This is a genomic window from Nocardiopsis potens DSM 45234 (genome assembly GCF_000341105.1).
GTDB classification, from domain to species: domain Bacteria; phylum Actinomycetota; class Actinomycetes; order Streptosporangiales; family Streptosporangiaceae; genus Nocardiopsis_A; species Nocardiopsis_A potens.
This window is the reverse complement of sequence record NZ_ANBB01000059.1, coordinates 1-57,146: the sequence shown is the minus strand read 5'-3', so window position 1 is coordinate 57,146 and position 57,146 is coordinate 1. Positions and strand designations below refer to the sequence as shown.

Below are 57,146 nucleotides of genomic sequence, written 5' to 3'. Positions count from 1 at the left end.
GCGCGTGCGGATCAGATGAACTCTTCGAGGTCCTTGAGCAGCAGGCGCTTGGGCTTGGCGCCCATGATCTGCTTGGCGACCTTGCCGCCCTGGAAGACGTTCATGGTCGGGATCTGCATGATCCCGTACTCACGGGTGGTCTCCGGCTCCTGGTCGATGTTGAGCTTGACGATGGTGATCTTGTCGCCGTGCTCGGCGGCGATCTCCTCCAGGATCGGGGCGACCTGGCGGCACGGGCCGCACCACTCGGCCCAGAAGTCGACCAGCACCGGCTTGTCGCTCTGCAGCACCTCGGCGACGAAGGTCTTGTCGGTGACCTTCTTGATCGGGGACTTGACGTCGGACACGGGGTTCACTCCTCGGATCGGGGAAGGGTCTGCTCGGGCCTGTTCGGCGGGCCCTGCCCGGGGCGGCGCCGGTCAGGCGCGGTCGTTCAGGGCCTCCAGGTACCGCTCGGCGTCCAGCGCGGCGGAGCTGCCGGTGCCGGCGGCGGTGATGGCCTGGCGGTAGATGTGGTCCACGACGTCGCCGCAGGCGAAGACGCCGGGGATCTTCGTCTTGGTGGTGGGGTGCTCCACCGAGAGGTAGCCCTCCTCGTCGAGGTCGAGCTGGCCGGTGAAGAGCTCCACCCGCGGGTCGTGGCCGATCGCGATGAACACGCCGGTGACGTCCAGCGTGCTCTCCTCGCCGCTGACCCGGTCGCGCAGCCGCACCCCGGTCACCTTGGTGTCGCCGAGGACCTCGAGCACCTCGGAGTTCCACACGAAGCGGATCTTCTCGTTGTCGAACGCGCGCTGCTGCATGATCTTGCTGGCGCGCAGCTCGTCGCGGCGGTGCACGACCGTCACCGACTTGGCGAACCGGGTGAGGAAGGTGGCCTCCTCCATGGCGGTGTCGCCGCCGCCGACCACGACGATGTCCTGGTCGCGGAAGAAGAAGCCGTCGCAGGTGGCGCACCAGGAGGTGCCGCGGCCGGAGAACTCCTTCTCGCCGGGGACGCCGAGCTCCCGGTAGCCGGAGCCGGTGGCGATGATGACGCTCTTGGCGTAGTGCACCTCGTCGCCGACCTTGACCACCTTGGGCTCGGCGGCGAGGTCGACCTCGGTCACGTCGTCGGCGACCAGTTCGGCCCCGAACCGCTCGGCCTGCTTGCGCATGTTGTCCATGAGGTCGGGCCCCATGACGCCGTCGGGGAACCCGGGGAAGTTGTCCACCTCGGTGGTGTTCATGAGCGCACCGCCCGCGGTGATCGAGCCCTCGAACACCAGGGGTGCCAGGTCGGCGCGGGCCGCGTAGACCGCGGCCGTATAGCCCGCGGGCCCGGATCCGATGATGATTACGTTGCGGACGTCGCTCACGCTCGTCGGCCCTTCACTCGGCACTGGGGGCCGCCCGGTCGGGGCGGCCCTCTGGCAGGTCGTTCACTACCAACAGATGGTAGGGGCGGGCCATTCCCACTGCGGCCGGGCCGCGGTGTGACCTGCGCGGGCACCCGGAGGGAGCGCGGACGGGGGCCGCCGCCGCGGCGCCCCGCTCAGGGGGCGCCGGCGGTCAGGGTGCGTCGACGCTCAGGGGGCCTCGACGGTCGTCCGGGCGAGCACCGAGGCGGCGGCGCTCCCCTCGGAGCACTCGGCGGGGACCACCACGACCTCGACGGCGCCGCCCTCGGCCGGGTAGTACAGCACCCAGGCCGGGGCCGGCGGGGCCCCCGTGGCGGCGTACTCGGCCACGTCGACCAGCTCCGGCTTGCGCTCGTCGTCCTCGGAGGCCGCCGAGAGCCCTGTGATGCACGAGGAGAGCTCGGCGGGCGGCTGCTGGGCGGCGGGGAGGGTCCCGATCCGCCCGCCCTCCTGCAGGCTCTCAGCGCCGGTGCCCGAGCCGAGGCCCGGCCCGGCGGCGGAGAGGACCTCGCCGGCCTGGGCCGCGAGCCCGTCCTCGGTGTAGGAGGTGCCGCTCTCCGCGGTCAGCGGCTGGTAGGGCTGGATCGCCGCGGGGCCGTTGCCGTCGGATTGCGGGGCGGCCGCACCGTCCGGGGCGGAGTCGTTGAGGAAGCCGCGCATCACCGCGGCTCCGGCGCCGACCACGAAGACCGCGGCGGCCGCGGCGGCGAGGTAGGGCAGCCAGCGCCCGGTGCGCCGGGGGCGGAACGGGACCACGTTCGACTCGGCGGTGCCGGGGGCGGCCGCGCGGGCCCGGGCCCTGGCGCGGCGCAGCTGGGTCGCGGTGTCGTCGGGGTCGCCCTCGTCCTGCGCCGGGTAGGCGTCGCCCTCGGCCCGGCGGCGCTCGGCCTCGGCGCCGATCACCTCGTCCAACCGCTGGGCGACGGAGTCGGGGAGCGGTGGCAGGGGGGCCTCGGAGAGGGCCAGGGAAACCTCGCTGAGCGCCGCCTGGTGCGCGGCGCATTCGGCGCATTCGGCCACGTGGGCCCGGACGGAGGACTCGTCGTCGCCGTCGAGCAGCCCTTCGGCCGATAGGGCGAGAGTCTCCGCGTCCACATGAGACGTCACGATCTCCCGTCACCTCCTCTCGGAGATGTGACGTCTCGGGGGCGTTCAGGGTTCCGGAGATGGGCGAGATATGGCAGGAGTCTCGCCCGGCCCCGGGCGCACCTGCTCTTCACGGTTCCCGGGGCCACGTCGAGGATCCCGGCGGCCTCGTCGACCCGGTAGCCCATCATGTCCACCAGGACGAGGGCCATCCGCTGCTCGTCGGGGATCTTGTCCAGGGCGGCGCGCACGTCCATCGCCGAGTCGCTGCGGCCGCTGGGGTCGGGCGTGCTGGAGGTGGCCTTGGCCCGCTCGTTGGAGAGCACGTCCAGGGTGGCGTCGTCGGTGGGCACCGCGGGGCGGACCATGCGCCGGCGCATCCGGTCGTGGCAGGCGTTCACCACGATCCGGTGCAGCCAGGTGCTCACCTGGGCCTCGCCGCGGAACCGGCCGGCCGCGCGGAACGCGGACAGGAACGCGTCCTGGAGCGCGTCGGAGGCCTCCTCGGGATCGCCGAGGACCCGGACGGCGACAGCCCACATGCGCTCGCGGTGCCGACGGACCAGCTCATTGAAGGCCTGGTCGTCGCCGCGAGCGTGTCGGGACAACAGCTCCTTGTCCGGGAGCTCCTGGACTGCGTCCATCAGCCTCGTCACGTTTTCCCGTGCAGCTCTACTTCGTTGATGCTCCCCCGCCATCCGCCGTCGACCTGGGGGATGTCAGTGAACCATACGAGCACATAGCGGCCTTCGGCCGGGTCGTCCAGTTCGATGCTGGTCTCCCCGGTGGCGCCGGACGCCTTTCCGGCCACGGTCATCGAGTCCCGCTCGGCCGAGTCGCCGACGAGGATCTCCACGTCGTGGCCGCCGCCGCCGAGGTTCAGGTCGGCCCGGTGCACCTCGACGCTGCCGCCCATGTCCAGGACGATGCCGATGCCGGGCTTGAGCCGGCCGAAATCGGGCCCCTGGTAGGTGGAGGTCTTCCAGGCGGTGGAGGCGTCGCCGTCGATGGTCAGGCCGGCCTTGTCCGCGTGGTCGCCGTCGCCGCTCTCGTCGTAGACGTCGGCGCCGTCCGGGGCGAGGGCCTCCAGCCGCGCCTCTTCCGCGGGGTCGTCCCCGGAGGCCTGCTGGCTGCCGCCGGTCTCGGTGCCCTCGGTGCCGGAGCCGCTCATCGAGCTGCCCACGTGCCAGGCGCCGACCACCACGCCGACGAAGACGACCAGCGCGGCGACGCCCATCAGCGCCCGGGGGAGGACGCGGGAGCGCTCATCGCGGCGCCCGGCGGGCGGCTCGGCGGCCGCGGCGCGCCGGCCGTGCCCGCGCCCTCCGGAGCCGCCGGAGTGCTGCCGGGACGGGGAGGACGGGAACTGGCCGGAGTCGCGGGAGGTGCCGCGCTCGGGCGGCGGGGCCGCCGGGGCGTGCGCCGGCGAGACCGGGATCGGCACCAGCCGCGGAACGTCGGCCAGGGCCTCGGCGACCTCGCGCGCGCTGCCCACCGGGCCGGGGCCGACCGGGGCCTGGAAGGCGGACCGGCCGACGAGCTCGTCGTAGCGCGGCGGGATCCCCGGCCGCACCAGGGTGGGGCGGCGGGGGGAGCCGTCGACCAGCGGCGCGGGCGGCAGGTCGACGCCGGGCGGGCCGGGCCAGTACCCGGTGAGGGCCGCGTAGAGCAGCCTGCCCAGCCCCTGGGCGTCGGCGCGGGCCGGCTGCTCGGTGCTGATGCCGCGGAGCGCCGCGTCCACTCCGATGCCGGTCAGCTTCACCGCGCCGCCGACGCTCCAGATGAGCTTGTCCGGGGTGAGGTTGAGGTGGAACAGGCCGGTGGCGTTGGCGGTGGCCAGCGTCTCGGCGGCCTCGGCGACCAGGCCCGCGGCCCGGTCCGGCTCCAGCGGGCCCTGCCGGAGCAGGTCGGTCAGCGACTGGCCGACGACCCACTCCTCGACCACGTAGGGGGTCGCGCCGGAGTCGTCGGCGTCGAAGACCTGGGTGACCCGGGAGTCGGCGATCCGGCTGGTGGCGCGTGCGGCGCGCACCGCCTCGGCGGTGCGGGGGAAGCCTTCGGCGAAGGTCCACACGGCGACCAGCCGGGCGAGGGTCTCGTCGGTGGCCTTCCAGAAGGCTGCGCCTTCGGACTCGCTCACCAGTTCGTCAAGGCGGTAGCGGCCTGCGAGCCGTGCGCCCGGCTCGATCATGGATGTGCTCATTCCGGGAGTGACGGACACGACGACCGGGGGACCAGCGGGACGGGCGCGGGGGCGCCGGTTCGGTCTCGGCGCTGGGGCCGGCCATGTCGGCTGTCCCTGACCTCCCTTCGGGCAGCTCGGTCATACTCGGGTGCGGAGGGGGAGAACTGCTGTTCCATGCTAGGACGCTCGGACGACGTCCCAGGAGGACAAGTACACCGCACTCGCCGCACTTCACCCTCCTTCCTCTGCTTACGCGCCGTGACGTCGTCCGGGTGATCAGCGACGGAGTAGGCGGGTTCGTACCATACCGAAGAAAGTTGTGACTTCTGTCACGCCGAGGCGCTGGGCCACCAGAACGAACACCGCCGCGCCCACCGCGCCGCCCACCGCCATGGCCAGCACAGAGGGCAGGTAGGTCCCGGGCAGCAGGCCGAAGGTGAAGATCATCGCGACCGCGAAGACCGCGCTCGGCAGCGACGCGGCGTAGAGCCGCAGCAGGGTGCGGAGCGTCCGCCGGCCGTCCAGCCCGTTGAGCCGGCGGGACAGCATCCGCCAGGCGATCAGCGAGCCGACGATGTAGTACATGCCATAGGCGACCGGGAGCAGCACCACGATCAGGTGCGGCGGGGCGAGGAACAGCAGCGCGACGGCCAGCGCCGCGTGCGCCAGCTCGGCGGGGATCGCGATCAGCGACGGCGTGCGGGTGTCGCCCAGCGCGTAGAACACCCGCTGCTGGAGCTGGAACAGGGTGAACGGGATGAGCATCACCGAGAACGCCATCAGGATCATCCCGATGCTCTGCGCGTCCTGCACCGAGGTGCTGCCGCGCGCGTACAGCAGCACGCAGAACGGGACGGCGTAGACGACCATCGCCACCGAGATCGGCACCAGCAGCACCGAGGAGAGCCGGAACCCGCGGGAGAAGTCGAGCCGGACCAGGTCCTTGCGGCCCTCTGCGACGTGCCCGCTCATCCGCGGCAGCAGCGCGGTGATCACCGAGACCGCGATGATCGCGTACGGCAGCTGGTAGATCAGCGAGGCGTACTGGTAGGCGGTGATGCCCGCGCCGGCCAGCGACTCGCCGGCCTCGGCCGCGCGCACCCCGGCCCGGGTGGCGACGTTGGTGGTCACCAGCAGCCCGGCCTGGACGATGCCGATGTAGAGCATCATCCAGCCCGCGGTGCGCACCGGCTCGCCCAGCCCGGCGCCGCGCAGGTCGAGCCGGGGCCGCCAGCGGAACCCGGCCCGCCACAGCGACCAGGCGAGGATCGCGGTCTGCAGCACCTGCCCCGCGGCGGTGCCGGCCCCCAGCAGGGTGAGCTGGGCCTCGGTGACGCTCTCCGGGGTGCCGCCCGAGCCGGCCGTGCTCAGGAAGAGCAGGCCGACCCCGATGATCACCAGGTTCTGCAGCACCGGGGTCCACATCGGCGCGGCGAACCGGTTCCGCGCGTTCAGCATGGAGCTGGCGATGCCGCTGGCGCCGATGAAGAAGATCTGCGCCAGCAGGAACCGGGCCAGGTAGACCGCGACCTCGTGCTGCGGGGCGGTGAACTCGCCGGCGTAGATCCGGATCAGCCACTCCGCGGCCAGGATCGCGACCAGGGTGATGGCGAACAGCGCCAGCAGCATCGCGGTGAACAGCCGCTGCTCGGTGGCGTCGCCGCCGTCGGCGTCGGCCTTCCGCCGCTTCACCAGGAACGGCACGAAGACGCTGGCCAGCAGGCCGCCGATGAGCAGGTCGTAGACGGCGAACGGCACCATGTTCGCGGTCTGGTAGGCGTCGCCGAGGAGCTGGGTGCCCAGCGCCGCGGCGAGCACCAGCGTCCGCCCGAAGCCGGTGAGCCGGGAGAACACCGTGCCGACGGCCATGACGGCGCTGGAGCGCATCAGGTTCGGCGGTGCGCTGTGCGCGGCACCGCCGATCTCGTCGCCCTCCTCGCCGGCCCGGTCCGCGGTGCCCAGGTCGCCGATCTCGGCGGGGTCCCGGACCGTGGTCAGCCCCGGTTCGGGGCGGTCGTCCGGTTCGGAGCGCTCGATCGAGTCGAGGACCTCCTCGGGCATGAGGAGGCGCGAGCGCGGGCCGTTCTCGCTGTCGGTCTGGTCCTTGGCCACGGGGGAGCGCAATCGTGATCGGGAGCGGATCCCGGACCGCGGCCCGCGTCCCGGGTGGCAGGGAGACGGGGGCGCCGGAGGCCGGGCGTCGGCGGGCGGAGAGTAGAGGATACGGGTGCGGGCCGGGCGGGCGCGCGCCCGGAGGCGGGCGCGGCCGGAACCGGTCGGCCCCGGCCGCGCCCCCGGTCAGCGCCGCAGCCGGGAGCGGACCAGCCCGATGGCGGACTGCAGCTCCTGGACCCGCAGCAGCCGGGCGAAGAGCAGGAACAGCAGCGCGCCGATCAGGCAGCCGGCGGCGGGGGCGCCCAGGTTGGTGAGCAGCCCGGAGCCGAACCAGCGGGTGAACAGCCAGAGCACGCCGACCGCGGCGGCGACGCTGGGCAGCGACGCCAGGTGCAGACGCAACAATGTGCCCAGGATGCGCCGCCCGTCAAGCCCTCCGAGCCGGGCGCTGAGGATCGTCCCCGCGATGACCAGGCCGGACACGAAGGAGAGCATGAACCCGGCGGCGACGCCGACCACCACCTGGTTCGGCGGCAGCAGCAGCGACGAGGAGACCGCCAGCACGCCGTGCACCGCGACGTTGGCGATGCTGATCATCGCCGGGGTGCGGGTGTCGCCCATCGCGTAGAAGACCCGGAGCATCAGCTGGAAGACGGTGAACGGCACCAGGCCCAGCGACATCACCGCGAGCACCACGCCGATGTTGTGCGCGTCGGCGGCGGAGGTGGAGCCGCGGGCGAACACCACCACGGAGAGCTGCACCGCGTAGACCGCCATGGCCAGCGCCAGCGGCACCAGGAACAGCGCGGAGACCCGCAGCGTCCGGGAGAAGCCGTCCCGCACCTCGTGCCAGAGGCCGTCGTGGGCGTGCGCGCTCATCCGCGGCAGCAGCACGGTGATCAGCGAGACCGCGATGATCGCGTACGGCAGCTGGAAGAGCTGGTAGGCGTAGTTGTAGGCGGTCAGGCCGGCGCCGACCCCGTAGCCCTGCTCCACGCTCTGGCTGCCGGCCCGGTTGGCGATGTTGGTGGTGATCAGGAAGCCCACCTGAGTGGTGCAGGTGTAGAGGAACATCCAGCCCGCGGTGCGCAGCGCCTCGCCCAGGCCGGAGCCGCGCAGGTCGAGCCGGGGCCGCCAGCGGAACCCGGTCCGCCACAGCGAGACCACCAGCGCGAGGGTCTGGGCGACCATGCCGCAGGTGGTGCCCAGGCCGAGCAGGGTCAGCTCACCGGAGGTGATGTTCTCCGGGGTGCGGCCGGGCGCCGCGACCAGGATGAACGCGACCCCGACCGCGATGATGACCAGGTTGTTCAGCACCGGCGCCCACACCGGTGCGCCGAACCGGTCCCGGGTGTTGAGCATCGCGCTGATCAGGCCGCTGAGGCCGACGAAGAAGATCTGCGCCAGCAGGAACCGGGCCAGGTAGACCGAGACCTGCATCTGCTCGTCGGTGAACCCGCCGGCGTACATGGCCAGCAGCCACTGGGCGGCGGCCATCGCGGTGACGCTCACCACCAGCAGCAGCACCACCGCGGCGGTGAACAGCCGGTCCTCGGTGGCCTTGCCGCCGTCGGCGTCGGCCTTCCGCCGCTTCACCAGGAACGGGATTATGACGCTCGCCATCAGCCCCTGGATCAGCAGGTCGTTGATGATGAACGGGATGGTGTTGGCGGTGTTGTAGGCGTCGCCGAGGAGCTGGGTCCCCAGGGCCGCGGCGAGCACGATGGTCCGCACGAAGCCGGTGATCCGGGAGGCCATGGTCCCGACGGCCATGATGGCGCTGGAGCGCATCGCGCCGCCCCCGGATCCGCCGCCGGAGCCGGAGTCGCTCTGTGCGCTGTCGTCGCTGCCGTCGACGGTGTCGGTTGCCACCGGGCAGGCTCCTTTCGCTGGTGGTGCTCGCCGGCGGGACGGGAGGCGGGCGCGCGCCTCAGCCGTCCTCGCCGCCGGTCGGGCCGCCCTGGGCGGCGGCGCGCTTGCGGGCCCACTTGCGCAGCGCCCGCGGGGTGAGCGCGACCACCAGGACCAGTGCGCCGATGCCGCTGATGATCATCGCCTGGTTGCCCAGGCCGGTGGCGTTCACCGAGGTGAGGGTCTCCTCGCTGGAGATCGGTTCGCCCATGGAGTTCTGCAGGCTCAGGTAGAGCATGGTGCGGCCGTTGATCCGCGCGTTCAGCGGCACGTACACGGTCGTCTTGCGGCCCGGGCCGATCTCCATCTCGTCGGTGTAGTCGCCGATGCTCAGCCGCTCGGAGTTCTCCGAGAACATGGAGAGCTTGACCTCGACCGCCAGGTCCTCGCCGTCCAGGTCGTTGGCGATGATGACGCCGATGGTGCCGGTCTTGCTGGCCAGGGTGACCGGCTCGGTGGGGATGATCCGCACCTTGCCCAGGCCGGCCCGGACGGCGCTGCCGACGAGCCGCACCGAGAGCGGGCGGCGGCTCTCCTCCTCCCGCCAGGCCGCGGACTCGGCGCGCAGCACGGCGGGGCGGAACGGGTCGACGTCCTCCACCAGGATGCTGTTGAACAGCCGGACCGAGCCGCGGATGTCCTTCACCGCCTCCATGTGGTCGCCGTCCAGCCGGGCCTTCTTCACCGCCCCGCCGGACGGCTCCTGGCGCTCGGAGTCGCCGGAGGGCGGCTCGACGTCGCCCAGCTCGACCGCGTCCACCCAGGGCAGCTCTTCGGAGGCGGCCAGCACGGAGCGGGCGAACTCCGGGTCGGGGTTCCAGGCGGTCGGCGGCATGGCGACCACGGTGCGGTCGCCGCCGGTGTGCTCCCCGCTGATCATCGCGGTCTCGGCGATGAACCGCTGCCGGGCCAGGGCCGCCTCGCCGGGGTCCCGGCTGGGCCGGCCCAGGGCGTCGGTGATCCCGCTGTCCACCACCAGGGCGGTGCCCTCGCCGGAACCGCCGAGGGGCAGCTCGGCGCCGGCGTCCGGGGTGTGCTCGACCCAGGGCTGGGGGGGCATCTGGGCGTCGGAGACGAGGAACCGGGTGGCGCCCTGCTCGGCGTAGAAGTCCAGGGTGGCCTGGTCGACCAGGCCGTCGGGGGGCAGCGCGTAGGCGCCGTCGGCCTCGACGCCCAGCGCGGAGGCGAGGGCGTCCCGGCCGAGGGAGGCCGCGTCGTCCAGGTCGGCGCCGAGGTCGGCGGCGAGCAGCGCGGAGACGTCCGGGTTCGCGTAGGGGGTGGCGATGACGTGCCCGTTCTCCAGGGCGGAGGCGGCGCCGTCCAGCCAGACCCGGGCCGCGGGGTCGGCCTCGCGGGTCTGCGCGGGGGGCTCCAGGGCGTCGCCGGCGGCCGAGGGGTCCTCCAGGACCTGGTGCGGGCCGGCGGCCAGCCGCTCGATGTCGGAGAGCAGCCCGGGGTCGACCGCCCAGGTGACCGGGACCCGGTCGGCGTCGTCGGAGGCCGGGGCCGAGGTGGTGTCCTGGGCGGAGTCGCTCTCCTCCGGCTCGGGGACCTCCTCGGGGTCGGCGGCCTCGTTCGGGTCCAGGGTGAGGGAGTCGTCCTGGGCGCCGACGGTGAGCAGCCGGCCCAGCCGGCCGTTCGGCCCGACGCTGGCGGACAGGTCGGTGCTGAGGAAGGTGTCGTCGTCGGTGCGCCGGGGGTAGTCCATCAGCGGCCAGACCCAGGCCATGTCGACGGGGGAGGGGGCCTTCTCGCCCTCGTAGGGCAGGTAGCTGCGGACCGTGGCGATCTCCGAGCCGCCCTCCAGCGCCTCCACCGCCATCGGGTACACCCCGAAGCCGTCCAGGCCGAGCTTCCCGGCCTTGACCTTGAGGGTGAAGGAGGCGGTCTCGCCCGGCTCCAGGGGGCCGTCGACGTCCACCGAGGGGCCGCGCGCGGGGGTCTGGCCGTCCCCCTGCCCCTCGCCGAACTCGGCGATCTGGGCGCGCTCGTGGAAGGGGTAGCCGGAGTAGCGGAACCGGATCGCCAGGTCGTCCAGGGCGGCGCCGGTGGTGTTGGTGATCTCCCCGGTGATGCGCAGTGTGCTGTCCGGTTCCACCGCCTCGGGGGTGATGGCGTCGATGACGAGCGGCGCCTCATCGGGGTCGGTCTCGGCCGGGGCCGCCGACGGGGTCCGGACAGGAGAGAAGCCGGCCAGTGCCGGGATCAGGACCGCGGTCGTGGCCACGACCGCGCCCAGGTGAGCAAATCGACGCACGCCAGAAGGTTTCCAGTCGGGTTGACGGTGGCCGGGCGGGGGTGCCGCGCAACGCTGACGCCGTGGCCGGTTCGATCGGGCACGCGGCGCCGCCGCGAGGGAGCGGTCCGGTCGTGCCGATGGGATCGACGATACCTTCTCGCGGAGCCGGTCCCGAAGTGCAACGGCGGGGCCCCGGGGGAGGGCCGCCGATTCGCACCGCGGGGGAAGGCCACTTACCCTCGAGAGCTGTGCCGAACACTGCGCTTCCAGGTGAGAACCCGCGCCCCGAGGGGGCGCCGTCCGAGCTGACCGCCGACCAGCGGGACGCCGTCGCCGGCGTCTTCGCCGCCATCGACCGGGCCGCCCGAGAGCTGGGGGAGCGGTTCGCCGCGGCCGGCCACGAGCTGGCCCTGGTCGGCGGCCCGGTGCGGGACGCACTGCTCGGCCGGGAGGTGCACGACTTCGACCTGACCACCGACGCGGTCCCGCAGCGGATCCTGGAGCTGGTGGACGGCTGGGCCGACGCGGTGTGGACGGTCGGCATCGACTTCGGCACCGTCGGGCTGCGCAAGGACGGCCTGCAGCTGGAGATCACCACCTACCGCAGCGAGTCCTACTCGCCCAAGTCGCGCAAGCCGGAGGTGGACTACGGCACCTCGCTCACCGAGGACCTGCGGCGCCGCGACTTCACGGTGAACGCGATGGCGGTGCGGCTGCCGGACCGGGCCTTCGTCGACCCGTTCGGCGGGATGGAGGACCTCGGGGCCCGGCGGCTGCGCACGCCGGGCCGGCCGGAGGACTCCTTCGGCGACGACCCGCTGCGCATCATGCGCGCGGTCCGGTTCGCCGCCCAGCTCGGCTTCGAACCGGTCCCGGAGGTCCGCGAGGCCGCCCGGGAGATGGCCGGCCGGCTCTCCATCGTCTCCGCCGAGCGGATCCGCGACGAGCTCACCAAGCTCATGCTCAGCCCGGCGCCGCGGACCGGCATCGAGCAGATGGTCGAGCTGGGGGTGGCGCAGCACGTGCTCCCGGAGATCCCCCGGCTCCGCCTGGAGATCGACGAGCACCACCGGCACAAGGACGTCTACGAGCACTCGCTGACCGTGCTGGACCAGGCGATCGACCTGGAGCGGGCCCGCGGCATGCAGCCCGACCTGGTGCTCCGGCTGGCCGCGCTGCTGCACGACATCGGCAAGCCGAAGACCCGGGCGTTCGAGTCGGGCGGCCGGGTCACCTTCCACCACCACGAGGTGGTCGGCGCCTCGATGAGCAAGAACCGGCTGAGCGCGCTGCGCTTCCCCAAGGACGTGGTCGCCGACGTCGGCAAGCTCGTCGCGCTGCACCTGCGCTTCCACGGCTACGGCAAGGGCGAGTGGACCGACTCCGCGGTTCGCCGCTACGCCCGGGACGCGGGCGACCAGCTGCAGCGGCTGCACGTGCTGACCCGGGCGGACTGCACCACCCGGAACCGGCGCAAGGCGGCGGCGCTGAGCCGCTCCTACGACGACATCGAGCACCGGATCGAGCGGCTCTCCGAAGAGGAGGAGCTGAACAGCATCCGGCCGGACCTGGACGGCAACGAGATCCAGCGGATCCTGGGCATCGAGCCGGGGCCGCTGGTCGGCAAGGCCTACCGGTTCCTGCTCGAACTGCGGCTGGAGAACGGGCCGATGGGCGCCGAGGCGGCCGAGGCGGAGCTGCGCACCTGGGCCGCGGCGCAGGGGATCGAGCTCCCGGAGGGGTAGCCGCCCTGCTCCGGCGGCCCGCGCGCCCGGTCCTCCCGGGGCCGGCCGCCGGCCTCAGCGCGCCCGGCGGCCGGCCCCGGCGGGTCCGGCGACCCCGGGCGCGCCGCCGCCGCGGGCGTACACCGCCCAGCCGGCCGCCATCGCGGCGTAGCCCGCGGCCATGCAGCAGAGCACCGCGGCGCTCGCCCCGGAGGGCGGCACGGCCACCGCGGCCACCGCGGCGGCCGCCGCGAAGCAGGCGTTGAACAGCATGTCGTAGACGGAGAACACCCGTCCCCGGTAGGCGTCGTCGATGTACCGCTGGACCAGCGTGTCCACGGTGACCTTGACGCCCTGGGAGACCACCCCCAGGCCGAACGCGGCGAACGGGAACAGCGCCGGCGAGAACGGCAGGCCGAACACCAGCGGCACCGCGGCCCCGCAGCCCAGCAGCAGCGCGATCCAGTTCCCGGGCGACATCCGCGCGGTCGCCCAGGGGTGGCCACCGCCCCGGCGAGGAACCCGGCCCCCGAGGCGGCCAGCGCCACCGAGAACCCGGCGAACCCGGCCACCCCGCCGGCGGTGAAGGTGTTGTTGTACAGCAGCAGCGTCATCAGGGTGGAGACGCCGAAGAGGAACCGGTGCCCGCCGATGGTGGCCAGCCCGTACCGGGCCGGGCGCCGGGAGAGGATGTGCCGGGCCCCGTCGGCCAGCCCGGAGAGCACCCCGCGCACCGCCTCGCGCACCCGGGGCGGCGCCTCCGCCAGGTCCGGGCCGAGCTCCCGGCGGCCCAGGGTGAGCGCGACCGCCCCCGCGGCGGCGAAGAACACCCCGGCGCCGAGCAGCACCGCCGCGGTGCCGGACGCGCCGTCCCCGCCGGCCAGCCGCAGCCCGGCGCCGACCCCGGCGCCGAGGAAGCTCGCCGCGGTGCCGCAGGTGGGGGTGACGGCGTTGGCCATCATCAGCCGGTCGGCCGGGACCACGTGCGGCAGCGCCGCGGAGAGCCCGGCCAGGAAGAACCGGTTGACGCTGAGCAGCACCAGCGCCGCGGCGAGGAACGCCGCGCCGTCGGCCCCGGCCGCCACCAGCACCCCGGTCAGCCCGGCCAGCACCGCCTTCACCAGCGCCGAGACCAGCAGCACCTGGCGGCGGGACCAGCGGTCGATGAGCACCCCGGCGAACGGGCCGACCACCGAGAACGGCAGCAGCAGCACCGCGAACGCGGCGGCGACGTCGCCGGCCGCGGTGTGCTGCTCGGGGTTGAAGAAGACGTAGCCGGCCAGCCCCGCCTGGTAGACGCCGTCGGCGAACTGCGAGACCAGGCGGGTGCCGAAGAGCCGGCGGAAGCGGGGCCCGCGCAGCACGGTCCGCAGATCACCGAAGAAGGACACGGGGAAAGCGTACGGCCCGGCCGCGGGGCGGGCGCCGGGTCAGCGCGGGGCGAGCGTCCCGTCGGCGTAGGCGGTGCCGCCGTCCGTCATCACGCTGGTGACCTCGGCCTCGATCGCGGTGCCGGTGTCGCGCAGCGTCACCGCGCCGTTGTCCACGCAGTCCGGGTCGCCGGTCACGGTGTAGGAGAAGCTCAGCTCGTCCCCGACGGTGGAGGCGGGGCCGGGCTCCCAGGTGCACGCGCCGTCGCCGCTGGTCAGCCCGGACTCCGAGGCCTCGGTGACCTCGCCCTGCTCGATGGTCAGGTGCATGGTCCAGTCGGCCCAGGGCTCGCCGTCCGCGTCGTACTGGGTCATCTGCGCGTCCCAGGTGCCGTCGAAGGCGCCGCCCGCACCGGGGCCGCCCCCGGGGGCGGAGCCCCCCGAGCCCCCCGAGCCGCCGGATCCGCCGGAGCCGCCGGCGAGGTAGAAGTAGGCGCCCACGCCGCCGACGATGAGCAGGATGAGGGCCAGGCCGCCGCCGATGATCCCGGCGATCAGGCAGCCCGAGCCGCCCTTCTTCGGCGGCGGGCCGTACGGGGCGGGGCCGCCCGGCGGGGGCCCCTGCGGCGGGCCGCCGGGGGGAGGCCCCTGCGGCGGGCCCTGGTGCGGGCCGTACGGCGGAACGGGCGGGTGCGGCCCGGTCGGCCCGTAGGGCGGACCGCCGTGCCCCGGCGGGGGAGGACCCTGAGGGGGAGGGAAGGACACCGGGACTCCTCGGACTCGTCGGACTCCGGAACCGAAGCGTAACCCGCGGGGCGCCCGGGCGGGGGAGGGGGAAGGGGCCGCCCGCCGGGCGGCCCCCTCCGCTGCTCCGTACCGCTCCGTCCGGCTCAGCGGCGGATCAGCGCTCCACCTCGCCGGCGATGAACCGCTCGACCATGTCGTGCGCGGCGCTGTCGCTGAACTGCTCCGGCGGGGACTTCATGAAGTAGGCCGAGGCCGAGGTGATCGGCCCGCCGATGCCGCGGTCCTTGGCGATCTTGGCGGCGCGGATCGCGTCGATGATGATGCCCGCGGAGTTGGGGGAGTCCCAGACCTCCAGCTTGTACTCCAGGCTGATCGGCGCGTCGCCGAAGGCGCGGCCCTCCAGCCGGACGTAGGCCCACTTCCGGTCGTCCAGCCACGGCACGTGGTCGGACGGGCCGATGTGCACCGAGCCGGCGTTGAGCTCGTGCGGGATCTGCGAGGTGACCGACTGGGTCTTGGAGACCTTCTTGGACTCCAGCCGCTCCCGCTCCAGCATGTTCTTGAAGTCCATGTTGCCGCCGAAGTTGAGCTGGTAGGTCCGGTCGACCACCACGCCCCGGTCCTCGAACAGCTTGGACAGCACCCGGTGCGTGATGGTCGCGCCGACCTGCGACTTGATGTCGTCGCCCACGATCGGCACGCCGGCGTCGGTGAACTTCTGCGCCCACTCGGGGTCGGAGGCGATGAACACCGGCAGCGCGTTGACGAAGGCCGCGCCGGCGTCGATCGCGCACTGGGCGTAGAACCGGTCGGCCTCCTCCGAGCCCACCGGCAGGTAGCTGACCAGCACGTCGACCTTGGCGGCCTTGAGCGCCGCGACGACGTCCACGGCGTCCTCGGCCGACTCCTCGATGGTCTCCCGGTAGTACCGGCCCAGGCCGTCGAAGGTCGGCCCGCGCTGCACGGTCACCCCGGTCGGCGGGACGTCGCACAGCTTGATGGTGTTGTTCTCGCTGGCGGTGATGGCGTCCGCGAGGTCGTGGCCGACCTTCTTGGCGTCCACGTCGAACGCCGCGACGAACTCGACGTCGCGCACGTGGTAGGGGCCGAACTGGACGTGCATCAGGCCGGGGACCCGGGTCTGCGCGTCGGCGTCCCGGTAGTAGTGGACGCCCTGGACGAGCGACGCCGCACAGTTGCCGACGCCCACGACGGCTACGCGTACCGAACCCATTGGTCCTTGCTCCTTCTGATCCGATGACTGTGATCCGATGAGGTCTGGCGGCACGGGGCCGCCGTTCACCGCGGCGGCCCGGCCGGGCCGCCCGGTTCGGCGCACCGGCGCTCGCGCTCGATCAGGCCGTCCAGCCAGTCGATCTCGCGCCGGAGGGCCTCGGCCCGGTGCCGATGCAGCTCATGGGTATAGGGGTCGCCCCGGCCGTCCAGCCGCCCCAGGGCCTGGTGCAGGGCGTCCAGCCGCTGCGCCAGCCGGTGCCGCCGGCCGGACAGGATGCGCATCCGCACCTCGAGGCGGGTCCGGCCGAACAGGGTGAAGTGCACCCCGAAGCACTCGTCGTCGCTCTCGGCCGGGGCGCTGTCGGACAGCAGCCGCAGCAGGGCGGCGCGGCCGTCGTCGGTGAGCCGGTAGACGATCCGGGGGCGGCGCCCCGCGGCGGGGCGGTCGCCGTCCGCCTCCACCAGGCCGCCGCAGCGCATGGCGCGCAGCCGGGGGTAGAGCGAGCCGTAGGAGAAGGCGCGCAGCAGGCCCAGCTCCCGGTCGAGCCGCTTGCGCAGCTCGTACCCGTGCATCGGGGCCTCGGCCAGGTGGCCGAGCACGGCCAGGTCGAGCACCCGCGACCGGCGCGTCTCCATGTCCCCGTCCACCTCCTTCCCCGGTGCGCAACGATGACAGCCTCCGCCGGAGCCGTTCTGTTCCCGCACCGCGGACTGCGGTGCCGAATGTGAACGGAGGCGTGCTTTATGCACGTATGACTATATCCAGTCGATATAAGGACTCCCTGGCGCGGTGCACGGTGACGGGCACCTGCGCCGTGATCACGTAGTATTTCCGGGACGATTTCTCAACCTGAACGAGATGTCGGATCCGTACGGCCTCCCCCGCCGGTAGATGACCGACCAAGCGGGAGACGCACGGCCCCCTCACGTCCGCGTCCGCCCGCCGCGACCGGCGCGGACGACCCGGCCGGGGAATGAGGGTGCTTGTGGACAGGAGACACCGGGAAGAGCCGAACGGGGCCCGCCGCGGGGCCCGGGGCGGCGCGGCCGCGCGGAGCACGCGCCTGCCGCGCTGGCGCCGCGCGGTCCACTGGCTGCTCATGGGGCTCTCCGCGGCCGTGCTCGCCGGCGTGGCCGCGTTCCTCGGTATCTACCTGATCACCCCGGCCCCGGACGACCTGCAGCCGCAGGGCGACGCGGCCGTCTCCGCCTCGCAGATCCGCTACTCCGACGGCTCCAAGGCCGCCACCACCGGCACCGTCAACCGGACCAAGGTCACCCGGGAGCAGATCCCGGACAGCGTGATCAACGGGGTCCTCGGCGCCGAGCAGCACGACTTCTACAAGACCCCCGGCGTGTCGGTCTCCGGCACCATGCGCGCGGTGATCACCGGCGGCGAGGCCGGCGGCGGCTCCACCATCACCCAGCAGATGGCCCGGAACTACTACGACGGCCTCTCCCAGGAGCGCAGCTACAGCCGGAAGGTCAAGGAGATCTTCATCTCGCTCAAGGTGGCCCGCCGGCTCACCCCGGACGAGATCATCACGCAGTACCTGAACACCATCTACTTCGGCCGCAACGCCTACGGCGTGCAGGCCGCGGCCCAGGCCTACTTCGGCAAGGACGTCAGCGAGCTGGACCAGGCCGAGGGCGCCTACATCGGGGCGCTCATCCAGAAGCCCAGCACCTTCACCGACCCCGAGCCCGGCTCCGCGGAGGCGGAGGCGCTCCGCGACCGGTGGGAGTACGCGCTCCGCGGCGCGGTCAAGGTGAACGCCGTCGACCCCGGGCACGGCATCACCCAGGCCGAGGCCGACGGCCTGGAGTACCCCGAGACGATCCCGTGGAACGGCGGGGTGGACGGCGTCCCCGCGCTGGAGGGCTACATCCGCGACGCCGTGGTCCGCGAGCTCGGCGACCGCTACGACCTCACCGACCAGCAGATCGCCACCGGCGGCTACGAGATCCGCACCTCTCTGGACAAGGACCTGATGGAGGCGGCGCAGACCGCCTTCACCGACACCCTCGGCGAGGTGCCCGAGGGCACCGTGCTCGGACTGGCCGCGGTGGAACCGGAGACCGGGGAGATCAAGGCCTTCCACGGCGGGAGCGACCCGGTCGCCGACACCGACAACTCGCTGATCCAGCGGGCCCAGGCCGGCTCGGCCTTCAAGCCGTACGCGCTGGCCGCCGGGCTGTCCGAGGGGCGCAGCCTGAACACCGTCTACGACGGGAGCTCCCCGCAGTACTTCCCCGGGCTGACCGCCCCGGTGCGGAACAACGCCGGGCGGAGCTACGGCCCGGTCACCCTGCTGGAGGCCACCGAGAGGTCGGTCAACACCGCCTACGTCGGCCTCACCGGCGACATCGGCCCGGAGAAGGTCCGCGACACCGCCGAGGCCGCGGGCATCCCCGCCGAGCAGTTCGAGACCGCGGGCCTGGGCCCCAACATCGCCCTCGGCACCTACCAGGTCACCGCGCTGGACCAGGCGAGCGGCTTCGCCACCTTCGCCAACGGCGGCGTGCACATGCCGCGGCACATGGTCACCGAGGTCAAGGGGGACGAGGGCGAGGTCGCGCCGGTCGACGCGGAGGAGCTGGAGGAGGGCACCCGCGCGTTCAGCGAGGGCGTCGCCGCCGACGCGACCTACGCCATGCGGCAGGTCGTCGAGGGCGGCACCGGGAGCAGCGCCGCACTGGACGACGGCCGCCCGGCCGCCGGCAAGACCGGCACCACCGACAGCGCCACCGCCGCCTGGTTCTCCGGCTTCACCCCGCAGCTCTCGGTCGCGGTCGGACTGAGCCGCAGCGACGGGCAGCCGCTCGAACTGTCCGGCGTCGGCGACGTCTACGGCGGCACGACCTCCGCGCTGATCTGGAAGGACTTCATGCAGCAGGCGATGGAGGGGGAGCCGGTGGAGGAGTTCCCCGAGCCGGTCTGGGGCGGCGGCGACGCCCCCGAGCCGCAGCAGGACGCGCCCCCCGCGCCCGACCCGGAGACCGTGCCGCAGCCCGAGGCGAGCCGGCCGGAGGAGCCCGAGGAGGAGCCGACCCGGACCGAGGAGCCCACCGAGGAGGGCGAGGACACCGGCGAGCCGAGCCCGCCGGACGGCGGCGGGGACGGCGACGGCGGCGGAGAGGACGGCGGAGACGGCTGGCCCACCCCGCCCGACCCCGGTGGCGGGGACGGCGGCGACGGCGGCGCCTGGCCGCCGGTCGACGGTGGCCAGGACCAGTGGTGACCGGGGGGCCGCGCACCCCCGGGATGTAGCGCAGGTAACACGGTCCGGCACCGGGAGCCCCCCGGTGCCGGACCCTTCTGCTCCCGTTTTCACCCCGTTGAACTGGGGCGATGCCGACCAGGCGGCGGATTCGTCCGGGGACCCTCTCGAACACTCGGAGTAGCCCGTACCCTGTCATGCACGCGTCGGCGTTGTCCGGAACGTGATCAACGAATGGGTATCGCGGGGTAGCCTCACGCCCGGGTTGTGCTATGAGGCGCCTTGGCTTTAGCGTGACGCGTGCTTTGCGCCGCAGCACGGCGCCTGCGAGGCTCCCCGAAGAGAGGTCCATCGACAGGAGGAAGCCGAGGACCACGTCTTCCGGTCGGGCGGAAAACCCCGTACCCGGGTGGAGCGTCCCAAGGAGGGATCGCCGGTCTCCCCCCGAGACCGCGTCCCCCGCGGCGCTTCCCGGGCACCCGGCTGGAACGGATCCCCCAGGGGGAGTTCCGCTCCCTCCCACCCCGAGTCGTAAGGCCGATCGGCCGCAGAGAAGCAATCGAGGACGCGTGAGTACCGAGAGACGACGTAACGCCGGCGGCGGCCGCCGCCGGGCCTCTGGCCCGGACGACGGCCCCCGCGGCAGCGGCGGCAGGCGGCGGGCCGACGGCCCGCCCAGGGACGAACGCGCCGGCGGCCGTCGCGCTGCACCCAGTGACGACGGCGGCTTCTGGGACGATGAACGCCCCACCCGGCGCCGTTCCGCGGAGGCCCGCTCCGGCGGGTCCCGCTCCGAGGGCGGCGGCCGGCGCCGCCCCCCGGAGGAGCGCCGGGGCCGCGACCGGGGCCGGGAGGCCGAGCACGGGGCCCGCTCCGGCGGATCCCGCCGCGCCCAGGGCGGAGGCGGCCGCAGGCGGCCCCCCTCGCGCCGGGACGAACCGGACGACCGCGGCCCGGTCAAGCGGTTCTTCGCCAAGGTGTGGAAGCCCGCGCTGATCACCTGCGGCGTGCTCTTCGCCGGCGGCGTCGCCGCGCTGGCGATCTTCTACTTCACCCTGGGCGACGCCGAGGACATGCAGGCGCAGGCCGACGCGGTCAAGGAGGCGTCGGTGATCACCGACGCCGGCGGAGAGAAGCTCATCACCACCGGTGAGGTCAACCGGCAGAACGTCACCCGGGACGAGATCCCGGACAGCGTGGTGAACGGCGTGCTCGGCACCGAGCAGCGCACCTTCCCCAGCGACGGCGGCATCTCGATCACCGGCACCATGCGGGCGGTGCTCAGCGGCGGCTCGGCCGGCGGCGGTTCCACCATCACCCAGCAGATGGCCCGGAACTACTACGACGGCCTCTCCCAGGAGCAGACCTACACCCGCAAGCTCAAGGAGATCCTGATCTCCATCAAGCTGGGCAACCAGCTCAGCAAGGACCAGATCATCACGCAGTACCTGAACACCATCTACTTCGGGCGCAACGCCTACGGTGTGCAGGCCGCGGCCCAGGCCTACTTCGGCAAGGACGTCAAGGACCTGGACGACGCCGAGGGCGCGTTCATCGGCGCCATCATCCAGCAGCCGGGCAACTTCGAGAACTACGAAGCCGACCCGAAGATGCAGGAGATCCTCGAGGAGCGCTGGCGCGAGGACACGCTGCACGGCATGAACGTGATGTACGAGGAGTACGACGGCGAGTACGGCCTCCCCAAGGAGGAGACCGACAAGCTGGAGTTCCCCGAGACCGTGAAGTACACAGTCGGCGGCGAGGACTACAGCGGCTACAAGGGCTACGTCCGCAACGCGGTCCTCGCCGAGGCCGAGTCGCGCTATGGCGTCTCCCCCGAGCAGATCACCAAGGGCGGCTACCAGATCTCCACCTCGCTGGAGCCGAAGCTGATGACGGCCGCCTCCGAGGCCTTCACCCAGGCGCTGCCCGAGGGCATGCCCGAGGACACCAACTACGGCCTCACCGCGGTCGACCCCGCGACCGGTGAGATCAAGGCGTTCAACGGCGGCAGCGACTTCACCACCGACGCCAACAACTCCCTCACCGAGCGGGCCCAGGCCGGCTCGGCCTTCAAGCCCTACGTGCTGGCCACCGGGCTCTCCAACGGGATCAGCCTGAACAGCAAGTTCGACGGCAACTCCCCGCAGACCTTCGAGGGCATCGAGGGCGAGATCCAGAACGACAGCAACAAGTCCTGGGGCACGGTGGACCTGGTCGAGTCCACCAAGCACTCGGTGAACACCTCGTTCGTCGAGCTCACCCAGCAGGTCGGCGCGCAGGCGGTGAAGGACACCGCGCTGGCCGCGGGCATCGCCGAGGAGCAGCTGGAGACCGCCCAGCTCGGCCCCAACATCGCGCTGGGCACCTACCAGGTCCGCGCGCTGGACCAGGCGACCGGCTTCGCCACCTTCGCCAACCAGGGCGTGCACATCCCGCCGCACATGATCACCAAGATGGTGGACCCGAACGGCAACGAGGTCACCCCCAACGACGCGGAGGAGCTCGAGGGCGTCCGCGCCTTCGAGGCCGACGTCGCCGCGGACGCCACCTACGCCATGCAGCAGGTGGTCAGCCCGGACGGCGGCGGCAAGGAGGCCATGCTCTCCGACGGCCGCCCGGTGGCCGGCAAGACCGGTACCTCCAACGACGCCAAGTCCGCCTGGTTCGTCGGCTACACCCCGCAGATGTCCACCGCGGTCGGCCTCTTCCGGGACGGCGGCAAGCAGCTGGAGATCCCCGGCGTGCAGGACGTCTACGGCGGTACCACCTCGGCCAAGATCTGGAAGGCCTTCATGGAGGAGGCCATGAAGGGCGTCGAGGTGAAGCAGTTCCCGCCGCGGGCCGGGGTCGGCGACGACCAGAGCTTCCTGCCCGCGACCCCGACCCCGCCCCCCTCCGGCGAGCCGAGCGCGCCGCCGCCGTCGCAGGAGCCCGAGGAGTCGCCCGACCCCTCCACCTCGCCTCCGATGAGCCCGCCGCCGGCGACCGAGGAGCCGTGCATCCCGTTCCCGGGCAACGACTGCGAGACCGGTGAGCCGGAGGAGCCGGGCGGTCCCGGCGGCCCCGGCGGCCCCGGTGACGGGGAGGACGACAACGGCGGCGGCGGTGGCGGCGGTGGCTGGGACCCGTTCGCCCGCAGGGACGACTGACCAGCGAACAGGAGCGACGTGACCTCAACGTCCGGAGGAGACGGACGTCCCGGTGCCGGTGGCGGCCAGCAGGCCGCCGCCGGCACTCGGCGTCTTCAGGGCGGTCCGCCGCAGGACCGGACCCCGTGGGGGGTGCTCGCCGCGCTCGGCGCGACCGGGGCGCTCCTCGGCTACCTGGCCAAGGCCCCCTGCCGCCTCGGCGGCGCCTGGCTCGACGGCGGCCAGTACGCCGCCGCCTGCTACAGCGACGTGTTCCCGCTGTACTACCGGGACGGCCTGGACCAGGGCGCCCTGCCCTACCTGGACCGGCCGGTGGAGTACCCGGTGCTCACCGGCGGGCTGATGCACCTGATCGGCCGGGCCGTCTCCGGGCTGCCGGACACGCTCAGCCGGGCCCTGGCCTACTTCGACCTCACCGCCGCGGTGATGGGCGCCTGCCTGGTCGCCACCGCGATGTGCACCGGCCACCTGGCCGGCCGGGGCGGGCTGCGCCCCCCCCCGCGGCGGGGGAGGGGTTCGACCGGCGCCGGGCGCTGCTGGCCGGCGGCGCGGTCGCGCTCGCCCCCGCCGCGGTGCTCACCGCCTACATCAACTGGGACCTGCTCGCGGTGGCGCTGCTCTCCGGCGGGCTGGTACTGCTCGGCCGGGCCCGGTACCGGTCCGGGGGCGCCCTGGTCGGGCTGGCGGTGGCCGCGAAGTTCTACCCCTTCCTGGTGTTCGGCCCGCTGCTGGTGCTGGTGCTGCGCCGGTGGACCGGGCGGGACGGCGGGATGGCGCCGCAGGACCTGCTCCGCGCCCTGGGCGGGGCGGCGGCCGCCTGGGCCGCGGTGAACCTCCCGGTGCTGATCGCGGCCCCGGAGGGGTGGGCGACCTTCTTCACCTTCAGCCGGGAGCGCGGCGCGGACTGGGGGTCGCTCTACTACGTGCTCGACGGCTACGGCCTGTTCGACACCGGCGACCACGACCTGGTCAACACCGCGGGGACGGTCTCGCTGGCCGCGGCGTGCGCGCTGATCGCCGCCATCGGGGTGTTCGCCCGCCGCCCGCCGCGGCCGGAGCAGCTGGTGTTCCTGGTGGTGGCCGCGTTCCTGCTGACCAACAAGGTCTGGTCGCCGCAGTTCGTGCTCTGGCTGGTCCCGCTGGCGGTACTGGCCTGGCCGCGGACCATGGGCACCTGGCCGCCGCTCCTGGCGTTCGTGCTCTGGCAGGCCGCCGAGACCGCCTACTTCTTCGGCATCTGGCAGCACCTGATGCACATGACCTGGGCGGCCGAGGGGGCCGTCGGGCCGGAGCAGGGGCTGGCCTTCGCCGGCTACTCGGTGCTCTCCCTGGCGCGCTCGGCCTCCCTGCTCGGGCTCTGCGCCTGCGTGGCCGCGGATTGCCTGCGAAGCGGCAAAACGGTCGCAGGCCTGCGGTAGCCTTGGCTTCCGTCTGGCTCAATGCCCTCCTGCCATGGAAAGACCATGGCCGCGACAGTCCAGAGGAGGAACGACGATGCGTCGTTACGAAGTTATGGTCATCCTCGACCCCACCCTCGACGAGCGCACGGTGGCGCCGTCGCTGGAGCAGTTCCTCGCGGTGGTCCGCAACGACGGCGGCTCCGTGGAGAAGGTCGACGTCTGGGGGAAGCGCCGCCTCTCCTACGACATCGCCAAGAACGCCGACGGCATCTACGCCGTCATCGACCTCACCTCCGAGCCGGCCACGGTGAAGGAGCTCGACCGTCAGCTCAACCTGACCGAGTCCGTCCTGCGCACCAAGGTCCTCCGCCCCGAGGCGCACTAGAGGCGTCGCAGCGCGCCGCGCACGCACTCTCCCCGCCTGATCCGAACTATTCGAACCCGGAGCCATCCATGGCAGGCGAAACTCAGATCACGCTCGTCGGCAACCTGGTCGACGACCCTGAGCTGCGATTCACCCCCAGTGGGGCGGCGGTCGCGAACTTCCGCGTGGCCTCCACCCCGCGCGTCTTCGACCGGCAGAGCGGCGAATGGCGGGACGGCGAGTCCATGTTCCTCAGCTGCTCCGTGTGGCGGCAGTACGCGGAGAACGTGGCCGAGAGCCTGCAGCGCGGCATGCGCGTCATCGTCCAGGGCCGCCTCAAGCAGCGGTCGTACGAGACCAAGGAGGGCGAGAAGCGCACCGTCTTCGAGATCGACGTCGAAGAGGTCGGCCCGGCCCTGCGCAGCGCCACCGCGAAGGTGACCAAGACGCAGCGCCAGGGCGGCCAGGGCGGCGGTGGCGGCTTCGGCGGCGGCCCCCAGCAGGGGGGCGGCGGCTACGGCGGCCAGGGGGGCCAGTCCGGCGGCTTCGGCGGCGGCTCCCAGGGCGGCGGGCGCCCTCCCGCGGACGACCCGTGGGCGACCAACGGCGGTGGCGGCGGCGGTTTCGGCGGCGGGGGATTCTCCGACGAGCCGCCGTTCTAGACCGCGTTCAATTCCTGTCCGAATGACCATCCCCGGATGATCCGGGGCTCTTGCGAAGGAGCACCACGATGGCGAAGCCGGCAGCGCGCAAGCCCAAGAAGAAGGTTTGCCTTTTCTGCCAGGAGAAGCTGTCCTACATCGACTACAAGGACACTACTCTGCTGCGCAAGTTCATCTCCGACCGCGGCAAGATCCGCGCCCGTCGGGTGACCGGCAACTGCACGCAGCACCAGCGCGACGTCGCGACGGCGATCAAGAACGCCCGCGAGATGGCGCTGCTGCCCTACACCAGCACCGCTCGCTAACGGGGAATTCCGAGGGAGGTATTAGTCGTGAAGCTGATTCTGACCCACGAGGTCAACGGTCTCGGTGCCCCCGGCGACGTCGTCGAGGTGAAGGACGGCTACGGCCGCAACTACCTGCTGCCCCGCGGTTTCGCCATCCGGTGGACCCGCGGCGGACAGAAGCAGATCGACTCGATCCGCCGGGCCCGCCAGGCCCGTGACATCCGCACCCTGGAGGAGGCCCAGCAGATCGCCGGCCAGATCGGCGCTCTGACGGTCACCCTCACCCAGCGTGCGGGCGACGGCGGCCGGCTGTTCGGCTCGGTCACCGCGGCCGACGTCGCCGAGGCGGTCAAGGCCGCCGGCGGCCCGAAGGTCGACAAGCGCCGGATCGAGATCAAGAACGCGATCAAGTCCGTCGGCGCGCACAAGGTGCAGATCCGCCTGCACCCCGAGGTGTCCGCCACCATCGCGCTGGAGGTCGTCGGCGGCTGACGCCGGCGCACCCCGCGCGGGGACGCGCATCGGGCCCCGCCCCTCCCGGGGGCGGGGCCTTCGCCGTTCCGCGACACGCCGTGTGACTTATAGTAATTCTTTCATCACTATTCGTAACTTATCTTTTTCTGTGGGCCCGTTTCCCCACAGGAAGGATGAGGCCAGATGTCCGTTCACGAGCTGGGAGACCCCGAGCGGCGGGGGATGACGCGCAGAACGGCGGTCCGCGCCGCGGCGGCCGCGGCCGGCGGTGCACTGCTGGGCGGCGCGCTCGACCTCGCCTCCCCCGGAAACGCCCTCGCGGACGGCGGACCCCACGTCTACAGCCGCTCCGACTGGGGGGCGCGGCCGCCCAAGGCGTCCGCGACCGTCGTGTCCCGACCGGACCACATCGTGGTGCACCACACCGCCACCGCCAACAGCACCGACTACTCCAAGAGCCACGCGGCCGCGCTGTCCCGCGCGATCCAGCGCTACCACATGGACAGCAACGGCTGGGCGGACATCGGCCAGCAGTTCACCATCTCCCGCGGCGGGTACGTGATGGAGGGGCGGAACCGCACCCTGGCCGCGGTGCGGCAGGGCCGGCACACCGTCGGGGCGCACACCGCCAACCACAACGCGCACACCGTGGGGATCGAGAACGAGGGGCTGTACGGCTCCGCCACCCCTCCGGAGAAGCTGTTCGCCTCCCTGGTGGAGACCTGCGCCTGGCTCTGCTCGGTCTACGACCTCGACCCGGACTCGGCCATCGTCGGCCACCGCGACTACAACGTCACCAGCTGCCCCGGGGACCGGCTCTACGCGATGCTGCCCCGGCTCCGCCGGGACGTGCAGACCCGGATGCGCACCCGCAGGCAGCAGGAGGAGCTGCTCGACCTGGCCGAGCTGCCCGCCGGCCACCTGCCCACCTACCCGGGCGCCCCGGTGACGGAGCGGACCGCGGCCTACTACCACGGCCCGGCCATCGGCGAGCGCGACCTCGGCCGCTGACCGGCCCCGCCCGCGATGGCACCGGAGCCGCGGCCATCCCGGGAGGCCGGGGACGCGCCGCGGCGCCGGAGCCGCGCGCCGGACTCAGCCCCGGGAGGCGCCCAGCACCGCCCAGGCGCCGCCGCGGGCCCGCAGCCCCAGGGTCACCCCGCGGGCCGCCATCCACACCCCGAAGGCGAGCCAGAGCCGGAACAGCCCGTCCGGGGAGCCGTCCGGGGTCGTCCACAGCACCAGGGCGGCGCACGGCAGGAAGGCGAGCATCGTCCACAGGCTGGCCCAGGCGAGGTAGCGCTGGTCGCCGGCGCCCATCAGAATGCCGTCCAGCACCATCACCACGCCGCTCAGCGGCTGCAGCACGGCCACCACCGGAAGCACCCCGATGATCAGGGCGTGCACCTGCGGATCGGAGGTGAACGGCAGCGGCGCCCACGGCCGCAGCAGCAGCACCAGGACGGCGAAGACCAGCCCGGTCAGCACGCCCCACTCCACCATCCGGCGGGTGGCCGAACGCGCCCCGGCGGCGTCCGAGGCGCCCAGGTACCGGCCGATGATCGCCTGCCCGGCCACCGCGATCGCGTCCATCGCGAACACCAGCAGCGACCACAGCTGGAAGACCACCTGCTGGGCGGCGATGTCGGCGTCGCCCATCCGGGCCGCCACCGCGGTGGTCACCACCAGCACCACCCGCAGCGACACGGTCCGCACGAACAGCGCGACCCCGGAGGCGGCCGAGGCGCGCAGCCCGGCCGCGTCCGGCGCCAGCCGCACGCCCTCCCGCCACGCCGCGCGGACCACCACCGCGACGTAGACCGCGGCCCCGCCGCCCTGCGCCACGACCGTGGCCCAGGCCGACCCGGCGATCCCCCAGTCCAGGACGAGCACCAGCAGCGCGCAGAGCGCGCCGTTGGCGGCGAACATCGCCACCGAGACGACCAGCGGGGTGCGCGCGTTCTGCAGCCCGCGCAGCACCCCGGTCCCGGCCATGACGAGCAGCAGCGACGGCGTGCTGAGCAGGCTGATCCGCAGGTAGTCCACGGCGTGCGGGGCGACGTCGGGGGAGGCGCCGAGCACCTCGACCAGCCACGGGGAGAGCGGGATGCCGGCGGCGGCCACCGCGGCCCCGATGAGCAGCGCCAGCCACAGCCCGTCGATGCCGCTGCGCAGCCCGGAGCGGACGTCGCCGGCGCCGAACCGCCGGGCCACCGCGGCGGTGGTGCCGTAGGCGAGGAAGATGCACAGGTTGGCCAGGGTCATCAGCACCTGGCCGGCGATGCCGAGGCCGCCGAGGGCCTCGGTGCCCAGGGTGCCGACGATCGCGGTGTCGGTGAGCAGCAGCAGCGGCTCGGCGATCAGCGCGAAGAAGGTCGGCACCGCCAGGTGCAGGATCTCCCGGTCGTGGCGGTGGCGGAACGGGAGGGCGGAGAGCAGTGGCTTGGGCATGGCCTTGCCACGCTAGCGGACTCCGATGACGGTCCGGACGGGTGTTCGATCGGAACCGCCGGTTTTCCACCGCGTGTCGCACGGCCTGTGGATAACCTGTGGACACCGGGATGTGAACTTTCTTTCGCACACAGGTGCTTCAGTGCGTTTTTGCAGGTCAAGTAAGATATGTCAGCGTCCCGAGGAAGTTATCCACAGGTGTTGTGCACAAGCTATCCGCAGGATCGCCGGAGTCATCCACAGGATCTCCCCAGCGCCGTCCACAGGTCGCTTTGCCTTTGCGGCCGTGCAGTCGCGACAATCCATAGGACCGGCACCCGGAGCATGCGGACCACCCGCCCGGGTGCGGGCCGTCACCAGGGGGAGAGTACGTGAGCGTGGCAGAGCACCCGCCGGAGCAGACCGGTTTCGAGCGGACGCCTCCGCACGACATCCTGGCCGAGCAGAGCGTGCTCGGCGGAATGCTGCTGTCCAAGGACGCCATCAGCGAGGTCGTGGAGATCGTCCGCTCCTCCGACTTCTACCGCCCCGCGCACCAGATCGTCTTCGACGCCGCGGTGAACCTGTTCTCCCGCGGCGAGCCGGTGGACGCCATCTCGGTCAACGCCGAGCTCACCAAGCGGGGCGAGATCACCCGGGTGGGCGGCGCCCCCTACCTGCACACCCTCACCGAGGCCATCCCCACCGCGGCCAACGCCGGCTACTACGCCCGCATCGTCGCCGACCGCGCGGTCCTGCGCCGCCTGGTCGAGGTCGGCACGCACATCGCCCAGATGGGCTACGCCGGCGACGGCGAGGTCGACGACATCGTCGACCACGCCCAGGCCGAGGTCTTCAAGGTCGCCGAGAAGCGCACCGGCGAGGACTACCTCCCGCTCAGCGACATCATGCCCGGCGCCCTCGACGAGATCGAGGCGATCTCCGCCCACGACGGCTCGATGACCGGCGTCCCCACCGGCTTCACCGACTTCGACCAGCTCACCAACGGCCTCCACCCGGGCCAGATGGTGATCATCGCGGCCCGCCCGGCCGTGGGCAAGTCGACGCTGGCCTTGGACTTCGCCCGTGCCGCGTCGATCAAACACCAGCTGACCAGCGTCTTCTTCAGTCTGGAGATGGGGCGGAACGAGATCGTCATGCGGCTGCTCTCCGCTGAGGCGCGGGTGCCGCTGCACACGATGAGATCCGGGCTGATGACCGACGACGACTGGCAGCGGCTGGCCCGCCGGATGGGCGAGGTGGCCAGCGCGCCGCTGTTCATCGACGACTCGCCCAACATGTCGATGATGGAGATCCGGGCCAAGTGCCGGCGGCTCAAGCAGCAGCACGACCTCAAGCTGGTCATCGTCGACTACCTCCAGCTGATGAGCTCCAGCGGCCGGGTGGAGAGCCGCCAGCAGGAGGTCTCCGAGTTCTCCCGGTCCCTCAAGCTCCTCGCCAAGGAGCTGGAGGTGCCGGTCATCGCGCTCTCCCAGCTCAACCGGGGCCCCGAACAGAGAACGGACAAAAAGCCCCAGGTTAGCGATCTTCGTGAATCGGGCTGCTTGACCGCGGACACGCGGATCCTGCGAGCCGATACCGGAGCGGAGACCACCATGGGCGAGCTCTTCGCCTCAGGGGAGAAGGACGTCCCCGTCTGGGCCCTGGACGAGCGGCTGCGGCTCGCCCCCCGGACCATGACCCACGTCTTCTCCAGCGGGGTCAAGGAGGTCTTCCGGCTGCGGCTCAGGTCCGGGCGCGAGGTGACGGCCTCGGCCAACCACCCCTTCCTCACCTATGACGGATGGAAGCCCCTTTCGGAGCTGTCTGCGGGGGACCGGCTCGCGGTGCCCCGGCACACCTCCGCCCCGGAGAAGGCCGAGTACCTGCCCGAGGCGGAGCTGATCGTACTGGCGCACCTGATCGGGGACGGCTCGTTCGTCAGACGCCAGCCGATCCGCTACGCGAGCACCGACGAGGCCAACCTCGCTGCGGTCGCAGAGGCCGCCCGGCACTTCGGGATCACCGCGGTCCGGGATGAGCATCCCGCCGCCCGGAGCGTGTCGCTCAGACTGCCGGCGCCGTACCGCCTCACGCACGGAAAGAGGAACCCGATCGCGGAGTGGCTGGACGGGATGGGCCTGTTCGGGCTGCGCAGCCATGAGAAGTTCGTCCCTGCCGAGGTCTTCGGGCTCGCCAATGAGCAGATCGCCCTCTTCCTCCGGCACCTGTGGGCGACGGACGGCTGCGTCTTCTGGGACGACAAGAACGGCCAGGCCCGGGTCTACTACGCCACGACCAGTCGGCGGCTCGCCGATGACATCGCGGTCCTGCTGCTCCGCTTCAACGTGATGACGCGAGTGAAGACGGTGACCAAGAAGGGATACCGCCCCGGCTACCAGCTCCATGTCTACGGGGGCGAGAACCAGGTCCGCTTCCTGGAGAAGGTCGGCGTGCACGGCGGCCGCTCGAAGGCCGCGGAGAGGTGCCTGGGCGAGCTGGGCACGCGCATTCCCAACACCAACCTGGACACGGTCCCGGTGCAGGTCTGGGACCGGGTTCGGACGACGCTGACGGAACGGGGGATGCCCCACCGGCGGTTCGCCGCGGCCATGGGCACCCAGTTCTGCGGAAGCGCGATGTGGAAGAGGGCGCCGAGCAGGCAGCGCATGGGCCGGATCGCGCGGGTCCTGGACGACGCGGACCTAGAGCTCATGGCCACGAACGACGTCTTCTGGGACGAGATCGCCGCCATCGAGCCCCTGGGACGGCAGGAGGTGTTCGACGCCACGGTCCTCGGAGCGCACAACTTCATCGCCAACGGGATCCACGTCCACAACTCCATCGAGCAGGATGCGGACATGGTGCTGCTGCTCTACCGGGAGGACGTGCACGACAAGGAGTCGCCGCGGGCCGGTGAGGCGGACATCATCGTCGCCAAGCACCGGAACGGCCCCACGGCCGAGGTGACCGTGGCGTTCCAGGGGCACTACAGCCGCTTCGTGGACATGGCGCCCGGCTGATCCGGAGCGGGGGCGGGAATCCGGGCACCGGGCGCGCGGTCCTCGCCGGGCGGCCCGGCGCGAGCGGCGGGCGCTTCCGGCCGCGGCACGGGGGAGCCGCGGCCGCGAGGCCTTGCCATCGGTCCGGAGAGTGTGTACCGTCCCCTCCCGTATCCGTCGTCCCCTGCTGGGAGAGGCCGTTGCTTCGTTGAGGTCCGAGACACCGTGCGCGCCGCTGCGGCGTTCACGTGTGCGACCTCCGAAGCGAACCGCCTGACGATCCGGGCCCTTCTGCCCGGTCCCTGCTTCGACTCCCGTCCTCTCCGCGGTCCCTGCACGGCCGCGCGGTGTCTCCACACGCTGCCCTTCACCACCGGTATGCAACGCGGGAGACCGAACCATGAGCCACGCCACCGCCCCTGTCCTGTGCACCGGAGTGTCGTTCGCCTGGTCGGACGGCACCCCGGTGCTGGACGGGATCTCCTGGGCCGCCGGCGACGGCCGCACCGGCCTGATCGGCCGCAACGGCAGCGGCAAGTCCACACTCCTGCGGCTGATCGCCGGCCGGCTCACCCCGGCCTCGGGCACCGTGCAGACCGCCGGAGAGGTCGGCTACCTGCCCCAGGACCTCACCCTGGACCCGTCGCTGCGGGTGGACGAGGTGCTGGGGGTGGCGGACGCCTGCGCCGCCCTGCGCGCCATCGAGGCCGGCAGCGTCCGCGAGGAGCACTTCACGGCCCTGGGCGACCGGTGGGACGTGGAGGAGCGCACCGGGGCCGTCCTGGCCCGCCTGGGCCTGGGTCACATCGGCCTGGACCGCACCGTCGGCGAGGTCTCCGGCGGCGAGGCGGTGCTGCTGCGCCTGGCCGCGCTGCTGCTGGCCCGCCCCGCCGTCCTGCTGCTGGACGAGCCCACCAACAACCTGGACCGCGAGGCCCGCCGCCACCTCCGGCGGGCGCTCGCCGAGTACCGGGGCGCCTCGATCACGGTGACCCACGACCGCGAGCTGCTGGAGGAGGTCGACCGGATCGCGGAGCTGCGCGGCGGCGCGGTGCGCACGTTCGGCGGCAACCTGACCGCCTACGAGGAGGCCGTCGCCGCCGAGCAGGAGGCCGCCGAGCAGGCGCACGCCACGGCCCGGGCCGACGTCGCCCGGCAGCGGCGCGATCTGGACGCGGCCCGGACCCGCCAGGCGCGCAGCTCCCGCTACGGGAAGAAGATGTTCGCGGACAACCGGCTGGACAAGATCGCGGCCCAGGCCAAGAAGCGCGCGGCCCAGGTCTCCCGGGGGAAGCAGCAGGCCGTGCACGAGCAGCGGCTGGCCGACGCCGAGGAGCGGCTGGAGGCGGCCGAGGGGCTGCTGCGCGAGGACGACGCCGTCCGGATCGACCTTCCGGACACCGCGGTCCCGGCCCGCCGCTCCGTGCTCACCCTGGACGGGCTCCGGCTGCGCACCGGGCGCCGGATCGAAGACCTGCAGGTCAGCGGGCCCGAGCGGATCGCGCTCACCGGGCGCAACGGTACCGGGAAGACCACCCTGCTGCGGACCGTCACCGGGGAGCTCGCCCCCGCCGAGGGGAGGGCCGAGGTGCACGTCCCGATGCGCCACCTGCCGCAGCGCCTGGACCTGCTCGACGGCTCGCTGTCCATCGCGGAGAACGTCGCGCGCCTCAACCCGCAGGCGACCGAGAACCGGATCCGCGCCCGGCTGGCCCGCTTCCTGTTCCGCGGCGGCCGCGCCGACCGGCCCGTCGGCACGCTCTCCGGCGGCGAGCGCTTCCGCGCGACCCTCGCCGCGCTGCTGCTGGCCCACCCGGCCCCGCAGCTCCTGCTGCTGGACGAGCCCACCAACAACCTGGACATGGAGAGCGTCGACCGGCTCGCCCAGGCCCTCGCCGGCTACCAGGGGGCGCTGATCGTGGTCAGCCACGACCGGCCCTTCCTCGACCGGATCGGGATCACCCGCCGGGTGGACCTGGACCCGCCCGTCCCGGAGCAGGGGTAGGGCCGGGCGGCCCGGCGGGCGCCGGGAATCCGGCCGGTGCGCCGCCGAGGGCGGTCCGGAACCGGGAACCGGAGTCCGGGCCCCGCCGTCATGTCGGGGAGTGCGGCCGATGGAGCGCAGAGGAGCCTTGATGGAGTTCGCGAAGAGAGCGGAGACGGACGCGGCCGGGCGCAGGGCGCCCCGGGGCGGTCCGGTGTGCGCCGTGCTGCTCGCGGCGGTGATCGGCCCCGCGGCGCTGCTCGCGGTGGTGCGGTCGGTCGGCCTCGACCGCGGGTTCGTACTGGTGTGGGCGATGGCGGTACTGCCGTACCTGGTCCCGGTCCTGGTCCTGGCGGCGGCCGCGGCCCTGCTGCTGCGGCGCCGGGGGGCGGCGCTCTGCGCCGGGCTGACCGGTCTGGCGCTGGCGGCTCCGATGGCCGACCGGGCGCTGCCGGAGGGCGGTGCGGCCGGGCCGGACGGGCCCCGGGTCCGGGTCGTCGCGCTCAACGCCCATTTCGGGCACGTGGATCCGGAGCGGATCGTGGACCTGGTGGACCGGCACCGGCCCGACGTGCTTGCGCTCCAGGAGGTGACGCCGGAGCTCGCCGGCGGGCTGCGGGAGGCGGGGCTGGAGGAGCGGCTCCCGCACGGGGTGGTCCGGGCGGCCGAGGCGGCCGCCGGCGGGGCGGTCTACGCCGCGCACCCGGTGCGGGACGCGGGCGACGTGGGCCGGGAGATCGGCTCTCTGGCGATGCCCGGCGCCTCGGTGGAGATCGGCGGGGCGCCGCCGGTGGAGGTGGTCTCGGTGCACCCGTTCTCACCGCGCCGCTCCACGATCGACCGGTGGCGGGCCGGGCTGCGGGCGCTTCCGGCCCCGGAGGACGACGTCCTGCGGGTGCTGGCGGGTGATTTCAACGCGACGCCGGACCACGCGGAGTTCCGCGCGGTCCTGGAGAAGGGGTACGTGGACGCGGCCGACGCGACCGGTTCGGGCCTGGCCGGGACCTGGCCGGCGCACCGGCCGGTCCCGCGGATCGCGCTGGACCACGTGCTGGCGGACGAGCGGATCGGGATCGCCGGGTTCGAGGCGGACGGCGGTGCGGGCGGTGCGCACCGCGCGGTCGTGGCGGACCTGGTGCTCCCGGCGGCCTGACCGGCGGCCGGACCCGGGCATGGACGAGGGGGCGCCGCGTGTGCGGCGCCCCCTCGGTGCTCTCGTCGCCTCGTCCGGCTCAGACCCAGTGGGCCTCGGGCCGGGTGCGGCCGTCGGGGCCGGTGGCCAGGACCCAGGTCAGGGTCGGGCGCTTCGGGGCGGTGTCCTCCTCGGCGGCCGGGCGGGGCGCGGGAAGACCCTCGCCGGTCCGGCGGGAGAGGCCGGGTGCGCGGCGGACGACGGTGCTCCGCGTCCGGCGGCGGACCGCGGGGCGACCGGTCTGAGTCGCCAGGGTCGGCGGCTTGCGAGCCATGGCTTCACCCCCTGCTTCAGCTTTCAGATGGACCACGTTAACCCGTCGTTCACCTAAGAGTCAATTTGGATTCCCGGGTTTCGTCCGCGGAGACGCCCGTGGGCAGGGTGAGCGGGCGGCCCCGGGGGTGGAGCGGCCGCCGAAAGTGAACAGAAGGTGAACAAATGGGGGTGGAGCGGGTGAACCCGGTGGTCCGGGGCGGATCCGGGCGGACCGGGCGGGCAAAGAAGAAGCGCCCGCCGGTGGGCGGGCGCTCGGGCCGGGGACGGCCTGGTGGTCACCCCTTGTCGGGGAAGATCAGGCCGACGACCTCAAGGTAGAGCTGCTCGGGGTAGGGCACGAAATTGATCCTGCTCAGTGCCTGGTCCTGGCCGGCGGACTCCATGACGAAGGTTCCGTAGCCGAGGAAGCGGCCGAGGATCGTCCGCTCGAAGCGCATGTCGGTCACCTTGCCCAGCGGCATCATGTTCACCTGCCGGGTGATCAGCCCCGTGGTGAGCAGAAGCCGCGCCGAGGTGATGACGAAGTAGTCCACCGACCACTCCGCGACCTTCCAGACGAACCACACCAGCACGAGCAGCCACACCCACCAGATGACGGCGAGCGCCGCCGGAGTGGCGGCCAGGGCGGTGTTGCTCAGGATGCCCGCGACGATCAGCGCGCCGAGCACGAGCGCCACCGGGCCCATCAGCACCGCGGGGTGCCGGCGGATGGTGACGACGTCCTGCTCGTGCGGGAGAAGGTAGCGGTTGACGGATGCGGGAGCCCGGTTGGACGATGCTACGAGCTTCATGGCCGCAGGGACCCCTATGCGCCGAGCGCGTTCACGAAGCGCGACAGCGACTCGGCCGCGGACATGAGCCCGCCGAGGCCGGTGTGGATGACTCCCGCCGCGCTTTCAGGCTGAGTGAGCAGATAAAAGGCAACGAAGGCGATGAGGGCGTACCCCAGCCATTTTTTCAACTTCGCCATAGCCGACTCCCCAACAAAGCAAGCTGACCCACCGACCCAAGCTGATTGTTACACCGTCGCTCGAGCCCGTAAAGCCGGATGCCCGTCTTCGGCGTGGCGTCCCCGGTTTTCCGGTGTGTCCCTTGTCACTCCCGGTGCCGGCGGGGCGGGAGCGGGTGCGGGGTCAGCCGCGCTCGGCCAGGGCCATCTCCAGGACCCGCAGGTGCTGGCGGGCGATCCGCTCCACCAGGTCGGGGGCGGCTCGGCCGGTCACCTCCAGGGCTCCCTGGAGGGCCGCGCCCAGGCATCTGCGGACGGTGGCGCCGTCGTGCACGCCGGCGAACTCGGTGCCGAGCCGGTCGGCAAGGGGGTCGAGGTCGAGGGGCGCGGTTTCGGTCTGCTCGGGCATCTCACTCCTCGGCGGGCAGGGGTGGGCGGGTGCGCTCCGCGGTGATCTCCGCTTTCGCGGTCCGGGGCGGGAGACTCCCGGGCGGGTGCGGAAATTCGGATGGGCATGATCGATGGTTCGGGGCCGGGACCATGATCGCTCCGAAGTGTCACATCTTCGTATCAGAATCAATTCGGCTGATCAAAATCCCACCGCGTCCGGTCGTGTCGGCGGCCGCCAGGGGCGAACCCGTCGATCAGTGGCCTTCTGCCCTGTTTTCGGACGTTCATTCACTGAAGTCGACACATATACAAAAATGCGTCCATCCCGTGTCGGGACGGACGCATGGGGGGCGGAGGCGCAGGTCAGAAGTTCCCGTAGAGCCGGTCCCCGGCGTCGCCCAGGCCGGGGACGATGAACCCGTGCTCGTTGAGCTGCTCGTCCACGGCGGCGGTGACCACCCGCAGGGTCGCGCCGTGCCCCTCGCCGAGGGTTTCGGTCAGCCGCTGCTCCACCGCGCGCAACCCCTCGGGCGCGGCCAGCAGGCAGATCGCCGTGACGTGGTCGGCACCCCGGTCGACCAGCAGTTTCAGGGCGGCGGCCAGGGTCCCGCCGGTGGCCAGCATCGGGTCGAGCACGTAGCACTGGCGCCCGGAGAGGTCCTGGGGGAGCCGGTCGGCGTAGGTGGCGGGCTGCAGCGTCTCCTCGTCCCGGGCCATGCCGAGGAAGCCGACCTCGGCGGTGGGCAGCAGCCGGGTCATCCCGTCGAGCATGCCCAGGCCGGCCCGGAGGATCGGCACCACCAGCGGGGTCGGCCGGGTCAGCTGGACGCCGGGGGCGGGCTGCAGCGGGGTGTCCACGGTCACCTGGGAGACCCGCACGTCCCGGGTGGCCTCGTAGGTGAGCAGGGTGACCAGCTCATCGGTGAGCCGCCGGAAGGTGGGGGAGTCGGTGCGCCGGTCGCGCAGGGTGGTGAGCTTATGCGCGACCAGCGGGTGGTCGACGACCAGGGTCTCCATTGAACACTCCGGTGAGCTGGCGAAACGTGCGGGATTCGGCGTCCGATTCTAACGGTGCGCGCCGCGCCCCCGGTGCGTCCGGAAATCCGGGCCGTACCGGGTTCGCCGTCTGGTGCGCAGGAGGGCGGGATGTCCGATCTAATGGAGGCGTGCACGCGGACGGCGGCGGAACCGTGAGGGGAGGAACGGGCGTGGCGGGGCTTGACGGCTACGATGACGCAGCCGGGACGGATCTGCGATTCTGTCCCGATCATGACCGGCCTGATGGGGTGGCGATGACGGAACTCGACCAGAGCGACGACCTGCCCGGCGAAGGCGACTTCGCGGCCGTCGCCTACCGTGAGGACGATCTCTGGGACGTCTATCTGCTCCCCGAGGTCCTCACCAGGGATTTCAAGGGCCTGCTGCACGCGCTCCGGCAGCAGCCCAGTATCAGCGGGGCCATCGGGCTGGTCTCGGTCGGCGACGACTTCTTCATCATCGTCCGGATGTACGGCCTGGACAACGTCAGCGTCTTCCTCTCCGACGTGACCGCCTCGGTGGACTGGCAGGTGGCCCGCGAGGTGCTGGACTACCTGGACATCGACCTCCCCGACGACGAGGACCTGGACCAGGTGCTCCCCGCGGGGGACCTGTCCATCCTCGCCGACCTGGGGCTGGAGGAGATGGAGCTGGGCGCCCTCGCCGGCGATCTCGACCTGTACCCGGACGAGGTGCTGGCCAGCGTCTCCGAGCGGCTCGGATTCCAGCAGGCGTTCCAGCGTGCCCTGGACAGCATGGGGTAGGGGATCCCACGGCCCGCCGCCGGGGCGGGTCCCCGGGAGGAGAGAGGACGGGAGCACGCGGTGTCGACCTTCTCAGCGGTCTTCTTCCCCGCCGCGGCGGGCTGGGGCGCGGCCGAGGTGGACGCGGCGGACGCCGCGACCATCGACGACCTGGCCGACGCGGTGCGCGACGCGGCCGGCGCGGTCGACCCCGGCGCCGCGGACGGCACGATGCTCCTCTTCCTGGAGGCCGACGACGAGTGGTTCGGCGTGCTCCGGGTGGACGACCGCGCCGAGCCGCGGGTGTTCCTCTCCGACACCCGCTCGGTGCACGACCACCCGGTCGCCGCGCTGTTCCTGGAGAGCGGCACGATCACCGCTCCGGAGCAGGTCGAGGGGACCGGGCAGAAGCCCGGGTCGCGGCCGGGCGGGGACGGCGCGCTCCTCGCCGACCTCGGCACCCCGGCCGAGGAGCTGCTCGCGCTGACCACGGCCGAGGGGGCGCTGCCCGCGGACGTGCTCGCCGAGCTGGCGGAGCGGGCGGGCTTCGCCGACCACTTCGACGCGCTGCGGATCTGACGGAGGGGCACGGGGGACGTGGACGGCACCGGCGCGGGCACCGGCCCGCTGCAGGACCGCGCCCTGCTGGACGCGGCGCTGGAGCGCGCCCTGGAGGAGGGCGAACTGGCCCTGCGGACCGGGGACGTGCCGGTCGGCGCGGTCGTACTGGACGCCTCGGGGCGGGAGGTCGGGGCCGGCCGCAACGAGCGGGAGGCCGCCGGGGACCCGACGGCCCACGCCGAGGTCCTCGCGCTGCGCGCCGCCGCCCGGCGGCTGGGCGGCTGGCGGCTGGCCGGCTGCACCCTGGTGGTCACCCTGGAGCCGTGCACGATGTGCGCCGGCGCCGCGGTGCTGTCCCGGGTCGACCGGATCGCCTACGGCGCCCGGGACGCCAAGGCCGGCGCCGCCGGATCCCTCTGGGACCTGGTCCGCGACCCCCGGCTGAACCACCGCCCCGAGGTGGTCCCCCCGGACCTGCTCTCCCCGCGGCTGGGGGAGCGGTGCGCGGATCTGCTCACCGATTTCTTCTCCGGCCGCCGTTTCGGGTAGAGTTCCTCTCGGTGGAGTCGCCTAGTGGCCGATGGCGCTCGCCTCGAAAGCGAGTGAAGGGCAACCTTCCGTGGGTTCAAATCCCACCTCCACCGCTTCCGGCCCGGGTTCACACTGGTGAGCCCGGGCCTTTTCCGTGCCCGGGCCCCGATCGCCCGAACCCGGCGCCTGCACGGGGCATCAGAGGCCGTGTGCTCGTCAGCCGAATCCGACGGGAGAGAGCCGTGAGCGACGGTCCCAAGTGGTGGCAGGTCACCGTCGAGGACGTGGAGGGGCCGCCGGCCCGCCCGCTCGGCCGGTGGCGGCTGGTGCTCGAAGAACCGGAGCGGTCCGGCCAGGGCGGTCTCTACCAGGGGGCCGCCCTGCTGGGCGCCTACGCCGACCTGGAGGAGGCCCGCGCCCGGATGCTGGAGCTCGCCCGCACCCACACGCCCTTGATCTGCTCCCGCCCGAAGGGGCGGACCGTGCTCCGGGAGAGCGACGACGCGTGCCTGGTCTTCATCGAGGAGGGCGGTCTCCTCGCCCCCTTCCGCGGAGGGGCGCTCCGGTTCCGGATCGCGGTCTGCGAGCAGCTCGACTGAGGGCGGAGCCGGTGCCCGCTCCGCCCCCGGGTCAGCGGATCGGGGTGGTCTGGGCCAGGGCGATGCGCCAGTCGCCGCCGTCCCGGGTGAGCACGTAGCTCATGGCGCCCTTGGCAGGGAACCCGGAGGCGCCCCGGGCCTCGGGCCGCTCGTCATGGACCGTCTTGACCAGGCTCACCACGGCGGTGTCGGGGGTCGCGAACCTGATGTCCTCCACCTCCAGGGTGGTCCGGACGTCCTTGAGCGGGGAGGCGAGGGCCTCGGCCATGGCCGAGGCGAAGGCCTCGCGGCCGAAGAGGCGCCGTCCCGCGATGTTGACGACCACGGCGCCGTCGGTGTGCAGCGCGGGCAGGGCCCCGGGGTCGGTCTGCGCCTCCTGGGAGCGCGCGACGAGTTCGCGGATCCGCGCCTCGTCGAGGTCGCGGCCGGACAGGGCGGAGTTCGTGTTCGTCATGGCGAGGACGGTACGACCTGAACGGCGGTTCAGGTCAATCCCCCGGGTGCGCCCCGGGGCGGCGCAGGGCGGCGCCCGTTCGGCGCGATACTGGGGAGGGGCTGTGAGCTGGGGGAGACCTCCCCGGTCCGCCGAACATCTCCGAGAGCGACGCCGAGGGAGCGACCGTGAGCGACGAGGGCCGCGAGAACCTGACCTACGAGCTGTTCGGGACGGCCATGCGCGAGTTGGCGCAGGCCATCGCCGACGACGGCTATGAACCCGACATCATCCTGTCCATCGCCCGGGGCGGCCTGTTCGTGGCCGGCGGGCTGGGCTACGCGCTGGACGTGAAGAACCTGCACGTGATGAACGTGGAGTTCTACACCGGGGTGGGGGAGACGCTGGACATGCCGGTGATGCTTCCGCCGGTGCCCAACGCGGTGGACCTGGGGCGGAAGAAGGTGCTGGTGGCCGACGACGTCGCGGACACCGGCAAGACGCTCAAACTGGTGCACGACTTCTGCGCGGAGCACGTCGCCGAGGTGCGCAGCGCGGTCGTCTACGAGAAGCCGCAGTCCCTGGTGAAGTGCGAGTACGTGTGGAAGCGCACGGACGCCTGGATCAACTTCCCGTGGTCGGTGGAGCCCCCCGTGGTGAAGCGCGCCGGGCAGGTGCTGGACGCCTGAGCGGCCGCCCGCGCCGGGGTGGCGGGCGCCACCGGAACCCCGGCGCGGCGGCGGACAGTACAGGGCGTGCAACCACCATCGCGCCGCGCGCTGCGCGCCGGGGACCCGGCGGCCTTCGCGCGGCTCTACGACGCCCATGCCCCGGCGGTGCACCGGTTCGCGGCGCGGCTCGCCGGGGACCGCGGCACCGCCGAGGACGTGCTGCAGATCACCTTCCTGGAGGCCTGGCGGCTGCGGGAGCGGATCCGCCCCGAAGGGCCGGAGGGAGGCGGACCGGAAGGGGACGGGCCGGACGGCGGCGACCTGCTGCCCTGGCTGCTCGGCATCGCGGTGAACGTGCAGCGCAACGCCGCGCGCGGCGCGCGGCGGCACCGGGCCGCGCTGGGCCGGATGCCGGCCCCGCGGGCGGTCCCCGACTTCTCCGACGAACTGGTCGGGCGGATGGACGACGCCGACCGGCTGGGGGCGGTCTCCCGCGCCATGGGGCGGCTGCGCCGCGCCGAGCGGGAGGTGATCGCGCTGTGCGTGTGGTCCGGGCTGGACTACGCGGCGGCCGCCGAGGCGCTGGGCGTGCCGGTCGGCACGGTCCGCTCCCGGCTCTCCCGGGCCCGCACCCGGCTCCGCGCCGAGGCCGAGCGGGAACTGCGGGAACCCGCCCGGGCCGCCGGACAGCACCAGGGCGGACGCGGCTTCGCGTCCCGTTCGATGCAGGGAGGGAGCCGATGAACGCCTTCCGGGACGAGGAGCGCGGGGAACTGGCCCGGCTGCTTCCGGCGCCGGCGGTCGAAGACCTCCCGGTCGAGCGCCGAGACGCCCTGAGGGAGCATTTCGTGCAGGAGATCCGAGCACAGGAGGCCCGGCGGAGCGCGGAGCCGCGGGAGCGGCGCCGGCCCCGGCTGCGGCGGCCGGCGGTGCTGGTCCCGGCCGGCGCGGCGCTGGCCGCCGCGCTGGCGGTCGGCGCCTACGCGCTGTTCCCCCGGCCGGAGATCCCCACCGAGCCCGCGCCGGTGCTGGAGGTCGCCGAGGGGAGCACCGCGGGGGTGGCCGAGGAGCTGGAGCGGATCGCGCTGGTCGCGGCGGAGGAGGACCTGGTGGCCGAGCCCGGGCAGTACGTCTACGTCCGGAGCGAGATCGCCTTCGCCGAGCAGGCCGCCGGGAAGGAGATGGACGGACCGGTGCGACTGCAGGAGCTGCACGAGCGGGAGGTCTGGCTGGCCGCGGCCCCCCAGGGGTACGGCGGTGCGGAGCGGGAGACGGACGGCGGGACCGTCGTCGACGTGGACGAGGCCCCGGTGGACGGGCTGATCCGGGAGTGGGGCGAGGACATCCCGCTGAAGGGCGGCGACCCGGCGCGCAGCTACGAGCTGATGAAGGACCTGCCCACCGACCCCGCCGAGCTGCTGGCCTGGATCCGCGCCGAGGACGGCGGCGGTGCCCGCACCGACCAGCAGGCCTTCGAGGTGATCGGGGAGCTGACCGGCGAGACGGTGGTGCCGCCGGAGCAGAGCGCGGCGCTGTACCGGGCGGCGGCGCTGATCCCCGGTGTGCGGCTGGTGGATTCCGCGACCGACGCGGCCGGCCGGGAGGGGATCGCGGTGGCCCGGGTCGACGAGGAGACCAAGGAGCGGGTGGAGTGGATCTTCACCGAAGGCGACCTGTCCTACCTGGGAGAGCGCCGGGTGCTCACCGAGGACGCCTCCTGGGGCGAGGCCGGGACGCTGATGGGCCACACCGCGGTGCTGGAGCGCGGGGTGACCGATGAGATGGGCGCGGTCCCGGGTGAATAGCCCGCGGGACCGTTGACAGCGCCGGGGTCCGGGCCTACCTTCGCCGAAACGGACAGGAAGGTTTCCTGTCAATTAAGGGCGGCCGTAGCGGCCCGGACCCTTGGAGTGCCCTGTGCGACGCATCCCCCGCTTCCTCGCCACCGCCGCCGCGGCCCTGCTCGCGGCCTCGCTCGCGCCGGCCCCCGCCGCCGCGGAACCCGCCGCCCCCGCTCCGCTCCCGGACCGCGTGCTCGCCGGCTACCTGCACGCGAGCTTCGCCAACGGGTCGGGCTGGGTGGACCTGGCCGACGTGCCCGACCAGTGGGACATCATCCACCTCGCCTTCGCCGAACCCACCTCGCCGACCTCCGGAGAGCTGGAGTTCGAGCTGTGCCCGGCCGCGGAGTGCCCGGGCGTCCCCACCGAGCAGGAGTTCACCGCCCAGATCGACGCCGCGCAGGCGCGCGGGAAGAAGGTCGTGCTCTCGGTCGGCGGGCAGAACGGCCAGGTCTCCCTGGAGACCCCGGCCGCCCGGGACGCGTTCGTCCGGTCGGCCTCGGCGATCATCGACCGCTACGGCCTGGACGGCATCGACATCGACTTCGAGGGCCACTCGCTCTACCTGGACGAGGGCGACACCGACTTCCGCTCGCCCACCACCCCGGTGATCACCAACCTGATCGGCGCGCTGCGCGACCTGACCGGCCGCTACGGCCCGGACTTCGTGCTCACCATGGCGCCGGAGACGTTCTTCGTGCAGGTCGGCCACCAGTTCTACGGCCGGGGCGAGTGGGGCGGCGCCGACCCGCGGGCCGGCGCCTACCTGCCGGTCATCCACGCGCTGCGGGACCGGCTCACCCTGCTCCACGTCCAGCACTACAACTCCGGCCCGGTGATGGGGCTGGACGGGCGGTACCACACCATGGGCACCGCCGACTTCCACCAGGCGATGGCGGACATGGTGCTCACCGGCTTCCCGGTGGGCGGCGACGCCGCGCAGGTCTTCCCGCCGCTGGACCCCGGGCAGGTCGCCATCGGCCTGCCCGCCTCCCCCTACGCGGGCAACGGGCACACCCCGGTCGCCGAGGTCCGGTCCGCCTGGGACTGCCTGACCACCGGCACGGGCTGCTCCGGCTACACCCCGGCCCGGGCCCACCCCGGGCTGCGCGGCCTGATGGCCTGGTCGATCAACTGGGACCGGTACGGCGGCGACGAGTTCGCCACCGAGCACGGCCGGCACCTGGGCTGACCCCGACCGGACCCGGCGAGGGCCCCGACCGCGCACCCGGCCGGGGCCCTCACCGCTCCTCCGGCCGCCGCCCTGTGCCCTACTCCCCGCCTGCGGCGGCGCGCTCGTAGGCCAGGGTGAGCTCGGCGAGGACGCCGTCGGCGGGCTGCGGCCGGCCTTCGAGGTGCACCGCGCGGAGCTCGTCCATGAACCGCTCCCCCAGCTCGGGGCCGCCGCGGGCGAGGAGCTCGGCGCGGATGGACAGCTCGCGCGATGCGGGGAGCCACCGGGAGCCCCAGGCGCCCAGCTCCGTCATGACCGGAACGAGCTGGATCGCCGCCTCGGTGAGCCGGTATTCGATCTTCTGCCGGTGGCTCGGGTCGTCGTGCCGGGTGAGCAGGCCGGCCTCGACCAGCTTGGCCAGGCGGGAGGCGAGGACGTTCGACGCGATGCCCTCGACCGAGTTGCCGAGGAGCCCGCGGAACCGCCGGTGCCCGCCGAACATGAGGTCGCGCAGCACCACCAGGCTCCACCGGTCGCCCAGCAGCTCGACGGTGAGGTTGATCGGGCACCCGGACTTCCCCGGTGGGACGGGCAGGCGGTCGGTCCGCGTCGGTCCTGTCACACCCCCACGGTAGTAATGATGCGCAACCGGTTGCCGGTTGCAATCGGATTCACCGACCGAGGAGGATGCATGTCGCAGCTGCTGAGGGTGCAGTGCTTCACCGTGTCGCGGGACGGGTTCGGCGCCGGGGAGGGGCAGAGCCTGGAGCGGCCCTTCGGGCACGCGGACCCCGCCGCGCTCATCTCCTGGGCCGGGGCCACCGCCCACTGGCCGAACCGCACCGAGCCCGGCGGCAGCCGGGGCCTGGACGACTGCATGACCCGCGACTACGCCCGCAACATCGGGGCGGAGATCATGGGACGGAACAAGTTCGGCCCCCAGCGCGGCCCCTGGAAGGACCACGAGTGGAAGGGGTGGTGGGGGGAGAACCCGCCGTTCCACACCCCGGTCTTCGTGCTCACCCACCACGAGCGGCCGTCGTTCACCCTGTCCGACACCACGTTCCACTTCCTCGACGCGGCGCCGGCCGAGGCGCTGGCCCGGGCCAAGGAGGCGGCGGACGGCCGGGACGTGCGCCTCGGCGGCGGCGTCGCCACCATCCGGGCCTTCCTCGAGGCCGACCTGGTCGACACCATGCACATCGCCGTCGCCCCCGTCGACCTCGGCCGCGGCGAGCGGCTGTGGGAGAGCCGCACCGAACTGCTCGACCGGTTCCACCTCGACACGGTGCCCAGCCCCAGCGGAGTCACCCACCTGCTCTTCTGGAGGAAATGACGCCGGCCCGGGAGGACCGGGAACACGGCGAAGGCCCCGGCCGCGTATTAGGCCGGGGCCTTCCTTTCCGCCGCACAGAAGTCGGCGGAAGGAGATCAGGGCCGTTCTTCGATTCGCGAATAAGGGAGAGCGGAAACCCCGGGGCCGCTCTCCCGGCGGAGAATCACCTGCTCATGCTCATCAGGTTCATCTTGGGGGGATTGCTGGTGACGCACCAGTACTTGCGGAACCACCCCTGCGGCAGCTGGTTGAGCATGTTCGCCTTGACCTCGCAGGCCCTCGGCGACATGTTCCTCTGCTCGACCCTCGTGTCGTTGGGAGGACCGTAGGCGCCCACCGTGTCGGCCCCGGCCGGCGCTGCGGCGAGGAAGGCGCCGGAGGCCGCCGCCGCGGCGACCAGGAGCGAGGCCGCGCCCTTCTTGAAACGGTTCACGCGGAGATCCTTTCTTCGAGTGTCGGCGCCCGTGCGCGCACGGCGTCCAAAGGACCCGGCGAATCCGGGGCGCACCCGTTTTCCCGGGATCGATACAGGACGGCGCCGATCCCGGCCATTGAAAACGGAAAAGGTGTTTCTTTTGGGGAATTCCCTCGATTTCGGTGGCCAGATGCTATCCACCGCCGGTGGCCGCTGCAAGCGGCCGATGGCCCATGTCCGGGAGGTGGAGAGGGAAATGTGAAAGGCGTCGGTGATCTGCTCGTATGCGGTCGCGAAAGCCGGGCCGCCCCATTGTCGGCCATTTCAATTCTCATTGAAAAACCCTGGTGCCCCGGGTGTCCCGGAGCAGGGGAGTGCGGATCGTGTGAAGTGGGCCACTCGGCCTGCGGCCGGCCGGTTCCGGTGAGGGGCGGTGTCCGGCCTCGGGCCGGCCGGCGGGCGCGGCGTCCTCCTCGGCTCCGGGAGGGGAGCGGGAGGCGCTGCCCGGTGCGGGAACGACGAAGGCCCCGACCGCGCACCCGGTCGGGGCCCTTCGTTCTGCCTCGTAGAGGCTGGCGGAGGATACGAGATTCGAACTCGTGAGGGGTTGCCCCCAACACGCTTTCCAAGCGTGCGCCCTAGGCCTCTAGGCGAATCCTCCGCAGACAACTCTACACGCCCGCCGGGGGTGCTTCGAACGGTTTCCGGAGGGGTGGGGTGCAGGGGGGCAGGGGGAGCGGTGCGCTCCGGCGGCCGGCGGCGGTGCGGCCCCGTGCGGAGAGGGAGGCGCGGTCCGCCGTGCGCCGGAGCGGCGCGGTCCGTGAGCCGGGGCGGTGCGGAGCGGGCCCGGAGTCCTATACGATAGGGGGCAGACCCCTCGTGCGGCGTCATCTTATGAACCTCCCCAGGGCCGGAAGGCAGCAAGGATAAGTAAGCTCTGGCGGGTGCGCGGGGGGTCCTTTCTTGTCCCCTGATCCCTCGATGCGGCCCGGCCCGTCGTCGGGAAGGGGTTCAATGGGGGCGTGGATGCGACCAGGGACCCCGGGGCCGAGCCGGCGGCCGTGCCCCGGTCCGCGGAGGGAGCCGTGAACACGCCGTGAGCATCGCGCTGTACCGCAAGTACCGGCCCGCGACGTTCGGGGAGGTGCGCGGGCAGGAGCACGTCACCGATCCGCTGCGCCAAGCGCTGCGCAACGGCCGGATCAACCACGCCTACCTGTTCAGCGGTCCGCGCGGCTGCGGGAAGACCTCCAGCGCGCGGATCCTGGCGCGCTCGCTCAACTGCGACCAGGGGCCCACCCCGGACCCGTGCGGGCAGTGCGAATCGTGCGTCGCGCTGGCCCCCGACGGCCCCGGCAGCATCGACGTGATCGAGATCGACGCGGCCTCGCACGGCGGCGTCGACGACGCCCGGGACCTGCGCGAGCGGGCCTTCTTCGCGCCGGTGAACTCGCGGTACAAGGTGTACATCATCGACGAGGCGCACATGGTGACCCGGGAGGGGTTCAACGCGCTGCTCAAGCTCGTCGAGGAGCCGCCGCCGCACCTGAAGTTCGTCTTCGCCACCACCGAGCCGGACAAGGTCATCGGCACCATCCGGTCGCGCACCCACCACTACCCGTTCCGGCTGATCCCGCCGAGCACGCTGCGCGAGCTGATGGAGGAGATCCTCACCCAGGAGGGCGTCGCCTACGATCCGGCGGCGCTGCCGCTGGTGGTACGGGCCGGGGCCGGTTCGGCCCGGGACTCGCTGTCCATCCTGGACCAGCTGCTGGCCGGCTCCGACGAGCAGGGCATCACCCGGGACGGCGCCGTCGCGCTGCTCGGCTACACCGACTCCTCGCTGCTCTCCGAGATGGTCGACGCGGTCGGCGCCCGGGACGGCGCCGCGGCCTTCGGCCTGATCGACCGGGTGATGGAGGGCGGCCACGACCCGCGCCGGTTCACCGCCGACCTGCTGGAGCGGGTGCGCGACCTGGTCGTGCTCGGCGCGGTCCCCGACGCCCTGGACAAGGGGCTGATCAACGTCTCGCCGGACGCCGTGGACGCCATGCGCGACCAGGCCTCCCGGCTCGGCCCGGCGCAGCTCACCCGGGCCGCCGAGGTGCTCAACCAGGGGCTCACCGAGATGCGCGGCGCCACCTCGCCGCGGCTGCTGCTGGAGCTGCTCTGCGCCCGGATCCTGCTGCCCGGTGCGGACGGCGAGGACGGCGCGGCGCTGCTCGCCCGGGTGGAGCAGCTGGAGCGGCGCGGGCCGGCCGGCCCGGCGCCCGCGGTCCAGCAGCCCCCCGCCCAGCAGCCTCCGGCCCCCGCCGCGGTCCAGCGGCCCGCACCGCCGGCCGCGCAGGCGCCGCCCCCGGCCGCCCCGGTGCAGCAGCGGCCGGAGCCGGCACCGGCTCCGGCGCCCGCTCCGCAGCCCGCCCCGGCCGAGGAGCGGAGCGCGCCGCCCGCGCCGGGCGGCGACGACTGGCCCGAGGCGGTCCGCCCCGGCCAGGGGGCGCCGCCGGCCCCGGAGCCCGAACCGGCCCCGGCCCCCGCGGCCGCTGCGGCCTCCGCGCCGTCCGGCGGCCCGATCGACATCGGCGCGCTCCAGGCCTCCTGGGGGCAGGTGATGGAGGCGGTCAAGGGGCTGCGCCGGTTCACCTGGATGATGCTGAGCGGCAACGGAATCATGCCGGTGGGCGTCGAGGGCGGCATGGTGCAGCTCGGCTTCCCCCGCCCCAACGAGGCCAAGGGGTTCGCCAACAGCGGCAGCGACAAGATCGTGGCGACCGCGATCAAGCAGGTCTTCGGGGTGGAGGTGCGGGTCGGCGCGGTTCCCGCGGGCGGGGCGTCGGCGCCCCGGCCCCCGGCGCAGCAGGCCCCGCAGCCGCAGCGGCAGGCGCCGCCCGCCCCGGAGCCGGCTCCGGCGGCCGGCCCGTCGCCCGCCGCCCAGCAGGCGCGGCGGATCGCGACCGGGCTGGAGGAGCCGCCCCCCGACCCCTACGAGAACGCCGTCGAGCCGGACCTGCCGCCGGAGCCGGACGTCCCGGACCCGGAGAACGACCTGGACGCCGACGACGGCCCGCCGCCGTCCGCCTACGCCCTGATCGAGTCCGAACTGGGCGGCAAGGTCATCGACGAGATCGACCACACCTAGGGCCGATCCCCAGGGCGTTGATCTTGGCGTTGCGGGGGTGTCAGAGCGCTCTGACACCCCCGCAACGCCAAGATCAACGGGGGCCTCGGGGGCCGTGCCGGGGCGGAAAAACCGAGTGACACCGGGGCGCGCCCCGGCTTATGGTCGGACGCGCCCGGGTGGCGGTGCGGACCGTCTCGTCTCGCCTTCGCCCGGGGAGACGCATCCGAGGCGGAAGGAGGTCCCCATGGCCAAGGGGCGCGGAGACAACCTGCTCGGCGTGGGCGGGCAGCGGACCAAGGTGTCCAAGAGCGCGCTGCGCGGCGGCGGCCGCGGCAAGGGCGCGTCCGGCGGGTCCGAGGAGGCCCGCAGGGAGCTGCTGGAGCGGTTCCGGAAGCGCACCGGGGAACCGGGCGGGGAGGGCGCCGCCCCCGGCGGGCGCTGATCCCCGGTTCCGCGCGCCGCTCGCGCACCGAACGCGCGGCTCGCACCGAACGCACACCGGCCCCGGGCGGCCCGGGGGTCCTCACCCCTGCGGCCACCCGGGGCCGTCCGGTGCGTCCAGCCACACCCGGTGCCGGCCGTCCGCCTCCACGGTGAGGCCGAACCGCTCCAGCGGCGGCCTGCCCAGGGCGGTCCAGCGGGACCGCGCCGCCTCCACCTCGTCCCAGAGCGACCGCGGGCCGGCCTGCTCGGCCCGCCACCCGGCGCCGGTCGGCACCACCCGGGCCCAGGACCGGCCGTCGGCGGAGGCCAGCCAGAGCGAGCGGCCGCCGATCCCGGGCGAGTGCCGCAGCCCCATCCGCCACCCGGGCACCATGAAGGTGACCGGGAACGCCGAGGCGAACCGGGTCAGCGGGGAGACCGGGTCGGGCTCGGGGAGCAGCCGGGTCTCGTCCGGAACCGCCTCCTCCGGTGCGGTGGGCGCCTCCGGCGGGGGCCGCTGGGAGCGCAGCGGCATGAAGCCGAGCCCGCAGAGGAACGGGCCGGACGCGGAGCCGTCGCCGGCCGTGCGCAGCCGGGTCAGCGCCCCGGCGCCCTCCGCCGCGGTCCACGGCAGCACCACCAGGCCGCCGGGCGCGGTCTGCCGGATCCAGGCCTGCGGCACCCGGACCGCGGCGCAGGTGGCGATGGTCCGGTCGTAGGGGGCGCCGGCCGGGTGCCCCCCGGCGCCGTCGGAGAGGACCGCCGGCGGCGCCCGGCCGGCGGCGCGCAGCGCCTTGCGGGCGCGGGCCCACACCTCGGGGTCGATCTCCACCGAGACGACCCGGTCGTCGCCGAGCCGGGCGGCGAGCAGCGCGGCGTTCCACCCGGTCCCGGTGCCGATCTCCAGGACCCGGTGGCCGTCGCGGAGCTCGGCGGCCTCCAGCATCCGGGCGACCACGGTCGGGGCGGAGCAGGAGGAGGTGGGGATGCCGCGGGGGCGCTCCGGGTCGCCGTCGTCGATCTGGGTGACGATCGCGTCGTCGGTGTAGACCGAGGCGAGCCAGTGGTCGGGGCGGGTGTCGGCGTCCAGCGCGGTGCCGTGCGCGGTGGCGGCGCCCCGGCGCGGCACGAACAGGTGCCGGGGCACCGCGCGGAACGCGTCGATCAGCGCGGGGTCGCGGAGGTCTCCGGCGGCGACGAGGGCGTCGATCAGCGCGCTGTGGCGCTGCTCGGCTGAGAGCATGCGGTCCGTCCCGGTCGTGATCGGCCGCACCGCGGGCCGCGGCGGCGGCACCGCCTTAATGGTCCCCGCGCGCGGGCGCGCCCAATCCTGGGGGATCCCGGCGGCCGCGAGCGGTTACGCTCGGCAGAGTCGGCACGAGACCTGAGGGAGATGTGGGCAAGTGAACCCTGGCGGCGGAATGGACATGCAGGCCCTGCTGCAGCAGGCTCAGCAGATGCAGCAGCAGCTCATGGAGGCGCAGCAGCAGCTGGACGAGGCCCAGGTCGAGGGGACCTCCGGCGGCGGGCTGGTCAAGGTCACCGTGAGCGGGCGCGGCAGCGTGGAGGACATCAGCATCGACGCGGCGGCGGTGGACGCCGACGACCCGGCGGAGACCGCGCAGACCATCGCGGACCTGGTGCTCGCGGCGATCCGGGACGCCGAGGCGGCGGTCGAGCGGCTCCAGCAGGAGAAGATGGGCCCGCTCAACGACGCCCTCGGCGGGATGCCCGGGGCCGGCGGCGGGATGCCGGGCCTGCCCGGGATGTGATCCGCGGGCGGGCCGCCCCGGGGGACCCCGCGGCGGCCCGCCTCCGGATATCGTGAGGGGAGCGAGTACCGGCAGGGTGGGTAGGCGATGTACGAAGGCGCGGTCCAGAACCTGATCGACGAGCTCGGGCGGCTGCCCGGCGTCGGTCCCAAAAGTGCGCAGCGCATCGCGTTCCACCTGCTCGCCGCGGAGGCCGCGGACGTCAAGCGCCTGGTGAACGCCCTGGTCGAGGTCAAGGAGCGGGTGCGCTTCTGCTCGGTCTGCGGCAACGTCGCCGAGGAGAGCGAGTGCCGGATCTGCCGCGACCCGCGCCGCGACGAGGCGGTGGTGTGCGTCGTGGAGGAGGCCAAGGACGTGGTCGCGATCGAGCGCACCCGGGAGTTCCGCGGCCGCTACCACGTGCTCGGCGGGGCGATCAGCCCGATCGAGGGGGTCGGCCCGGACGACCTGCGGATCAAGGAGCTGATGGCGCGGCTGGCCGACGGCCGGGTCACCGAGCTCATCCTGGCCACCGACCCCAACCTGGAGGGCGAGGCCACCGCGACCTACCTCGCCCGGCTGGTCAAACCCATGGGCCTGAAAGTCACCCGCCTGGCCAGCGGGCTGCCGGTCGGCGGCGATCTGGAGTACGCCGACGAGGTCACCCTCGGCCGGGCCTTCGAGGGCCGCCGGAGCCTGGAGTTCTAACTCACACCGAAATCCGGTTCCGCCGCCGAACCAGGCGGTTCCGCGCCCGCATCGACCGAGTTGGCGGCGTTACTTGCCGGAAACACGAGTAACGCGCCCGGATGCGGGTAAGGGCTGCCGCTGATGCCTTAAGCCCAGGTGGGAGGGCATTCGATGACAGCCGAAAGCTACACTCCATATCTGATCAACGTGATTCCCAATCCTCAGGAGCGCCGACCGTGGCTTTGATCGTGCAGAAGTACGGTGGCTCTTCCGTCGCCGACGCGGAGGCCATCAAGCGGGTAGCCCAGCGGATCGTCGCCCAGAAAAAAGCGGGTTATGACGTCGTCGTGGTGGTCTCCGCCATGGGCGACACCACCGACGAACTCCTCGACCTCGCCGAGCAGGTCTCCCCGCTGCCCCCCGGCCGCGAACTGGACATGCTGCTGACCGCCGGCGAGCGCATGTCGATGGCCCTGGTCGCGATGGCGATCGGGAACCTCGGCTACGAGGCCCGCTCCTTCACCGGCTCGCAGGCCGGTGTCATCACCACGTCGCTGCACGGCAACGCCAAGATCATCGACGTCACGCCGGGCCGGATCCAGGAGGCCCTCGGCGAGGGCGCGATCTGCATCGTGGCCGGCTTCCAGGGCGTCTCGCAGGACAGCAAGGACATCACCACGCTGGGCCGGGGCGGGTCGGACACCACCGCCGTCGCGCTGGCCGCGGCGCTGGAGGCCGACGCGTGCGAGATCTACAGCGACGTGGACGGCGTGTTCACCGCCGACCCGCGCATCGTGCCCAGCGCGCAGCGCATCCCCAAGATCTCCTACGAGGAGATGCTGGAGATGGCCGCCTCCGGCACCAAGATCCTGCACCTGCGCTGCGTCGAGTACGCCCGGCGGTACAACATCCCGCTGCACGTGCGGTCGTCCTTCAGTCAGAAGCCCGGAACCTGGGTCGTCTCCGAAGTCGAGGAAAGCGAAGGCATGGAACAACCGATCATCTCCGGCGTCGCGCACGACCGCAGCGAAGCCAAGATCACCGTCGTCGGCGTCCCGGACCGGGTGGGCGAGGCCGCGTCGATCTTCAACGCCCTCGCCGAGGCCGAGATCAACATCGACATGATCGTGCAGAACGTGTCGGCCGCGGCCACCGGGCGCACGGACATCTCCTTCACCGCGCCCGCCGACGCCGGCCAGACCGCGCTGTCGGTGCTGAAGAAGGTGCAGGAGAAGGTCGGCTTCGAGTCGCTGCGCTACGACGACAAGGTCGGCAAGGTCTCGCTGATCGGCGCGGGCATGCGCTCCTACCCGGGTGTGACCTCGCGGTTCTTCGACGCGATCGCGAAGTCCGGCACCAACATCGAGATGATCTCCACCTCGGAGATCCGCATTTCCGTCATCGTTGAAGAGGACCAGGTCGACTCCGCCGTCGCGGCGGCGCACACCGAGTTCCAGCTCGACGCGGACCAGGTCGAGGCCGTCGTCTACGGAGGTACCGGCCGATGAGCAACCGTCTCCCCACCCTCGCCGTCGTGGGCGCCACCGGCGCCGTCGGCACCGTCATGCTCGACATCCTCTCCACCCGGGAGAACGTCTGGGGCGAGATCCGCCTGATCGCCTCGCCCCGGTCGGCCGGCAAGCGGCTCACCGTGCGCGGCGAGGAGGTCGAGGTCCAGGCGCTGGCCCCGGAGGTCTTCGACGGGGTGGACGTCGCCATGTTCGACGTCCCGGACGAGGTCTCCAAGGAGTGGGCGCCGATCGCCGCCGCCCGCGGCGCGGTCGCGGTGGACAACTCCGGCGCGTTCCGGATGGACCCCGACGTCCCGCTGGTCGTCCCGGAGGTCAACGCCGACCAGGTGCGCAACCGGCCGCGCGGCATCATCAGCAACCCGAACTGCACCACGCTCTCGATGATCGTGGCGATCGGGGCGCTGCACCGCGCCTACCGGGTGACCGACCTGGTCGTCTCCTCCTACCAGGCCGCCTCCGGCGCCGGCCAGGAGGGCATCGACACGCTGCACGACCAGATCGAGAAGGCCGCCGCCGACCGCACCCTGGGCACCAGGGCGGGCGACGTGCGCGCCGCCGTCGGCGAGCTGGGCCCGTTCCCGGCGCCGCTGGCGATGAACGTGGTGCCGTGGGCCGGCTCGCTGAAGGAGGACGGCTACTCCTCGGAGGAGCTGAAGGTCCGCAACGAGTCGCGGAAGATCCTCGGCCACCCGGACCTGCGGGTCGCCGCCACCTGCGTGCGCGTCCCGGTGGTCACCACGCACGCGCTGACCGTGCACGCCACCTTCGCCCAGGAGGTGGACGCGGCCAAGGCCCGCGAGCTGCTGGCCTCGGCCCCCGGCGTGGTGGTCCAGGACGACCCGGCCAACGGGGAGTTCCCCACCCCGGCGGACGTGGTGGGCACCGACCCGACCTGGGTCGGCCGGATCCGCCGCTCCATCGACGACCCGAACTCCCTCGACCTCTTCCTGTGCGGGGACAACCTGCGCAAGGGCGCCGCGCTGAACACCGCGCAGATCGCCGAGGTCGTCGCCGAGGAGTTCACCCGGGGCTGACCCGGGCGGCACCGACTGCGGGAGGGCCCCGCCGGGACGCGGTCCCGGCGGGGCCCTCCCCTTTCTCCTCCGCGGCGCCGGGGCCATCGGGTCAGGGACGGCGGCGCTGCGGGCGGGCCAGGCTGAGCCGGTACACCAGGCGGCAGTGCTCGGTGGAGCCGACCAGGTCGGAGGTCTCCACCGGGCGGCGGCCGCTGAAGTGGGTGCGCTCCACCACCAGCACGGGCAGCCCCGGGGCGAGGCCGAGCGCGGCCGCCTCGGGCTCGCGCAGCGGGCGGACCCCGACCTCCTCCACCACCCGGTCGATGCCGATCCCGGCGGCGGTCAGCCGGTCCAGGACCCCGGTGCCCGGGTCGGCGTCGGCGGGGGTGCGCAGCGTCCCGGCGGTCAGCCGGGCCGGCTCCCAGGCGGTGTGCAGCGCGATCGGCCGGCCGTCGGAGGTGCCCAGGCGGCGGCTGCGGAACACCGCCTCGCCGTCGCGCAGCGCCAGCCGCCGGGCCACCCCGTTGTCCGCCTGCAGGGTGGCGATCTCCGCCTCGCCGGTGCGCAGCGGCTCCACCCCCGAGCCCGACACCCGGTCGGTGCGGGAGAACCGGTGCACGGCGGGCACCGGCCGGACGAAGTAGCCGGAGCCGGGGCGCGCCTCCACCAGGCCCTCGCTGACCAGCAGCCGCAGCGCGTGCCGGGACACCTGCTCGCTGACGCCGTGCGTGCGGGCCAGCCGGGACCGGGACGGCAGCCGGCTGCCGGGCCCGAGCTCACCGGTGAGGATCGGCCCGCGCAGCAGCTCGGCGAGCCACAGGTAGCGCGGTTGCCCGGGCACGGCTAAGCGGTCCCCGGAACGCGCCCCTCCGCGGCCATGCCGAGGTTTCTCAGCGCGAAGTCCAGCTCGGCCGCCATGTGCCGGATCCGCTCCTCCACCACGAAGGAGCCGTGCCCGGCGTCGAACCGGTACACCTCGTGCGGCTTGCCCAGTTCGCGCAGCCGGTCGATGTAGCGGTCGATCTGCCGGATCGGGCAGCGCGGGTCGTTCTCCCCGGCGAGGATGAGCACCGGCGCCGCCACGTCCTGCACGTAGCTGATCGGCGAGGAGCGCGCGTAGAGCTCGGGCACCTCGTCCGGGGAGCCGCCGAACATGGAGCGGTCGAAGGCGCGCAGCGCCTCCATCTCGTCGGCGTAGGCGGCGGTGTAGTCGGCGATGGGCACCGCGGCGATGCCCAGCGTCCAGTCCTGCGGCCGGGTGCCCAGGCCGAGCAGGGTCAGGTAGCCGCCCCAGGAGCCGCCCTCCAGCACCAGGCGGTCCGGGTCGGCCAGGCCGGTGCGGACCGCCCAGTCGCGCACCGCGGTGATGTCCTCCAGCTCGGTGAGGCCGACCCGCCGCTCCAGGGCGTCCCGCCAGGCGCTCCCGTAGCCGGTGGAGCCGCGGTAGTTGGCCCGGACCACGGCGAACCCGTGGTCGACCCAGGCGGCGACGTCGGAGGAGAAGGAGTCGAAGTCCTGCGCCTGCGGCCCGCCGTGCACCAGGAACACGGTGGGGTAGGGGGCCTCGCCCTCCTCCGGTACCGAGATCAGGGTGTGCACCGGGCCGCCCGGGCCCTCCACCTCGGCGTCGCGCACCGGGACCGACGGCGGGGCGGCGGTCCCCGGCGGGGAGAGCACCACGCCCCCGGCGGTGCTCCGCACCACCGGGGGCAGCGCCGAGCTGGACCAGGAGTACTCGACGGTGCCGTCCGGGCGGGCCGCGGCCGCCGCCACCACGCCGGGCGGGGTGTCCAGCCGCTCGGTCCGGCCGGTCTCCAGGTCGTGCAGGTGCAGGGTGGTGCGGGCGCGGTGGTCGGCGGAGACCAGCAGCGAGCGGCCGTCCGGGGTCCACCCGGCGGACAGGTCCCCGGGCAGGCCCAGGTCGATCTCGCGCTCCTCGCCGGTGACCGGGTCCCACACCAGGGGCTCGGTCCGGCCGCGGCGCTCGTGCAGCACCAGCAGCCGGCGCCCGCCGGGCTCGAAGGCGACCGGGGTGAGGTCCTTGCCGGGGCCGTCCCACAGCTCGGCGACGGGCTCGGCGGCCTCACCCGCGATCCGGTAGACCCGCGCGGCCATGTGCCGGGAGTCGCCGTGCTCGCTGTGCCCGATGGCGAAGAGGGACTCGTCGTCGGACATGGCGGCGAGGAAGCCCTCCTCGCGGTGGGTGTAGAGCACGGCCGGCGGGGTGCCGGGGCGGACCAGGTGGACGCTGAAGCCGTCGTCGGTGGAGCGCCCGACCAGGGAGCAGGAGGTGCCCAGGGCGAGCCCGCCGATGTAGGAGGGGGCGAGGCCGGGGGCGGCCTCCTCGTCCGGGCCGCCGCCGAACGGCTGCCGCCGCCAGACGCCGAACTCGTCGCCGTCGGTGTCGGCGAACCACCACAGCCAGGCCCCGGTGGGGTCGAGGGCGCCGGTCTCGGTACCGTGGTGCCGCTTGGTGGCCTGGCGCTGCTCGCCGGTGCCGCGGTCCCAGGTGTAGAGCTCCCAGGTGCCGCTGGAATTGCTGCGGTAGAGGGAGTGGTCGGGGGCCTTCTCGGCCCAGGAGGGAAGACTGATCCTGCCCGCTCGGAAGCGATCCTGCCAACGCTCGCCCATGCTTCCAGTAAAGCAGCGGAGCGCGGCCGGGCGGGGCCGAATCGTCGAGTCGCCTTGACCACTCCCGGTCGAATCGGTACATCCCCGCCGACCTGGTGGGGAGGGCGCGGCCGGGGGCCGCGGGCGGTTCCGGGGGACGGCCCGGAGGGGCCGCAGGGGAGTACGGCGGCGGAGAAGGGGCGGATCCATGGCGGAACCGGCGTCGGTGCGGGAGCTGATCGCCGCGGTCGAACGCGGCGAGCGGCGGAAGTACCTGTTCTTCTGGGGGCACCGGCCGCGCCGGGACGGCGCCCCCGGCCCCGGCTGCCTGAGCCAGTGGTGGCCGGCGGACTTCACGGTGGACGGGACGGGGTACCGCTCCGCGGAGCACTGGATGATGGCCGGCAAGGCCCGGCTCTTCGATGACGGGCGCGCGCTGGACCGGGTGCTGGCCGCGTCCTCCCCGGCCGAGGCGAAGAACGCCGGGCGCGAGGTCCGCGGCTTCGACGAGGAGCGCTGGCGGGAGCACCGGTTCGGGCTGGTGGTCGAGGGGTCGGTGCACAAGTTCGGGCAGAACCCGGAGATCGGCGGCTACCTGGTCGGGACCGGGGGCCGGGTGCTGGTGGAGGCCAGCCCGCTGGACCGGATCTGGGGCATCGGGCTGGCCGCCGACGACGAGCGGGCCGCGGACCCGGCCCGGTGGCGCGGCGAGAACCTGCTGGGGTTCGCGCTGATGGCGGCCCGGGCGCGGCTCGCGGCCGGGGGCCTCACGCCGGAAGCGGACGCCGCCACTCCATAGGCACCAGGATCCGCTCGGACGGGCTGCCGTTCCAGTCCGGTTCCAGGCCGGCCTCGGCCAGTGCGG

52 protein-coding genes, 2 tRNA genes, 1 other RNA gene and 1 pseudogene are annotated in these 57,146 nt (G+C 73.2%); 30 read left to right on the top strand and 26 right to left on the bottom strand.

Annotated features, from left to right (window positions below; translation table 11 throughout):
* Positions 1-11: 11 nt before the first annotated feature.
* From trxA to D459_RS0123925, 8 genes are all read right to left on the bottom strand, one after another.
* Entirely contained in the window at positions 12-347 is a 336-nt protein-coding gene (gene trxA, locus D459_RS0123960) for a thioredoxin (protein WP_017595541.1), read from the bottom strand.
* Between the two features lie 72 nt (positions 348-419).
* Positions 420-1,358, bottom strand: a complete 939-nt coding sequence (gene trxB, locus D459_RS0123955) for a thioredoxin-disulfide reductase (RefSeq protein ID WP_017595540.1) — start codon at positions 1,356-1,358, stop codon at positions 420-422.
* A gap of 210 nt (positions 1,359-1,568) precedes the next feature.
* Complete coding sequence (locus tag D459_RS0123950) at positions 1,569-2,507, bottom strand: anti-sigma factor family protein (protein WP_026120713.1); 939 nt, start codon at positions 2,505-2,507, stop codon at positions 1,569-1,571.
* Positions 2,504-3,130, bottom strand: coding sequence for an RNA polymerase sigma factor SigM (sigM, locus tag D459_RS0123945; RefSeq protein ID WP_026120712.1), 627 nt, complete (start codon positions 3,128-3,130; stop codon positions 2,504-2,506). The genes D459_RS0123950 and sigM overlap by 4 nt, the downstream gene beginning before the upstream one ends.
* Before the next feature lie 8 nt (positions 3,131-3,138).
* Complete coding sequence (locus D459_RS0123940; RefSeq protein WP_026120711.1) at positions 3,139-4,689, bottom strand: protein kinase family protein; 1,551 nt, start codon at positions 4,687-4,689, stop codon at positions 3,139-3,141.
* A gap of 258 nt (positions 4,690-4,947) precedes the next feature.
* A complete protein-coding gene (gene murJ, locus D459_RS0123935; protein WP_017595536.1) occupies positions 4,948-6,783 on the bottom strand; it encodes a murein biosynthesis integral membrane protein MurJ in 1,836 nt (611 codons plus the stop codon).
* Between the two features lie 186 nt (positions 6,784-6,969).
* Positions 6,970-8,658, bottom strand: a complete 1,689-nt coding sequence (murJ, locus tag D459_RS0123930; RefSeq protein WP_017595535.1) for a murein biosynthesis integral membrane protein MurJ — start codon at positions 8,656-8,658, stop codon at positions 6,970-6,972.
* Positions 8,659-8,716: 58 nt separating this feature from the next.
* Positions 8,717-10,954: a DUF6049 family protein gene (locus D459_RS0123925; protein WP_152523094.1), complete on the bottom strand. Its 2,238-nt coding sequence runs from the start codon at positions 10,952-10,954 to the stop codon at positions 8,717-8,719.
* A 230-nt stretch (positions 10,955-11,184) separates the two neighbouring features.
* On the opposite strand from D459_RS0123925, the gene D459_RS0123920 reads away from it, so the two are divergent.
* Complete coding sequence (locus D459_RS0123920; protein ID WP_017595533.1) at positions 11,185-12,681, top strand: CCA tRNA nucleotidyltransferase; 1,497 nt, start codon at positions 11,185-11,187, stop codon at positions 12,679-12,681.
* A 54-nt stretch (positions 12,682-12,735) separates the two neighbouring features.
* Here the strand turns inward: D459_RS0123920 and D459_RS32585 are convergent.
* The 4 genes and pseudogenes from D459_RS32585 to D459_RS0123895 form a co-directional block, all read right to left on the bottom strand.
* Positions 12,736-14,051, bottom strand: a pseudogene (locus D459_RS32585) (MFS transporter).
* A 39-nt stretch (positions 14,052-14,090) separates the two neighbouring features.
* Positions 14,091-14,795 carry a hypothetical protein gene (locus D459_RS35930; RefSeq protein ID WP_017595530.1) on the bottom strand — a complete coding sequence of 235 codons (705 nt, stop codon included), beginning with the start codon at positions 14,793-14,795 and terminating at the stop codon, positions 14,091-14,093.
* 136 nt (positions 14,796-14,931) lie between these two features.
* Positions 14,932-16,011 (bottom strand): inositol-3-phosphate synthase, encoded by a 1,080-nt coding sequence (locus D459_RS0123900; RefSeq protein ID WP_026120710.1) that lies wholly within the window; start codon positions 16,009-16,011, stop codon positions 14,932-14,934.
* A 65-nt stretch (positions 16,012-16,076) separates the two neighbouring features.
* Entirely contained in the window at positions 16,077-16,649 is a 573-nt protein-coding gene (locus D459_RS0123895; RefSeq protein ID WP_020380317.1) for a PadR family transcriptional regulator, read from the bottom strand.
* Positions 16,650-16,999: 350 nt separating this feature from the next.
* Here D459_RS0123895 and D459_RS0123890 point away from each other — a divergent pair, with 350 nt between their 5' ends.
* From D459_RS0123890 to D459_RS0123855, 8 genes are all read left to right on the top strand, one after another.
* Positions 17,000-19,255 carry a transglycosylase domain-containing protein gene (locus tag D459_RS0123890; RefSeq protein ID WP_017595527.1) on the top strand — a complete coding sequence of 752 codons (2,256 nt, stop codon included), beginning with the start codon at positions 17,000-17,002 and terminating at the stop codon, positions 19,253-19,255.
* A gap of 548 nt (positions 19,256-19,803) precedes the next feature.
* Complete coding sequence (locus D459_RS37410) at positions 19,804-22,386, top strand: transglycosylase domain-containing protein (protein WP_017595526.1); 2,583 nt, start codon at positions 19,804-19,806, stop codon at positions 22,384-22,386.
* Between the two features lie 572 nt (positions 22,387-22,958).
* On the top strand, positions 22,959-23,804 hold the full coding sequence (locus D459_RS37090; RefSeq protein ID WP_241485114.1) for a glycosyltransferase 87 family protein: 846 nt from the start codon (positions 22,959-22,961) through the stop codon (positions 23,802-23,804).
* 76 nt (positions 23,805-23,880) lie between these two features.
* Complete coding sequence (rpsF, locus tag D459_RS0123875; RefSeq protein ID WP_026120709.1) at positions 23,881-24,171, top strand: 30S ribosomal protein S6; 291 nt, start codon at positions 23,881-23,883, stop codon at positions 24,169-24,171.
* A gap of 68 nt (positions 24,172-24,239) precedes the next feature.
* Positions 24,240-24,812 (top strand): single-stranded DNA-binding protein, encoded by a 573-nt coding sequence (locus tag D459_RS0123870; RefSeq protein ID WP_017595523.1) that lies wholly within the window; start codon positions 24,240-24,242, stop codon positions 24,810-24,812.
* Between the two features lie 68 nt (positions 24,813-24,880).
* Complete coding sequence (gene rpsR, locus D459_RS0123865) at positions 24,881-25,117, top strand: 30S ribosomal protein S18 (protein WP_017595522.1); 237 nt, start codon at positions 24,881-24,883, stop codon at positions 25,115-25,117.
* A 27-nt stretch (positions 25,118-25,144) separates the two neighbouring features.
* Positions 25,145-25,591 (top strand): 50S ribosomal protein L9, encoded by a 447-nt coding sequence (gene rplI / locus D459_RS0123860; RefSeq protein ID WP_017595521.1) that lies wholly within the window; start codon positions 25,145-25,147, stop codon positions 25,589-25,591.
* 165 nt (positions 25,592-25,756) lie between these two features.
* A complete protein-coding gene (locus tag D459_RS0123855) occupies positions 25,757-26,584 on the top strand; it encodes a peptidoglycan recognition protein family protein (RefSeq protein ID WP_017595520.1) in 828 nt (275 codons plus the stop codon).
* Between the two features lie 84 nt (positions 26,585-26,668).
* Here the strand turns inward: D459_RS0123855 and D459_RS0123850 are convergent, their stop codons facing one another.
* Complete coding sequence (locus D459_RS0123850; protein ID WP_017595519.1) at positions 26,669-28,024, bottom strand: MATE family efflux transporter; 1,356 nt, start codon at positions 28,022-28,024, stop codon at positions 26,669-26,671.
* Between the two features lie 371 nt (positions 28,025-28,395).
* On the opposite strand from D459_RS0123850, the gene D459_RS0123845 reads away from it, so the two are divergent.
* The 3 genes from D459_RS0123845 to D459_RS0123835 all read left to right on the top strand — a co-directional run bounded on the left by D459_RS0123845 (position 28,396) and on the right by D459_RS0123835 (position 34,142).
* Entirely contained in the window at positions 28,396-31,026 is a 2,631-nt protein-coding gene (locus D459_RS0123845) for a replicative DNA helicase (RefSeq protein WP_020380316.1), read from the top strand.
* A gap of 379 nt (positions 31,027-31,405) precedes the next feature.
* Positions 31,406-33,010, top strand: a complete 1,605-nt coding sequence (locus tag D459_RS0123840) for an ABC-F family ATP-binding cassette domain-containing protein (protein ID WP_017595517.1) — start codon at positions 31,406-31,408, stop codon at positions 33,008-33,010.
* A gap of 130 nt (positions 33,011-33,140) precedes the next feature.
* On the top strand, positions 33,141-34,142 hold the full coding sequence (locus D459_RS0123835) for an endonuclease/exonuclease/phosphatase family protein (RefSeq protein WP_017595516.1): 1,002 nt from the start codon (positions 33,141-33,143) through the stop codon (positions 34,140-34,142).
* A 79-nt stretch (positions 34,143-34,221) separates the two neighbouring features.
* On the opposite strand, the gene D459_RS0123830 is transcribed toward D459_RS0123835, so the two are convergent.
* From D459_RS0123830 to upp, 5 genes are all read right to left on the bottom strand, one after another.
* Positions 34,222-34,455 (bottom strand): hypothetical protein, encoded by a 234-nt coding sequence (locus tag D459_RS0123830; RefSeq protein WP_017595515.1) that lies wholly within the window; start codon positions 34,453-34,455, stop codon positions 34,222-34,224.
* Positions 34,456-34,732: 277 nt separating this feature from the next.
* The gene (locus D459_RS0123825) at positions 34,733-35,248 is read right to left on the bottom strand and encodes a PH domain-containing protein (RefSeq protein WP_017595514.1); all 516 of its coding nucleotides are present in this window, start codon (positions 35,246-35,248) and stop codon (positions 34,733-34,735) included.
* Positions 35,249-35,262: 14 nt separating this feature from the next.
* Positions 35,263-35,427: a hypothetical protein gene (locus D459_RS36210; protein WP_017595513.1), complete on the bottom strand. Its 165-nt coding sequence runs from the start codon at positions 35,425-35,427 to the stop codon at positions 35,263-35,265.
* Positions 35,428-35,590: 163 nt separating this feature from the next.
* Positions 35,591-35,815: a hypothetical protein gene (locus D459_RS0123815; protein ID WP_017595512.1), complete on the bottom strand. Its 225-nt coding sequence runs from the start codon at positions 35,813-35,815 to the stop codon at positions 35,591-35,593.
* A gap of 344 nt (positions 35,816-36,159) precedes the next feature.
* The gene (upp, locus tag D459_RS0123810; RefSeq protein WP_017595511.1) at positions 36,160-36,813 is read right to left on the bottom strand and encodes a uracil phosphoribosyltransferase; all 654 of its coding nucleotides are present in this window, start codon (positions 36,811-36,813) and stop codon (positions 36,160-36,162) included.
* Positions 36,814-37,088: 275 nt separating this feature from the next.
* On the opposite strand from upp, the gene D459_RS0123805 reads away from it, so the two are divergent.
* The 5 genes from D459_RS0123805 to D459_RS0123785 all read left to right on the top strand — a co-directional run bounded on the left by D459_RS0123805 (position 37,089) and on the right by D459_RS0123785 (position 39,268).
* The gene (locus D459_RS0123805; RefSeq protein WP_017595510.1) at positions 37,089-37,598 is read left to right on the top strand and encodes a tRNA adenosine deaminase-associated protein; all 510 of its coding nucleotides are present in this window, start codon (positions 37,089-37,091) and stop codon (positions 37,596-37,598) included.
* Between the two features lie 60 nt (positions 37,599-37,658).
* The gene (locus D459_RS0123800; protein ID WP_017595509.1) at positions 37,659-38,156 is read left to right on the top strand and encodes a tRNA adenosine deaminase-associated protein; all 498 of its coding nucleotides are present in this window, start codon (positions 37,659-37,661) and stop codon (positions 38,154-38,156) included.
* A gap of 18 nt (positions 38,157-38,174) precedes the next feature.
* The gene (locus D459_RS0123795) at positions 38,175-38,687 is read left to right on the top strand and encodes a nucleoside deaminase (RefSeq protein WP_017595508.1); all 513 of its coding nucleotides are present in this window, start codon (positions 38,175-38,177) and stop codon (positions 38,685-38,687) included.
* Between the two features lie 10 nt (positions 38,688-38,697).
* Positions 38,698-38,782: transfer RNA gene (locus tag D459_RS0123790), tRNA-Ser, on the top strand.
* 129 nt (positions 38,783-38,911) lie between these two features.
* Positions 38,912-39,268, top strand: coding sequence for a hypothetical protein (locus tag D459_RS0123785; RefSeq protein WP_017595507.1), 357 nt, complete (start codon positions 38,912-38,914; stop codon positions 39,266-39,268).
* Between the two features lie 31 nt (positions 39,269-39,299).
* On the opposite strand, the gene D459_RS0123780 is transcribed toward D459_RS0123785, so the two are convergent.
* Positions 39,300-39,722: an SgcJ/EcaC family oxidoreductase gene (locus D459_RS0123780; RefSeq protein WP_017595506.1), complete on the bottom strand. Its 423-nt coding sequence runs from the start codon at positions 39,720-39,722 to the stop codon at positions 39,300-39,302.
* A gap of 167 nt (positions 39,723-39,889) precedes the next feature.
* Between D459_RS0123780 and D459_RS0123775 the strand changes: the two genes are divergently transcribed.
* From D459_RS0123775 to D459_RS32565, 4 genes are all read left to right on the top strand, one after another.
* Entirely contained in the window at positions 39,890-40,390 is a 501-nt protein-coding gene (locus D459_RS0123775) for a phosphoribosyltransferase (RefSeq protein ID WP_017595505.1), read from the top strand.
* Positions 40,391-40,456: 66 nt separating this feature from the next.
* A complete protein-coding gene (locus tag D459_RS0123770; protein WP_017595504.1) occupies positions 40,457-41,116 on the top strand; it encodes an RNA polymerase sigma factor in 660 nt (219 codons plus the stop codon).
* Entirely contained in the window at positions 41,113-42,177 is a 1,065-nt protein-coding gene (locus tag D459_RS32570; protein WP_017595503.1) for a CU044_5270 family protein, read from the top strand. The genes D459_RS0123770 and D459_RS32570 overlap by 4 nt, the downstream gene beginning before the upstream one ends.
* 112 nt (positions 42,178-42,289) lie before the next feature.
* The gene (locus D459_RS32565; protein ID WP_017595502.1) at positions 42,290-43,405 is read left to right on the top strand and encodes a chitinase; all 1,116 of its coding nucleotides are present in this window, start codon (positions 42,290-42,292) and stop codon (positions 43,403-43,405) included.
* Positions 43,406-43,484: 79 nt separating this feature from the next.
* Here D459_RS32565 and D459_RS0123755 read toward each other — a convergent pair whose 3' ends face one another.
* Positions 43,485-44,009, bottom strand: a complete 525-nt coding sequence (locus D459_RS0123755) for a winged helix-turn-helix transcriptional regulator (protein WP_017595501.1) — start codon at positions 44,007-44,009, stop codon at positions 43,485-43,487.
* 69 nt (positions 44,010-44,078) lie between these two features.
* Here D459_RS0123755 and D459_RS0123750 point away from each other — a divergent pair, with 69 nt between their 5' ends.
* Entirely contained in the window at positions 44,079-44,723 is a 645-nt protein-coding gene (locus D459_RS0123750; RefSeq protein WP_017595500.1) for a dihydrofolate reductase family protein, read from the top strand.
* A gap of 163 nt (positions 44,724-44,886) precedes the next feature.
* Here D459_RS0123750 and D459_RS0123745 read toward each other — a convergent pair whose 3' ends face one another.
* Together D459_RS0123745 and D459_RS0123740 are read right to left on the bottom strand one after the other, a co-directional pair.
* Positions 44,887-45,156, bottom strand: a complete 270-nt coding sequence (locus D459_RS0123745) for a hypothetical protein (RefSeq protein ID WP_017595499.1) — start codon at positions 45,154-45,156, stop codon at positions 44,887-44,889.
* 555 nt (positions 45,157-45,711) lie between these two features.
* Positions 45,712-45,799, bottom strand: a tRNA-Ser gene (locus tag D459_RS0123740).
* Between the two features lie 207 nt (positions 45,800-46,006).
* Between D459_RS0123740 and ffs the strand changes: the two genes are divergently transcribed.
* The 3 genes from ffs (at position 46,007) to D459_RS0123730 (ending at position 48,701) form a co-directional block, all read left to right on the top strand.
* Positions 46,007-46,102: signal recognition particle sRNA small type (gene ffs, locus D459_RS34640), an RNA gene on the top strand.
* Between the two features lie 132 nt (positions 46,103-46,234).
* On the top strand, positions 46,235-48,277 hold the full coding sequence (locus tag D459_RS0123735; protein ID WP_017595498.1) for a DNA polymerase III subunit gamma and tau: 2,043 nt from the start codon (positions 46,235-46,237) through the stop codon (positions 48,275-48,277).
* A 226-nt stretch (positions 48,278-48,503) separates the two neighbouring features.
* Positions 48,504-48,701, top strand: a complete 198-nt coding sequence (locus D459_RS0123730; protein ID WP_017595497.1) for a DUF6243 family protein — start codon at positions 48,504-48,506, stop codon at positions 48,699-48,701.
* An 81-nt stretch (positions 48,702-48,782) separates the two neighbouring features.
* Here the strand turns inward: D459_RS0123730 and D459_RS0123725 are convergent, their stop codons facing one another.
* Positions 48,783-49,925, bottom strand: a complete 1,143-nt coding sequence (locus tag D459_RS0123725) for a methyltransferase domain-containing protein (protein WP_026120703.1) — start codon at positions 49,923-49,925, stop codon at positions 48,783-48,785.
* A gap of 178 nt (positions 49,926-50,103) precedes the next feature.
* Between D459_RS0123725 and D459_RS0123720 the strand changes: the two genes are divergently transcribed.
* From D459_RS0123720 to D459_RS0123705, 4 genes are all read left to right on the top strand, one after another.
* Positions 50,104-50,454, top strand: coding sequence for a YbaB/EbfC family nucleoid-associated protein (locus D459_RS0123720; protein WP_017595495.1), 351 nt, complete (start codon positions 50,104-50,106; stop codon positions 50,452-50,454).
* Between the two features lie 87 nt (positions 50,455-50,541).
* Complete coding sequence (gene recR, locus D459_RS0123715) at positions 50,542-51,141, top strand: recombination mediator RecR (RefSeq protein ID WP_017595494.1); 600 nt, start codon at positions 50,542-50,544, stop codon at positions 51,139-51,141.
* Between the two features lie 218 nt (positions 51,142-51,359).
* Positions 51,360-52,631 carry an aspartate kinase gene (locus D459_RS0123710; RefSeq protein ID WP_026120702.1) on the top strand — a complete coding sequence of 424 codons (1,272 nt, stop codon included), beginning with the start codon at positions 51,360-51,362 and terminating at the stop codon, positions 52,629-52,631.
* A complete protein-coding gene (locus D459_RS0123705; RefSeq protein WP_017595492.1) occupies positions 52,628-53,689 on the top strand; it encodes an aspartate-semialdehyde dehydrogenase in 1,062 nt (353 codons plus the stop codon). Before D459_RS0123710 ends, D459_RS0123705 begins: the two co-directional genes overlap by 4 nt.
* Before the next feature lie 91 nt (positions 53,690-53,780).
* Here D459_RS0123705 and D459_RS0123700 read toward each other — a convergent pair whose 3' ends face one another.
* On the bottom strand, positions 53,781-54,512 hold the full coding sequence (locus D459_RS0123700; RefSeq protein WP_017595491.1) for a GntR family transcriptional regulator: 732 nt from the start codon (positions 54,510-54,512) through the stop codon (positions 53,781-53,783).
* 2 nt (positions 54,513-54,514) lie between these two features.
* Complete coding sequence (locus D459_RS0123695) at positions 54,515-56,302, bottom strand: prolyl oligopeptidase family serine peptidase (RefSeq protein ID WP_017595490.1); 1,788 nt, start codon at positions 56,300-56,302, stop codon at positions 54,515-54,517.
* A 187-nt stretch (positions 56,303-56,489) separates the two neighbouring features.
* Between D459_RS0123695 and D459_RS0123690 the strand changes: the two genes are divergently transcribed.
* Positions 56,490-57,080 carry an NADAR family protein gene (locus D459_RS0123690; RefSeq protein ID WP_017595489.1) on the top strand — a complete coding sequence of 197 codons (591 nt, stop codon included), beginning with the start codon at positions 56,490-56,492 and terminating at the stop codon, positions 57,078-57,080.
* On the opposite strand, the gene D459_RS37590 is transcribed toward D459_RS0123690, so the two are convergent.
* Positions 57,049-57,126 carry a hypothetical protein gene (locus tag D459_RS37590; RefSeq protein WP_394296702.1) on the bottom strand — a complete coding sequence of 26 codons (78 nt, stop codon included), beginning with the start codon at positions 57,124-57,126 and terminating at the stop codon, positions 57,049-57,051. The genes D459_RS0123690 and D459_RS37590 overlap by 32 nt on opposite strands.
* Between the last annotated feature and the right edge of the window lie 20 nt (positions 57,127-57,146).

Coding starts and splice junctions, on each gene's coding strand:
- sigM (WP_026120712.1), bottom strand. CDS start 3,130: ATGGACGCAGTCCAGGAGCTCCCGGACAAGGAGCTGTTGTCCCGACAC.
- D459_RS0123940 (WP_026120711.1), bottom strand. CDS start 4,689: ATGAGCACATCCATGATCGAGCCGGGCGCACGGCTCGCAGGCCGCTAC.
- D459_RS0123900 (WP_026120710.1), bottom strand. CDS start 16,011: ATGGGTTCGGTACGCGTAGCCGTCGTGGGCGTCGGCAACTGTGCGGCG.
- D459_RS0123895 (WP_020380317.1), bottom strand. CDS start 16,649: ATGGAGACGCGCCGGTCGCGGGTGCTCGACCTGGCCGTGCTCGGCCAC.
- rpsF (WP_026120709.1), top strand. CDS start 23,881: ATGCGTCGTTACGAAGTTATGGTCATCCTCGACCCCACCCTCGACGAG.
- D459_RS0123870 (WP_017595523.1), top strand. CDS start 24,240: ATGGCAGGCGAAACTCAGATCACGCTCGTCGGCAACCTGGTCGACGAC.
- rpsR (WP_017595522.1), top strand. CDS start 24,881: ATGGCGAAGCCGGCAGCGCGCAAGCCCAAGAAGAAGGTTTGCCTTTTC.
- D459_RS0123855 (WP_017595520.1), top strand. CDS start 25,757: ATGTCCGTTCACGAGCTGGGAGACCCCGAGCGGCGGGGGATGACGCGC.
- D459_RS0123850 (WP_017595519.1), bottom strand. CDS start 28,024: ATGCCCAAGCCACTGCTCTCCGCCCTCCCGTTCCGCCACCGCCACGAC.
- D459_RS0123840 (WP_017595517.1), top strand. CDS start 31,406: ATGAGCCACGCCACCGCCCCTGTCCTGTGCACCGGAGTGTCGTTCGCC.
- D459_RS0123835 (WP_017595516.1), top strand. CDS start 33,141: ATGGAGTTCGCGAAGAGAGCGGAGACGGACGCGGCCGGGCGCAGGGCG.
- D459_RS0123830 (WP_017595515.1), bottom strand. CDS start 34,455: ATGGCTCGCAAGCCGCCGACCCTGGCGACTCAGACCGGTCGCCCCGCG.
- D459_RS0123825 (WP_017595514.1), bottom strand. CDS start 35,248: ATGAAGCTCGTAGCATCGTCCAACCGGGCTCCCGCATCCGTCAACCGC.
- D459_RS36210 (WP_017595513.1), bottom strand. CDS start 35,427: ATGGCGAAGTTGAAAAAATGGCTGGGGTACGCCCTCATCGCCTTCGTT.
- D459_RS0123815 (WP_017595512.1), bottom strand. CDS start 35,815: ATGCCCGAGCAGACCGAAACCGCGCCCCTCGACCTCGACCCCCTTGCC.
- upp (WP_017595511.1), bottom strand. CDS start 36,813: ATGGAGACCCTGGTCGTCGACCACCCGCTGGTCGCGCATAAGCTCACC.
- D459_RS0123805 (WP_017595510.1), top strand. CDS start 37,089: ATGACGGAACTCGACCAGAGCGACGACCTGCCCGGCGAAGGCGACTTC.
- D459_RS0123780 (WP_017595506.1), bottom strand. CDS start 39,722: ATGACGAACACGAACTCCGCCCTGTCCGGCCGCGACCTCGACGAGGCG.
- D459_RS32570 (WP_017595503.1), top strand. CDS start 41,113: ATGAACGCCTTCCGGGACGAGGAGCGCGGGGAACTGGCCCGGCTGCTT.
- D459_RS0123750 (WP_017595500.1), top strand. CDS start 44,079: ATGTCGCAGCTGCTGAGGGTGCAGTGCTTCACCGTGTCGCGGGACGGG.
- D459_RS0123730 (WP_017595497.1), top strand. CDS start 48,504: ATGGCCAAGGGGCGCGGAGACAACCTGCTCGGCGTGGGCGGGCAGCGG.
- D459_RS0123725 (WP_026120703.1), bottom strand. CDS start 49,925: ATGCTCTCAGCCGAGCAGCGCCACAGCGCGCTGATCGACGCCCTCGTC.
- D459_RS0123720 (WP_017595495.1), top strand. CDS start 50,104: ATGGACATGCAGGCCCTGCTGCAGCAGGCTCAGCAGATGCAGCAGCAG.
- recR (WP_017595494.1), top strand. CDS start 50,542: ATGTACGAAGGCGCGGTCCAGAACCTGATCGACGAGCTCGGGCGGCTG.
- D459_RS0123705 (WP_017595492.1), top strand. CDS start 52,628: ATGAGCAACCGTCTCCCCACCCTCGCCGTCGTGGGCGCCACCGGCGCC.
- D459_RS0123695 (WP_017595490.1), bottom strand. CDS start 56,302: ATGGGCGAGCGTTGGCAGGATCGCTTCCGAGCGGGCAGGATCAGTCTT.
- D459_RS0123690 (WP_017595489.1), top strand. CDS start 56,490: ATGGCGGAACCGGCGTCGGTGCGGGAGCTGATCGCCGCGGTCGAACGC.